General features: G+C 29.3%; 56 protein-coding genes and 1 pseudogene (2 of these 57 only partly in view). 34 read left to right on the forward strand and 23 right to left on the reverse strand.

Translation table 11 applies throughout. The features are described 5' to 3' along the window. Window positions 1–1319 carry the beginning of a TonB-dependent receptor gene (locus tag Lupro_RS09075; protein ID WP_068209041.1) on the reverse strand. It extends 1327 nt beyond the left edge of the window, so the window shows 1319 of its 2646 coding nt (coding positions 1–1319); its start codon is at window positions 1317–1319; its stop codon lies beyond the left edge, outside the window. Between the two features lie 333 nt (window positions 1320–1652). On the opposite strand from Lupro_RS09075, the gene Lupro_RS09080 reads away from it, so the two are divergent. From Lupro_RS09080 to Lupro_RS09115, 8 genes are all read left to right on the forward strand, one after another. Further along, the gene (locus Lupro_RS09080; RefSeq protein WP_068209044.1) at window positions 1653–2660 is read left to right on the forward strand and encodes an AAA family ATPase; all 1008 of its coding nucleotides are present in this window, start codon (window positions 1653–1655) and stop codon (window positions 2658–2660) included. Between the two features lie 114 nt (window positions 2661–2774). Continuing rightward, window positions 2775–3647, forward strand: coding sequence for a DUF58 domain-containing protein (locus Lupro_RS09085; RefSeq protein WP_068209046.1), 873 nt, complete (start codon window positions 2775–2777; stop codon window positions 3645–3647). A 33-nt stretch (window positions 3648–3680) separates the two neighbouring features. Next, window positions 3681–5273 carry a hypothetical protein gene (locus Lupro_RS09090; protein ID WP_068209050.1) on the forward strand — a complete coding sequence of 531 codons (1593 nt, stop codon included), beginning with the start codon at window positions 3681–3683 and terminating at the stop codon, window positions 5271–5273. A gap of 2 nt (window positions 5274–5275) precedes the next feature. Beyond that, window positions 5276–6280, forward strand: coding sequence for a vWA domain-containing protein (locus Lupro_RS09095; protein WP_068209053.1), 1005 nt, complete (start codon window positions 5276–5278; stop codon window positions 6278–6280). Window positions 6281–6308: 28 nt separating this feature from the next. Further along, on the forward strand, window positions 6309–7358 hold the full coding sequence (locus Lupro_RS09100; protein WP_144439128.1) for a vWA domain-containing protein: 1050 nt from the start codon (window positions 6309–6311) through the stop codon (window positions 7356–7358). A 7-nt stretch (window positions 7359–7365) separates the two neighbouring features. Next, complete coding sequence (locus Lupro_RS09105) at window positions 7366–8169, forward strand: tetratricopeptide repeat protein (protein WP_068209056.1); 804 nt, start codon at window positions 7366–7368, stop codon at window positions 8167–8169. Window position 8170: 1 nt separating this feature from the next. Beyond that, entirely contained in the window at window positions 8171–9937 is a 1767-nt protein-coding gene (locus tag Lupro_RS09110; RefSeq protein WP_068209059.1) for a BatD family protein, read from the forward strand. 24 nt (window positions 9938–9961) lie between these two features. Then, the gene (locus tag Lupro_RS09115; protein WP_227807436.1) at window positions 9962–10690 is read left to right on the forward strand and encodes a tetratricopeptide repeat protein; all 729 of its coding nucleotides are present in this window, start codon (window positions 9962–9964) and stop codon (window positions 10688–10690) included. Window positions 10691–10709: 19 nt separating this feature from the next. Here Lupro_RS09115 and Lupro_RS09120 read toward each other — a convergent pair whose 3' ends face one another. Both Lupro_RS09120 and Lupro_RS09125 read right to left on the reverse strand, forming a co-directional pair. Beyond that, on the reverse strand, window positions 10710–11831 hold the full coding sequence (locus tag Lupro_RS09120; protein ID WP_068209066.1) for a TlpA disulfide reductase family protein: 1122 nt from the start codon (window positions 11829–11831) through the stop codon (window positions 10710–10712). Between the two features lie 57 nt (window positions 11832–11888). Further along, a complete protein-coding gene (locus Lupro_RS09125; protein ID WP_068209069.1) occupies window positions 11889–12404 on the reverse strand; it encodes a CvpA family protein in 516 nt (171 codons plus the stop codon). A gap of 65 nt (window positions 12405–12469) precedes the next feature. On the opposite strand from Lupro_RS09125, the gene Lupro_RS09130 reads away from it, so the two are divergent. The 14 genes from Lupro_RS09130 (at window position 12470) to Lupro_RS09190 (ending at window position 23935) form a co-directional block, all read left to right on the forward strand. Next, window positions 12470–12823, forward strand: coding sequence for a hypothetical protein (locus Lupro_RS09130; protein WP_068209071.1), 354 nt, complete (start codon window positions 12470–12472; stop codon window positions 12821–12823). A 926-nt stretch (window positions 12824–13749) separates the two neighbouring features. After that, window positions 13750–15042: a hypothetical protein gene (locus Lupro_RS09135; RefSeq protein WP_068209074.1), complete on the forward strand. Its 1293-nt coding sequence runs from the start codon at window positions 13750–13752 to the stop codon at window positions 15040–15042. After that, on the forward strand, window positions 15026–15502 hold the full coding sequence (locus tag Lupro_RS09140) for a hypothetical protein (RefSeq protein ID WP_068209078.1): 477 nt from the start codon (window positions 15026–15028) through the stop codon (window positions 15500–15502). Before Lupro_RS09135 ends, Lupro_RS09140 begins: the two co-directional genes overlap by 17 nt. A gap of 270 nt (window positions 15503–15772) precedes the next feature. Then, window positions 15773–16204 carry a hypothetical protein gene (locus tag Lupro_RS09145; protein ID WP_144439129.1) on the forward strand — a complete coding sequence of 144 codons (432 nt, stop codon included), beginning with the start codon at window positions 15773–15775 and terminating at the stop codon, window positions 16202–16204. 263 nt (window positions 16205–16467) lie between these two features. Then, window positions 16468–16809, forward strand: coding sequence for a hypothetical protein (locus Lupro_RS09150; RefSeq protein WP_068209084.1), 342 nt, complete (start codon window positions 16468–16470; stop codon window positions 16807–16809). Between the two features lie 189 nt (window positions 16810–16998). After that, on the forward strand, window positions 16999–17826 hold the full coding sequence (locus Lupro_RS09155) for a hypothetical protein (protein WP_144439130.1): 828 nt from the start codon (window positions 16999–17001) through the stop codon (window positions 17824–17826). A gap of 180 nt (window positions 17827–18006) precedes the next feature. After that, window positions 18007–18693 carry a hypothetical protein gene (locus Lupro_RS09160; RefSeq protein WP_068209091.1) on the forward strand — a complete coding sequence of 229 codons (687 nt, stop codon included), beginning with the start codon at window positions 18007–18009 and terminating at the stop codon, window positions 18691–18693. Beyond that, the gene (locus Lupro_RS09165) at window positions 18693–19154 is read left to right on the forward strand and encodes a hypothetical protein (protein ID WP_144439131.1); all 462 of its coding nucleotides are present in this window, start codon (window positions 18693–18695) and stop codon (window positions 19152–19154) included. The genes Lupro_RS09160 and Lupro_RS09165 overlap by 1 nt, the downstream gene beginning before the upstream one ends. A 239-nt stretch (window positions 19155–19393) precedes the next feature. Further along, window positions 19394–19747 (forward strand): hypothetical protein, encoded by a 354-nt coding sequence (locus tag Lupro_RS09170; protein ID WP_068209097.1) that lies wholly within the window; start codon window positions 19394–19396, stop codon window positions 19745–19747. 35 nt (window positions 19748–19782) lie between these two features. Continuing rightward, a complete protein-coding gene (locus Lupro_RS09175) occupies window positions 19783–20226 on the forward strand; it encodes a hypothetical protein (protein WP_068209101.1) in 444 nt (147 codons plus the stop codon). A 48-nt stretch (window positions 20227–20274) separates the two neighbouring features. Further along, complete coding sequence (locus Lupro_RS13470; protein ID WP_144439132.1) at window positions 20275–20487, forward strand: hypothetical protein; 213 nt, start codon at window positions 20275–20277, stop codon at window positions 20485–20487. Then, window positions 20468–21061, forward strand: coding sequence for a hypothetical protein (locus tag Lupro_RS09180; RefSeq protein WP_144439133.1), 594 nt, complete (start codon window positions 20468–20470; stop codon window positions 21059–21061). Before Lupro_RS13470 ends, Lupro_RS09180 begins: the two co-directional genes overlap by 20 nt. Window positions 21062–21396: 335 nt before the next feature. Then, window positions 21397–23265 (forward strand): hypothetical protein, encoded by a 1869-nt coding sequence (locus Lupro_RS09185; RefSeq protein ID WP_068209108.1) that lies wholly within the window; start codon window positions 21397–21399, stop codon window positions 23263–23265. Further along, window positions 23234–23935, forward strand: a complete 702-nt coding sequence (locus Lupro_RS09190; protein ID WP_158499562.1) for a hypothetical protein — start codon at window positions 23234–23236, stop codon at window positions 23933–23935. The genes Lupro_RS09185 and Lupro_RS09190 overlap by 32 nt, the downstream gene beginning before the upstream one ends. Before the next feature lie 186 nt (window positions 23936–24121). Here Lupro_RS09190 and Lupro_RS09195 read toward each other — a convergent pair whose 3' ends face one another. Beyond that, on the reverse strand, window positions 24122–24916 hold the full coding sequence (locus Lupro_RS09195) for an SDR family oxidoreductase (protein WP_068209113.1): 795 nt from the start codon (window positions 24914–24916) through the stop codon (window positions 24122–24124). 65 nt (window positions 24917–24981) lie between these two features. Between Lupro_RS09195 and Lupro_RS09200 the strand changes: the two genes are divergently transcribed. The 3 genes from Lupro_RS09200 (at window position 24982) to Lupro_RS09210 (ending at window position 29562) form a co-directional block, all read left to right on the forward strand. Then, window positions 24982–26328: a TlpA family protein disulfide reductase gene (locus tag Lupro_RS09200; RefSeq protein ID WP_068209116.1), complete on the forward strand. Its 1347-nt coding sequence runs from the start codon at window positions 24982–24984 to the stop codon at window positions 26326–26328. A gap of 186 nt (window positions 26329–26514) precedes the next feature. Continuing rightward, on the forward strand, window positions 26515–27951 hold the full coding sequence (locus tag Lupro_RS09205; RefSeq protein ID WP_068209118.1) for a DUF1800 domain-containing protein: 1437 nt from the start codon (window positions 26515–26517) through the stop codon (window positions 27949–27951). A 6-nt stretch (window positions 27952–27957) separates the two neighbouring features. Continuing rightward, on the forward strand, window positions 27958–29562 hold the full coding sequence (locus tag Lupro_RS09210; protein ID WP_068209122.1) for a DUF1501 domain-containing protein: 1605 nt from the start codon (window positions 27958–27960) through the stop codon (window positions 29560–29562). A gap of 17 nt (window positions 29563–29579) precedes the next feature. Here Lupro_RS09210 and Lupro_RS09215 read toward each other — a convergent pair whose 3' ends face one another. Together Lupro_RS09215 and Lupro_RS09220 are read right to left on the reverse strand one after the other, a co-directional pair. Further along, window positions 29580–29939, reverse strand: a complete 360-nt coding sequence (locus tag Lupro_RS09215) for a YraN family protein (RefSeq protein ID WP_068209125.1) — start codon at window positions 29937–29939, stop codon at window positions 29580–29582. Window positions 29940–29964: 25 nt separating this feature from the next. Further along, the gene (locus tag Lupro_RS09220; RefSeq protein ID WP_068209128.1) at window positions 29965–30966 is read right to left on the reverse strand and encodes a S66 peptidase family protein; all 1002 of its coding nucleotides are present in this window, start codon (window positions 30964–30966) and stop codon (window positions 29965–29967) included. Window positions 30967–31107: 141 nt separating this feature from the next. Here Lupro_RS09220 and metG point away from each other — a divergent pair, with 141 nt between their 5' ends. Continuing rightward, window positions 31108–33174, forward strand: a complete 2067-nt coding sequence (gene metG, locus Lupro_RS09225; RefSeq protein WP_068209131.1) for a methionine--tRNA ligase — start codon at window positions 31108–31110, stop codon at window positions 33172–33174. Between the two features lie 122 nt (window positions 33175–33296). Further along, window positions 33297–35423 carry a Tex family protein gene (locus Lupro_RS09230; protein WP_068209134.1) on the forward strand — a complete coding sequence of 709 codons (2127 nt, stop codon included), beginning with the start codon at window positions 33297–33299 and terminating at the stop codon, window positions 35421–35423. A 74-nt stretch (window positions 35424–35497) separates the two neighbouring features. Here Lupro_RS09230 and Lupro_RS09235 read toward each other — a convergent pair whose 3' ends face one another. From Lupro_RS09235 to Lupro_RS13745, 3 genes and pseudogenes are all read right to left on the reverse strand, one after another. Beyond that, entirely contained in the window at window positions 35498–36325 is an 828-nt protein-coding gene (locus Lupro_RS09235) for a BT1926 family outer membrane beta-barrel protein (RefSeq protein ID WP_068209137.1), read from the reverse strand. Window positions 36326–36411: 86 nt separating this feature from the next. Beyond that, window positions 36412–38802, reverse strand: coding sequence for a coiled-coil domain-containing protein (locus Lupro_RS09240; RefSeq protein ID WP_068209140.1), 2391 nt, complete (start codon window positions 38800–38802; stop codon window positions 36412–36414). Window positions 38803–39150: 348 nt separating this feature from the next. Continuing rightward, a pseudogene (locus Lupro_RS13745) lies at window positions 39151–39318 on the reverse strand (IS982 family transposase); the annotation flags it as partial. A gap of 239 nt (window positions 39319–39557) precedes the next feature. On the opposite strand from Lupro_RS13745, the gene Lupro_RS09245 reads away from it, so the two are divergent. After that, window positions 39558–40436: an IS982 family transposase gene (locus Lupro_RS09245; RefSeq protein ID WP_068209143.1), complete on the forward strand. Its 879-nt coding sequence runs from the start codon at window positions 39558–39560 to the stop codon at window positions 40434–40436. On the opposite strand, the gene Lupro_RS09250 is transcribed toward Lupro_RS09245, so the two are convergent. After that, a complete protein-coding gene (locus tag Lupro_RS09250) occupies window positions 40362–41174 on the reverse strand; it encodes a DUF3179 domain-containing (seleno)protein (RefSeq protein ID WP_158499563.1) in 813 nt (270 codons plus the stop codon). The two genes, Lupro_RS09245 and Lupro_RS09250, sit on opposite strands and share 75 nt — an antisense overlap. Before the next feature lie 146 nt (window positions 41175–41320). Further along, window positions 41321–41659 carry a single-stranded DNA-binding protein gene (locus Lupro_RS09255; protein ID WP_068209149.1) on the reverse strand — a complete coding sequence of 113 codons (339 nt, stop codon included), beginning with the start codon at window positions 41657–41659 and terminating at the stop codon, window positions 41321–41323. 180 nt (window positions 41660–41839) lie between these two features. Here Lupro_RS09255 and Lupro_RS09260 point away from each other — a divergent pair, with 180 nt between their 5' ends. Together Lupro_RS09260 and Lupro_RS09265 are read left to right on the forward strand one after the other, a co-directional pair. After that, window positions 41840–42391, forward strand: coding sequence for an HNH endonuclease family protein (locus Lupro_RS09260; RefSeq protein ID WP_068209152.1), 552 nt, complete (start codon window positions 41840–41842; stop codon window positions 42389–42391). 45 nt (window positions 42392–42436) lie between these two features. Continuing rightward, a complete protein-coding gene (locus Lupro_RS09265) occupies window positions 42437–42784 on the forward strand; it encodes a hypothetical protein (protein WP_068209155.1) in 348 nt (115 codons plus the stop codon). 188 nt (window positions 42785–42972) lie between these two features. Here Lupro_RS09265 and Lupro_RS09270 read toward each other — a convergent pair whose 3' ends face one another. Further along, window positions 42973–44388, reverse strand: a complete 1416-nt coding sequence (locus Lupro_RS09270) for an alkaline phosphatase (RefSeq protein WP_068209159.1) — start codon at window positions 44386–44388, stop codon at window positions 42973–42975. A gap of 156 nt (window positions 44389–44544) precedes the next feature. Between Lupro_RS09270 and Lupro_RS09275 the strand changes: the two genes are divergently transcribed. Next, on the forward strand, window positions 44545–46860 hold the full coding sequence (locus tag Lupro_RS09275) for a M28 family peptidase (RefSeq protein ID WP_068209162.1): 2316 nt from the start codon (window positions 44545–44547) through the stop codon (window positions 46858–46860). A 2-nt stretch (window positions 46861–46862) separates the two neighbouring features. Beyond that, window positions 46863–47969, forward strand: coding sequence for a DUF2891 domain-containing protein (locus tag Lupro_RS09280; RefSeq protein WP_068209165.1), 1107 nt, complete (start codon window positions 46863–46865; stop codon window positions 47967–47969). On the opposite strand, the gene pyk is transcribed toward Lupro_RS09280, so the two are convergent. The 5 genes from pyk to Lupro_RS09305 all read right to left on the reverse strand — a co-directional run bounded on the left by pyk (window position 47966) and on the right by Lupro_RS09305 (window position 52194). Then, window positions 47966–49402 carry a pyruvate kinase gene (gene pyk, locus Lupro_RS09285; protein ID WP_068209167.1) on the reverse strand — a complete coding sequence of 479 codons (1437 nt, stop codon included), beginning with the start codon at window positions 49400–49402 and terminating at the stop codon, window positions 47966–47968. The two genes, Lupro_RS09280 and pyk, sit on opposite strands and share 4 nt — an antisense overlap. 2 nt (window positions 49403–49404) lie before the next feature. After that, the gene (locus tag Lupro_RS09290; protein ID WP_068209171.1) at window positions 49405–49860 is read right to left on the reverse strand and encodes an IPExxxVDY family protein; all 456 of its coding nucleotides are present in this window, start codon (window positions 49858–49860) and stop codon (window positions 49405–49407) included. Window positions 49861–49946: 86 nt separating this feature from the next. Further along, window positions 49947–50687, reverse strand: coding sequence for a ribonuclease III (gene rnc, locus Lupro_RS09295; RefSeq protein WP_068209174.1), 741 nt, complete (start codon window positions 50685–50687; stop codon window positions 49947–49949). A 12-nt stretch (window positions 50688–50699) separates the two neighbouring features. After that, a complete protein-coding gene (gene fabF, locus Lupro_RS09300) occupies window positions 50700–51950 on the reverse strand; it encodes a beta-ketoacyl-ACP synthase II (protein WP_068209178.1) in 1251 nt (416 codons plus the stop codon). A gap of 7 nt (window positions 51951–51957) precedes the next feature. Beyond that, entirely contained in the window at window positions 51958–52194 is a 237-nt protein-coding gene (locus tag Lupro_RS09305) for an acyl carrier protein (protein ID WP_068209181.1), read from the reverse strand. Between the two features lie 181 nt (window positions 52195–52375). Between Lupro_RS09305 and purN the strand changes: the two genes are divergently transcribed. Together purN and rnhA are read left to right on the forward strand one after the other, a co-directional pair. Beyond that, entirely contained in the window at window positions 52376–52948 is a 573-nt protein-coding gene (gene purN, locus Lupro_RS09310; RefSeq protein ID WP_068209184.1) for a phosphoribosylglycinamide formyltransferase, read from the forward strand. Next, window positions 52938–53423, forward strand: a complete 486-nt coding sequence (rnhA, locus tag Lupro_RS09315; RefSeq protein ID WP_068209187.1) for a ribonuclease HI — start codon at window positions 52938–52940, stop codon at window positions 53421–53423. Before purN ends, rnhA begins: the two co-directional genes overlap by 11 nt. Before the next feature lie 20 nt (window positions 53424–53443). On the opposite strand, the gene Lupro_RS09320 is transcribed toward rnhA, so the two are convergent. From Lupro_RS09320 to Lupro_RS09345, 6 genes are all read right to left on the reverse strand, one after another. Further along, window positions 53444–54658, reverse strand: a complete 1215-nt coding sequence (locus tag Lupro_RS09320; protein WP_068209190.1) for an aminotransferase class V-fold PLP-dependent enzyme — start codon at window positions 54656–54658, stop codon at window positions 53444–53446. Window positions 54659–54752: 94 nt separating this feature from the next. After that, the gene (locus Lupro_RS09325) at window positions 54753–55064 is read right to left on the reverse strand and encodes a hypothetical protein (RefSeq protein WP_068209193.1); all 312 of its coding nucleotides are present in this window, start codon (window positions 55062–55064) and stop codon (window positions 54753–54755) included. Window positions 55065–55072: 8 nt separating this feature from the next. Further along, on the reverse strand, window positions 55073–55978 hold the full coding sequence (locus tag Lupro_RS09330) for a hypothetical protein (RefSeq protein ID WP_068209196.1): 906 nt from the start codon (window positions 55976–55978) through the stop codon (window positions 55073–55075). Between the two features lie 20 nt (window positions 55979–55998). Continuing rightward, complete coding sequence (locus Lupro_RS09335; RefSeq protein WP_068209199.1) at window positions 55999–56451, reverse strand: DUF2141 domain-containing protein; 453 nt, start codon at window positions 56449–56451, stop codon at window positions 55999–56001. Beyond that, window positions 56439–56828, reverse strand: a complete 390-nt coding sequence (locus Lupro_RS09340) for a hypothetical protein (RefSeq protein ID WP_068209203.1) — start codon at window positions 56826–56828, stop codon at window positions 56439–56441. Before Lupro_RS09340 ends, Lupro_RS09335 begins: the two co-directional genes overlap by 13 nt. A gap of 12 nt (window positions 56829–56840) precedes the next feature. Further along, on the reverse strand, window positions 56841–57671 hold the 3' portion of the coding sequence (locus Lupro_RS09345) for an ABC transporter permease (RefSeq protein ID WP_068209206.1). 291 nt of this gene lie beyond the right edge of the window; the window shows 831 of its 1122 coding nt (coding positions 292–1122); the start codon falls outside the window, past its right edge; it ends in the stop codon at window positions 56841–56843.

Below are 57671 nucleotides of genomic sequence, written 5' to 3' on the forward strand. Positions count from 1 at the left end.
TAGTCAACGCTGTTCATACCATAAGTTCCACTTAAATCAGCATTGAAACCAAAAAGGTCAAATTTAAAACCTATACTGTTAAATAAATCTTGAATATTAGTTTCAAATGTAGGTTGAAATCCTTGATACTCAGTTCCTGCTTCGTGCAATAAATTAAATGGATCTGGCACCCAATAAGGAGTTCTGTATAAGGCAAAACTAGTTCCTTTTCTAGTGTTTAAACCACCAAAAGCATAAAATTCTCCTGAATCATTTTTAAAAGGTAGTGCCATATTATAAAAGAATTCACCTTTTTTCATTTCAGGTTGACCAACAGTCATACCCATATCAGGGTTTTGTTGTAACCAAGGAAGCGTACCATTTAAAATAGCATCATCACCAAAAATAACACCAAATAAGCCATCTCCACCTGGAGATCCAGCTCTATTGGTTAATTCTTGTTGATAATATGATAATGTGAAATTTGCATATCCACCATTTTCACCAATGCTTAAAGTTGAATTTATATCAGCTCCAATATTAAAACCATCGCCTTTGGTTGTGATACCAGAATTTACATTTAAGTTGGTATACTCAACATTTTTCTTTAAAACAATGTTTATTACACCAGCAATTGCATCAGAACCATATTGAGCAGATGCACCATCTCTTAAAACTTCAATTCTTTCAATAGCAGCTGTAGGTATACTCTTCATATCTGTACCAACCTCACCTTTACCGGGTGTATCATTAATATAAACTAAAGCACTTTGATTTTTACGTTTACCATTTATCAATACAAGTGTTCTACTTGGACCTAAACCTCTTAAATCAGCTGGGTCAAAATGTGCAGTTGCATCGGAAATTGTTTGATTTGTGGAGTTATAAGAAGGAACCTTATAAGTTAACATTTGATCAATAGTAGTTTGTCCACTTGATTTTAGTTCGTTTACTCCAATATTATCAATTGGTACAGGAGAATCTAATACCGTTCGAGGTTTAGCTCTGTTTCCAGTTACAATTACTTCGTCTAAACCAAAACTTTCTTCTACCAAAGAGATGATTATATTGTTTGCTGAAGAAATAGTTATTGTTTGTGTTTTGAAGCCAATAAATGAGGCTTTTAAATTTGTAGGAAGCTTAGAAACGTTTAAGTGAAAAGCTCCGTTTTCATCAGAAGTAGTACCATTTGAAGTACCTCCTTCTATAATTGTAACAAAAGGAATACCTTCTCCCTTAGAATTTATTACTTTACCTGAAACTGAAGTTTGCGACCAAGTTATGAAAGGTATAAGTAATAAAAGTGTTAAAATTTTTAAATTTGTTAATAATTTTTTCATTTGAATTGAGTTTTTAATATTCGGTAAATATTAAAAAAATGTTAAAGTTACACAACATTATAGTTGATTAATACAACAATTATTATTAATTGTTAACTATTTAACAAAAAATCAACTAAAACGTTATAGTATTCTATTTTTTCTAAATTAAATATATTTTATATAATTTTTAAAACAGAAACTCAAAGAGGACGAAAGCGATGTTAAAATAGTATTAAACCTTCTATTTTACAGCTATTTTTAACCAATTTTTAACAAGAATTTCAATTTTTTTTTCAGCTATTTGCATTGTGTAATAAAGCATGTTAAATTCACGCGGTAAAAACAATAGAAATGATTGAAGAAAATAATATTTCAGTAGATATAAAAGCTATCAATGAAAAAATTGAAAAAGAGAGTGCTTTTGTAGATTTGTTAATGATGGAAATGAACAAGGTAATTGTTGGCCAAAAACATATGGTTGAACGATTATTAATTGGTTTGTTGGGGAATGGACACATTTTATTAGAAGGTGTACCAGGGTTGGCAAAAACATTAGCAATTAATACATTGTCTAAAGCTGTTCATGGAAAATTTAGTAGAGTTCAATTTACACCAGATTTATTGCCAGCGGATATTGTTGGAACGATGATTTATAGTGTAAAGGATAATGATTTTACAATTAAAAAAGGGCCCATTTTTGCAAATTTTGTATTGGCAGATGAGATTAATAGAGCGCCAGCAAAAGTACAATCAGCACTATTGGAAGCGATGCAGGAACGCCAAATTACTATTGGAGATACTACGTTTAAATTAGAAGAACCATTTTTAGTAATGGCAACTCAAAACCCAATAGAACAAGAAGGAACATACCCATTACCAGAAGCACAAGTTGACCGTTTTATGCTAAAAACGGTAATTGATTATCCTAAAATTTCTGAAGAACAGTTAATAATGCGTCAAAACTTAAAAGGAAACTATGAAAAAGTGAATGCAGTAGCTTCATTAGAGCAAATTAATAGAGCAAGACAAGCTGTAAAAGAAGTATATATGGATGAAAAAATAGAAAAATACATACTTGATCTTGTTTTTGCAACACGTTACCCTGAAAAATATAACTTACCCAATTTAAAAGGATTAATAAGTTTTGGAGCTTCTCCCCGTGGAAGTATTAACTTAGCAATGGCGGCAAAATGCTATGCCTTTATTAGACGTAGAGGTTACGTAATTCCTGAAGATGTTAGAGCTATTGTTTTGGATGTTTTACGCCATAGAGTTGGTATTACCTATGAGGCTGAAGCCGAAAATATTACTTCTGAAGACATTATAAATAAAATTGTTAACGAGGTAGAGGTTCCATAGAATATGTTTATTTGTGTAGCTGTTGATTTGTTTAAATCTAATTGTAATTAATTAGGTAAAAATGGCAATAGCAGTTCAATAAGTACACTTTTCAACAATTCAATAATAATATAGATGGATACTAAAGAAATATTAAAAAAAGTTCGAAAAATTGAAATCAAGACACGTAGGCTGTCTGATCACATATTTTCAGGTGAATATCATAGCTCGTTTAAAGGTAGAGGTATGACCTTTTCTGAGGTAAGGCAATATCAATATGGTGATGATGTTAGAGCAATAGACTGGAATGTAACTGCAAGGTATAATGAGCCTTTTGTAAAAGTATTTGAAGAAGAACGCGAATTAACGATGATGTTATTGGTTGATATAAGTGGTTCAGAATACTTTGGAACAACGCAACAGTTTAAACGAGATACCATTACCGAAATTGCTGCAACACTGGCTTTTTCAGCAATTCAAAACAATGATAAAGTAGGTTTATTGTTATTTTCAGATAATGTTGAATTATTTATTCCTCCTAAAAAAGGAAAGAGCCATGTATTACGTATTATTAGAGAATTAATAGAGTTTCAACCTAAAAGTACTAAAACAAACATTAGTGAAGCGCTTAAATTTTTATTAAGCGTAATGAAGAAAAAAGCCATTGTTTTTATGCTATCGGACTTTATGGATGAAAATTACGAATCTACACTAAAAATTGCCGGTAAAAAACACGATTTAACAGGTATTAGAGTATATGATAAACACGATGTTTCAATTCCAAATTTAGGCATGGTTTCAATGTTAGACGCAGAAACAGGAAAAACAATGTTAGTTAATACAGCTTCAAAAAGTGTTCGGAATAGCTATAAAGCGTATTATTTAAAAATGGTAGCATATTATGAAAAATCATTTAGCCATAGCGGATCAGGAACCATTAGTTCTCGAATAGATGAAAGTTATGTAAAAAAGTTACTGGGCTATTTTAAAAATAAAGGAGCGAGATAGCTTTATGATTTTAATGAGGAGAAAAATTTAAAAATGAAAAAAAAATTAGTTTATATATTATTTTTAATTGGTTTTATTGGGTTAGCTCAAGAAATTCCTGTTTCTATAGCAACAGATACTACTGCTATTAAAATTGGAGAGCAAATTCAATTAAAAATAACTGTAAATGAAACAAACAATGTAATTTTTCCTAAACTACAACTGGATAGTTTAAGAAAAGTTGAAGTTATAGAATCCTTACCTGTTGATACTTTAAAAAATAGATTAGAAAAAAAGTACCTACTTACAAGTTTTGATAGTGGGCAATATGTTTTGCCAAAACAGCAAGTTATTATTGGGAACAAGAAGTTTTTTACAGATTCACTTTTAATAAATGTTACAACAGTAAAAGTAGATACGCTTAAGCAAAAAATGTTTCCTATAAAATCAATTAAAAAGGAACCAAAAACATTAGATGATTACAAATATTTACTGTGGTGGCTAATACCAATTTTAGTTATTTTAGCGATAGTGTTATATTATATTTTCAGAAAGAAAGAGAAAAAAGAAACACAAAAAATATATGTTACTCCAATAAATGAAGCGTTACAGCGCTTAAAAGAATTAGATGAAAAACAATTATTAGAACAAAATAAAATAAAGGTCTATTATTCTGAACTTACTGATATTGTTAGAACATATCTTGAAAAAGATATGAATATACCAGCTTTAGAATCAACAACAAATGAATTGATTGAAACAATTAATGATTTTAATGAATCGAGCAACTTGGGAATTTCAAAAGAAACAATTAAACAATTGAAAGAAGTTTTACAAAGTGCCGATTTGGTTAAGTTTGCAAAATCAAAACCTGTAATTGACGAAATAAAAAGAGATAGAACTATTGCTGAAAATATTCTTAAAAACACACAAAATGCGGTTCAAATTAAACAGGACGAGCTTGTGGATGATAATGTTCAAGAAATTATTGTTTCACAAAAATCACCGATAAAAAGCAACAATATATTTAAAAAGTATCTTATTGTTTTTATAACTACTATTGTGCTTATTGTAAGTGTTTTAGGGTATTTTGGATATAAATATGTTAAAGGTAAATCTATTGAAAAAACCGCCTCTGAAATGTTAGAGGAGAAATGGTACACTTCTTCTTATGGTTCACCTGAAGTAACTATTGAAACACCTAAAAAACTACAGAAGCAAACGATAGAGATTCCAGAAAATTTAAAATCAATAATTCAAAGCCAAACTACCTATAACTATGGAAGTTTAACAGGCAACATTTATATTGAAGTAACATCAATTAATTTTGTTAATGAATTAGAAAACTTTAGTTATGATACTGGAATTCAAGCAATTTTACAACAGATTTCACAAAAAATAGGAGCTAAATTTACGGGGCTGCATGAAGAAATTAGAGTTAACAATGGGGTAGAAGGAAGAATAATTACAGCTAATTATGAATTGGAAAATAAAATAACACAACAACAAAACAAATATAAATTTACGCTGTTGTTTTTTGCAAACACTAAAAATATTCGTCAGATACTTGTAACTCAGTTAAATGGTGATGATAAAGCATTAGAAGTTAGTAATAGAATTATAAATTCAGTTTCTTTAAAACCATAAGTATGTTTCAAAATTTCGAATTTTTAAATCCACAGTTTTTATGGTTATTATTAGGAATACCGGTGTTAGCGGTTTGGTACTTTTTTACCCAAAATAAAGATAACGCAACTTTAACCATTCCAACTACTAAGGGATTTGAAACGTCTCCTTCAATTTTATCAAAATTAAAACCATTGCTCTATATTTTAAGGTTATTAGCATTAACATTATTAATAGTTGCATTGGCCAGACCAAGAAATGTTTCGGTAAGTAAACGAACAAAAACGAATAAAGGGATTGATATTGTAATGGCAATTGATGTATCTGCAAGTATGCTTGCACGAGACTTAAAACCTAACAGATTGGAAGCATTAAAAAAAGTAGCAACTGAATTTGTTAATGAACGACCAAATGACAGGATTGGAATTGTGGTTTATGCAGGTGAAAGTTTTACGAGAACTCCAATTACGAGTGATAAACGTATTATTAGAAAAACCATTTCAGAAATAAAATGGGGAGAGTTAGATGGAGGTACAGCAATAGGTATGGGGTTAGGCTCAGCGGTTAATCGTTTAAAAGAAAGTAAAGCCAAAAGTAAAGTTATTATTTTGTTAACTGACGGTGTAAACAATACGGGTTTTGTAGATCCAAAAACAGCAACAGAATTAGCGATTGGCTTAGGTATAAAAGTGTATACAATTGGGTTAGGAACAAATGGAACAGCATCCTTTCCTTACGCACAAGACCCAAAAACAGGAAAGTTACTCTTTAGAAATTCACCAGTTGAAATAGATGAAAATTTACTTCAATATATTGCAAAAGAAACGGGAGGTAAATATTTTAGAGCAACTGATAACACCAAATTAAAAGCAATTTATAACGAGATTAACAAGTTAGAAAAAACGGAGATTGAAGAATTTAAATATTATAATTATCAAGAACAATATAGATTTTTGGTACTATTGGCAGGGTTGCTAATAGTAATTGAAATAATTTTAAAACATACAATTTTTAGGAGTTTTATATAAATTTTTCTTAAGGAAATTAAAAAGAGTTATGTATCAAATAGAAGAGCCAACATATTTTGTGTATTTAGCAATTATTCCAGTAATATTTGTGATGTTTTTAATGGTCTTTTGGTGGAAAAAAAGAACTCAAAAGCAATTTACAACTAGTAAATTAATTGAAAAATTAAGTCCGGAAAAATCTACATTTAAATCCTTTTTAAAAATTATTGTTGTTAGTTTAGGACTTGCATTTTTAATTATTTCGCTTGCAAACCCTAAAATGGGAACAAAACTAGAAACAATTAAGCGTCAGGGAGTTGATATTGTTTTTGCTTTAGACGTTTCTAAAAGTATGTTGGCAGAAGATATTGCACCAAGTCGTTTAGATAAAGCAAAGCAAATTATTACTAAAATAATTGATAATTTAGGAAGTGACAGAGTAGGAATAATTGTATACGCAGGGAATGCATATCCCTTACTACCAATTACAACGGACCACGCAGCTGCGAAAATGTTTTTACAAAATGCCAATCCAGATATGGTTTCAAGTCAAGGTACAGCAATTAATGAAGCTATTGAGAGAGCCTTAACTTATTATGATGATAATGAACAAACAAACCGATTCTTATTTATTGTATCTGATGGAGAAGACCATGCTGAAAATGATTTTTCAGCTATAAATCAAGCTGTACGAGAGGGTATAAAAACGTATACTATTGGTGTTGGAACAGAAGGTGGAGGCCCAATTCCATTAAAAAATACTATTGGAGGAATTAGCTATAAAAAAGATAGTAAAGGAGAGGTTGTAATAACTAAAATGAAGACGCAAACGTTACAAGATATTGCTAACAAAGGAAAAGGGAAATACATCAACGGAAATAAAACACAAGAAACAATTAATACAGTTAGTGATTTACTTTTAAAAGCTGAAAAAAATGAATTTGAAACCAAACAATTTTCAGATTATAAAGATCAATTTCAATGGTTTATAGGTTTTGGTCTATTATTCTTAATAATAGATGTATTATTGCTTGAAAAGAAAACAAAATGGATTCAGAAATTAAATTTATTTAATCAAACAGAAGTATTAAAAAAATAGGTGATAAATGAAAAATATTTTATTCATAGTATTCTTATGTTTAACAACTGTTATTTTTTCTCAAGAAAAAACTTCTAAAAAGCTTGAACGTGAAGCTAGAAAAGAGATTAGAGAAGGAAACAAACTATACAATCAATTAAATTTTAAAGAAGCTGAAATAGCTTATAAAAAAGGACTTTCTAAAAATAAGAACTACCCTAAGGCTATGTATAATTTAGGGAATGCAATTTATCAACAAGATAGGTTTAAAGAAGCAATAAATCAATTTGAATTGGCTGAAAAAACAGTTAAAAATAAAATGGACAAAGCAGAAGCTTTTCATAATATGGGAAATTCTTTTATGAAGGAAAAACAGTATGGAAAAGCTGTAGAAGCGTTTAAAAATGCTTTAAGAAATAATTCAAAAGATGATGAAACACGTTATAATTTGGCGCTAGCTCAAGAGTTATTGAAACAGCAACAACAACAAAACAAGAATAATAAAGATAAAAACAAAGACAAAAACAACAAGGATAAAAACAACAAGGATAAAAAAGATAATAAAGAGGGAGATAAGGATAAGAAAGACGATAAGAATAAAGATAAAGACAAAGGAAAAGATAAAAAAGACAAAAAAGGAGATGAAAAGAAAAACAAAGACAAAAAACAAAATAAAGATAAACAACAGCAAAAACCTAGGCCAAATCAGTTATCTCCTGAGCAAATGAGGCAATTGCTTGAGGCTATGAATAATGAAGAAAATAAAACGCAAAAAAAATTGAATGCAAAAAAAGCAAAGGGGAGAAAAATAAAACAAGAAAAAGATTGGTAAAATGAAAATGAGAAGAGTTTACATACTAGCTGTTTTAGTGTTTACAACACAAATGCTTTTTGCTCAAGTTGAGTTTAAAACTATTGTAAGTAAAAATAAATTAGGTGTAAATGAGCGATTTAGAATTGAATTTATAGTAAATAAACAAGGTGCAGATCATTTTGTACCTCCATCATTTTCTAATTTTAAAGTTGTTGGAGGGCCTAGTTCTTCTGTAAATCAATCTTGGATAAATGGAAAATCAACCTATTCTCAAGCCTATATCTATGTTGTGGAACCTAAAAGAGAAGGTGAATTTACAATTCAACCGGCAAAAATAGAGTATAAAGGTAAAATAGTAAAATCTAACAAGGTTAAAATAACTGTAACAAAAGCAATAGAAATACCTAAAGACCCGAACAATCCAAATTATATTGCTCAACAAAATATTCATTTAGTGGCTGAAGTTTCAAATTTGAATCCATATGTTGGTGAGGGAATTTATGTAGTTTATAAGTTGTTTGTAAGCCAAAATATAAGTGTGAATGACTGGCGAGTTAGTGATTCACCTCAATATAATGGTTTTTGGAATCAAGATATTGAGGTGAAAAATGGCAATGTAAAAAAAGGGAGTTACAATGGAGAGCCTTACAGATATATTATTTTAAAAAAAGCAGTATTAATTCCACAGAGATCGGGTAAGTTATTAATTGAACCCATTAAAATGGATTTTTCAGTTGGCATACCAACAGGAAGAGGAGATTTTTTTGGAAATATGATTACTAGAAATATTAATTATACAACAAAATCAATTGTAAAAACAGTAAATGTTAAAGCATTACCAGAAAAAGGGAAACCAATGGGTTTTTCAGGAGCAGTAGGAGAGTTTGATTTTAAAGTTGAGACAACTAAAAATGTATTAAAAGCAAATGAGGCAGCTCAAATTAAAGTTGAAGTATCTGGAAGAGGTAATTTAAAACTTTTTGATATTCCAAAAATTACTACACCAGCCGAATTAGAAGTATACACCCCTGAGCATAAAGAACAAGTTGTAACATCTTTAAACGGATTGAGAGGAAGTATTCAAGATTCGTACACCATAGTTCCTCAATTTAAAGGGAAATATAAAATACCAGCAGTTACATTTTCATACTTTAATCCAAAAATTAAAAAATATATAACAATACAATCTGAAGCTATTATTGTTAATGTTACAGAAGGAAAAGAATTACTTTCTAACAATAGTAATTTAAATAATAGTAATAAACAACAAGTGGTTGCTAATGCTAATAATTTTAGATTTATTGCTTTAAAAACAACATTTAAATCAAAAAACAGAAAAGAATTTTTAAACTCAACTAAGTTTTACTTATTACTATTACTACCCTTTTTAGCAATTCCTATTGGTGTAATACTAGGTAAAAAAAGAGCGCAACGAGCAGGTGATGTATTTGGGAATAAAATTAGGAAAGCTGATAGGTTGGCTCGTAAATATTTATCTGAAGCTAAAAAACAATTGGGAAATCAAGAAGCATTTTACATTGCTTTAGAGAAGGCATTACACAATTTTTTAAAAGCAAAACTTTATTTGGAAACATCAGAAATTTCAAAAGAAAAAATTATAGATTTATTACAAACTAAAAAAGTTGATGAGTCATCAATAAATGAATTTATGGATGTTTTAAATAATTGCGATTTTGCCCGTTATACACCAACAACAAATGTGCTAATGAAGCAGGATTTTGAAAAAGCAAAAAAAGTAATAACCAACATAGATAAACAATTGTAAAATGAAAAAATTATTTTTATTTTTTTGATATTTTTTAGTTTGGTTTTAGAAGCTCAAAACGCAAATGAATTATTTTCAAAAGCAAATAATTTGTATAAAAATGGCGAATATTCAAAAGCCATCGAATTGTATTCTGCTATTGAGAAGCAAGGTTTAGAATCGGATGAATTATTTTTTAATTTAGGAAATTCATACTACAAACTTAATAAAGTTGCTCCATCTATTTATTATTATGAAAAAGCACTAAAAATAAACCCATCAAATGAAGATGCTTTAACTAATTTAAGTTTTGCAAAGCGTATGACTATTGATGTAATTGAAGATTTGCCAAAAACATTTTTACAACGGTTTTCAACAAATATTATTCAAAAATTATCATTTGATACTTGGGCTACTATTGCAGTTGTATCTTCTTTTTTAGTTGCTGTATTATTTTTGTTATACTATTTTTCTTTTTCATCTAAAAAGAAATTAGTATACTTTAATACAACAATATTTACGGCTTTTGTATTAATTATAAGCGTGTTTTTTGGGTATAACAATTATAAAACGGTAAAAAATAATAGAGTAGCTATCATTTTTGTGCCAAAAGTTGAAATTAAAAATGCTCCATCAACTAATAGTGATGAGGTATTTGTACTTCATGAAGGTACCAAAGTGATTATTTTAGATGAACTTGATAATTGGAAAAAAATTAAAATTGCTGATGGTAAAATTGGCTGGATATACGCCGATGATTTAAAAGAAATTTGATGTTTTTTTACAACAGTACTTATTTATTAAACAAGGATTCTATTTTTTCTTTTAAATGTTTTCCATGAATATTTACGGCAATAATTTTACCTGTTGAGTCAATTAAAAAGTTTGTTGGTAAGGCGGTAATTCCATATTCAGTTGATACGGGTGTGTTAAACCCTTCAACTGTAGAAACCTCTGTCCATACTCGTTTATCTTTTTCAATAGCTTTAATCCAGCTAGAACGCTTTGAATCTAGAGAGATACCATAAATATCAAATCCTTTTGAGTGATATAATTTGTACAAATTGTTTAATAATACACTTTCTGTTCTACAAGGCGGACACCAACTTGCCCAAAAATCAACTAAAGTATACTTTCCTTTAATAGTATTTAGTGAAATTATTTCACCGTTTTTATTTGGCATTTCAATATTTCCAATAAAACCCCCAATACTTGTTTTTTGAAGTAAGTTAAGTTTATTTTTAAGTTTTTGGGTAATTTCTATGTTAGAATGTGTTTTTTCAAAATTAGAAACTAAAGATTGTAAAAACGGTAAATTATCGCCACCATTCCATCGAGGTGAAGTAGCGTAAATAGCAATGGATGTCCCCATTTTATCTTTTACAAAAGTAATTAATTCATTTAAATGTTTTTTGTAATTTTCAACTTCAAGCTCTCTTAATTCAGCTATTTTACGTTCGTTTTCACCAGCCTTTTTTAAGGCTTTAATATTATTTCTAACAGATTTTACCAAACGGTTTAATGAAGCTACTCTAAAAGCCTCATAATCATTTAATAATTGTGTATCAACAGATCCTTTCACAGTTAAATTTTCAATAGAATTTCCATTAATTTCAATATTTTGACCTTTGTCAATAGCAAGTTCAATAGTTTTTTTATCAAAAGTTAAATTATAGATGCCAGGTTCTAAAAAATAAACAGAATTAAACCGTCCTCGATTATTAATTTTTAAGGTATCAATAAATAGTGTAGTTTTCTTTTGAATGTTTTTAATTTTTGATAATAACGCATAATTATTATTTAAACCACTTATCTTTCCTGAAATACTAAAAGAGTTAGGGTCTTTTGTTGAACAACTTAAAAAAATTAAAGTAAAGACAACGCTGAGAGAAATAAAAGAATTTTTAAAAGACATAAACTGTTTTTTATATTAGATTTTTAATTTTCGAATATAAAACAAATGTTTCATAAATCAATCACTCATAATTTTTTCCGATTTTTTTTCAACAATTTCTAAAAAATTTGGAAAAAGAGTTGGTGCCAAATTTTTAATAGGTTTATATAATATAGAATTTTGGGTCTGTTCTTCAGAAATAAAAGGGATAGTGTTATTTAGTTTGTTGAAAATAAGTAGAATAACACTAAATACAAGTCCAATTTTAAGAGCGCCAAAAACACCGCCAAATAATTTATTGAGCAAACCTAAAGAAGCAAAATCAGCTATTTTAGTAAATAATTTACCTAATAAACCAATAGCCAAAACTATAATACCAAAAGTAATAGCAAATGAAATAATAGTAATATATTTTTCATCCCAAGAAATATAGTTAACCATTAAATTACCAATAAAGTATGAAAAATGAATTGCACCATAAACACCTGCGATAAGAGCAATTAATGAAGCTACTTCAACAAACAAACCCTTTAAAATGCCTCTAATAAAGCCAAAAACTAAAAAAGCTACAATTATAATATCAAAAGTATTCATTTACTGAGTTTTTGTAAATATACATGAATGGATTTGTATATTTGCATTTGAATTAAAAATTTCAAATGTCAAGAGATCAAAAACTAAAAGAAGATTACGAACAGTTACTAGCAATTTTAGCAACTAAATTTGGCGAAGGTGAGCAACTAAATTTAGACGCAATTATTTATTTAATTGGCGTACAAGAATTGGGAAAAGGAACTATTGAATACAAAAAAGATGATAAAGTAAATTTAATGCATATAGCAATTTGCAGATTGTTAGAACCATTTGGGTATTATGAGTTTGATTTTTTTGACAATGATGGTTGGCCTCATTACAAAGTTTTAGAAGAATTACCTGCGCTAAAACCAGGAGAACAAACAGTACTTATAAAAGAGGCAATTGTATTGTATTTTAAGGAAAAGGAATTGATATAAGTACGAAACTGAATTTTTAAGATTAAATTTACCTTTACGGGTTAAATATTTGTTTATTTATAATTATAAGCTCTCCACGAGCTTGGAATAGTTTTAGCAGTTGGTAATTTAGAGTCTGAATTATAAAGCAGACCCGAAGATAACGATGAAAACACAAAAAGAAAAACGAATAGTAGGGGTGTTATAAATTTTTTGTTTTTTATGGATTTAAATTTAAATAACGGCTGAAATCAATACTAAAATACGTTCCTTATAAGGCTAAGTCTAAAAAAGGTTTAATACCATAAGGTTCGAAGGAGTATTAAAACTAGGTTGTTTATACTTCGACAGAAACAAAAACAGAAAAATTGCATTACAACACTAAAAAATTAACACTAACAAATAGTAAGCATTTACCGTACATATTTTATGGTTTTACCCTACCACAAAGTGAGATATTTTAAGTATTCTTGAAAATTAAAAATAAACACTTAAATTTAAACTTTTATGAAAAGAAAAGAAAAGAAAAGAAAAGAAACAACAAACTTTTAAAAAGGTAATATTCCTACTTGGAATATCCCTACTGCTATGGAATTGTAACAAAGAAGAAATAGGATATTTAGAGAATAGCGAAGCTAAAATAAGGCATATCTCTTATAGCGATTTTAAGGCTAAGGATAATTTTTCGCTATTAATTAACAAAATAGAACACAAATACTTTGATAGGTTAAAAGAAGCAGAAAAAAATAAATTTCAAGGAAAAACTGTTTATTCTACTAACAGTACTTTTTATATCCAAACCGATTTAATATATTGAAACCATTAAAGACGCTATTACGAATTATACATTTAAAATTGAAAGACCTCAAATAGAGAATATTAAAACAGAAAATTTAATTGTTTCTTTAAATAACAATACAAATGAAATTAAGTTATATCTTCTTGAAATGAATGAAAGTGATATTCAAAATGATATAAAGTTTTATCCATTAGATATAAACACAATAGACAGTGATGCTCTTTTTTCAAATAAAACAGCAATGATTAATGGAGTAGCTGTAACAGTACCTGATTGTACAACTATTTATTATCTCCCTTGTAATGGAATTCAAAATGCAGATGGTCACGCAGGAACTACCAACTGTGATGGTAGCACTACTATTTTAGATTTCTCTAATTGCGGTACAGGTTACGATGATGATGCTTCATCTTATGGCGGCGGAGGAATAGGAGCTCCTAACCCTACAGATAACTCTTCAACAAGTGGTGGAGGAACAGGAAGTACTACCAACACATCTAATAACAATGAACTTATTGAAGGAGCTATTGGTATTATAAGGTATAATACTACTGCAGCAAGTGCATTAAAAAACAACCTCCTATTAACTTCTAATCAAATAGCTTGGATAGGAGATTCTAAAAATAATACCGAAGTTACCCTTATTTTTAACTTCTTAGAAAAAAATAAAATTGGTGAGGATTATACCTCTGAAGCTAAAAATTTTGCTAAACTTGCTGTTGAAGCTTATGATAATGGTGGTGATGTGGATTGGGTGGATATGATTATTAATAATCTTTCTCCTAAAGCTGATTGTGTGTATCAAAAGTTAAAAAGTAATAGTACAGGTTTCAAAAATGCAATTAAGAAGTTTGATGGAGAATTTCCTGTAAGTCATTTAAATTTTATAATGGAAGATTTAGGTAATACAAGAGCGCAAACTCAAGCTCCTGACAATTATATTAATACTACTTCTGCTGATTATATCATTACAATTGCTCTAAATAATAATTCAAATATTCATGGTGTAAAATATAGACCAAATCTTATGACAGCCAAAACAATTGTTCATGAGGTTATACACGCTGAAATGTATAGGAAATTATTGTCTTTAGCTAATCAGGGACATTTGAGTTTTACTGGTTGGACAATTCAACAGCAAAAAGATTATATGATAAGTATTAAAAATAATTTTCCTGGAATTTATGACTACTATAGAAGGTATAAAAATTGGCAGCATCAACAGATGGCTACACATTATAGACAAACAATTGCTAACATTTTAAAAGAGTTTGATAATTCACTAAATACTGACCAGTTTTACATGGATTTAGCTTGGGAAGGATTGGATAAGACAAGTATAGTAGGATGGCAAGATGGTGTTTCAGAAAATGATAAAATTAGAATACTAAAAGTAATTTCAGATTACATAAATATAAATAAAAATGAAAATTGTCAATAATATAAAATATAAAATATTAATGCTTTTCTTAATCAGTACTATAAATTGTATTTCTCAATCTAAAAAAGAAACAGTTTACATACTATTCGATGGAAACAGTAAGGAGAAATGTAGATTAGAAGTAGAATATTCATCGGACAATGATGGTAGACTTGATGGTTATCAAACAGTAAATAAGTATCGAAAAAAATATAAGAATAATAGAATTATATTCGAAATTTATAATGAAAATTTTGTTTTTGATAAACAAAAATTTGAACCGGATACATGTAGCGTTCAAAATTTTAATAAAATAAAACTTGAGACAATCGAAAGTATTAACAAAAAAGTAAAAGATTCAGATTTAGGCTATCTTTTTAAGAATTCTCTTTTTAATAAAATTTATCTTGTCGAGAAAATATCTGAAACTAGAATAATTAAATATGAAGTTTATTGGGCTGGAGAATTGACTTCTGAATAATAAAGTTGAGTAGGTAAAGGTGGAAATCCAACACAAATATATGACTGATTACTATAGAATTTCGATTGAAGAAGGTTTAAGGGAATCCTCCACGTGGAAAGGTTGTTCCACATATTCACCTCCAAGTCTTTAATTCAAATTGGTCTCAAAGTTTGGATCCAGCAAATTATTTACAAACAAAGTTCGATTCTAACTACAACCCAATATCTAATAATTGTCAATAAAAATTTATATTATGAAAAAATAATTTTAATATTTAGCATATTAATAGTGAGTTTTACCTGTAAAGCACAGGATAATACCATAAATTATAATGAATTAACTATAAATGACATTAATTTTCTAGGGAATAATGTTAGTTTAGTAATTCAACATCTAGGTCAACCAAATACTATTGAAGAGTATTACTTTGAAATGCAAGATGTAATGTCACAAAAATATAAATATAATGACATTATATTTACAGTAATAAACAATAGAACTTATTCATTTGAAATTATAGGGAGTAATTATACTTTTACAAGTAATAATATAAATGTGGGAGATAATATTAACAAGTTACAACCCATCTATCCATTAAGTTTTACAAGTAAGAGTTCAGATGCATTATCTTTAGATTTTGTCGATATGGATAGGTTCATTATAATTTCTTTTAATTCTATAAATAACATAATTGATAAAATAGAAACATATAGTTATTAATAATACAAAAACCACAACCACATATATAAAAAACAGCAGAAAAGTGTCATACCAAAACCTGATACTTTTCTGTTAACTTTATAAACTAGACGAAAAAATCACAACGAATTAACCTGCTACTGTTCATTTACTCACCGTTTTGGTCTATACTTCGACAGAAACAAAAACAGAAAAATTGCATTACAACACTAACAAATAGTAAGCATTTACCATACATATTTTACGGTTTTACCCTACAACAAAATGAAATATTTTAAGTATTCTTGAAAATTAAAAATAAACACTTAAATTTAAACTTTTATGAAAAGAAAAGAAAAGAAAAGAAACAACAAACTTTTAAAAAGGTAATATTCCTACTTGGAATATCCCTACTGCTATGGAATTGTAACAAAGAAGAAATAGGATATTTAGAGAATAGCGAAGCTAAAATAAGGCATATCTCTTATAGCGATTTTAAGGCTAAGGATAATTTTTCGCTATTAATTAACAAAGTAGAACACAAATACTTTGACAGGTTAAAAGAAGTAGAAAAAAATAAATTTCAAGGAAAAACTGTTTATTCTACTAACAGTACTTTTTATATCCAAACCGATTTAATATATTGAAACCATTAAAGACGCTATTACGAATTATACATTTAAAATAGAAAGACCTCAAATAGAGAATATTAAAACAGAAAATTTAATTGTTTCTTTAAATAACAATACAAATGAAATTAAGTTATATCTTCTTGAAATGAATGAAAGTGATATTCAAAATGATATAAAGTTTTATCCATTAGTTACCATATATATATGAAAAAAATTTTGCTACTTATACTTGCCCTTATGTTAATTAAATGTTCAAATCTAAAGTATTTGGATGCTTATAATGGGTTGAAAGGGAAACCAAAAATGATAGAATCAACAACTTACAAAATTAATTTTATTGACAGTTTAGAAAATGAAATAGTTGCTTTCAAAATAATGTTTCATTTTGATTCAAAAGGGCGAATTCTAAAATGCCCACATTTAAATAAAGATGGGACAATAGGCTATGGTGAAACAAAGTATATTTATGACAAAAAAGGTAATATGATTGAATATATAAGATATGGTAAAGATAGTTTTGTAAATATTCAAAATAAATATGAATATAATAAGTATGGAAAACTATTAAAGAGAGAATCTTATTTTAATGGAAACATAAAAGCTATAACTAAATATAATTATGATATAAATAATAGAGAAGCAAGGATAATAATGAGAAATAGTGATGGCTCTTTTAGAGATAATGCACTAGAGAAATATGATAGAAACTGGAATGATACTGAGTTAATTAGTTATGATAGTTTAGGAAATCAAAAATCTAGAATTGAATTTGAATATGACAAAAGAGGGAATAAATATTTATATAAATATTACAGTTCAAAAAACGAATTATATAAAATTTCCAAAACAATATTTAACGAATATAATGATCCTATTTGGGCAAGTAGTATTCAATTTTCAAGTAAAGATACTATAAAAGGAAAGGTAACTGAATTCAAATATTTGTACGATACTAAAAATAATCCAATTGAAGAAAAATCAATTGTTAATGGAAAAACAGTTTGGATTACTAGAAATAATATTATGTATTAAATACATATGGTAACACCTCATAAAATTTATGCTTACATTTAAACTAAATAACAAACTGACAAACATTCAACTAACGATTTGCTACAACCGAAAAATCTCCGATTTTCCAGTCGCACAAATCTTATAAAAGCCGATATAAACACAATAGACAGTGAAGCTCTTTTTTCAAATAAAACAGCAATGATTAATGGAGTAGCTGTAACAGTACCTGATTGTACAACTATTTATTATCTCCCTTGTAATGGAATTCAAAATGCAGATGGTCACGCAGGAACTACCAACTGTGATGGTAGCACTACTATTTTAGATTTCTCTAATTGCGGTACAGGTTACGATGATGATGCTTCATCTTATGGCGGAGGAGGAATAGGAGCTCCTAACCCTACAGATAACTCTTCAACAAGTGGTGGAGGAACAGGGAGTACTACCAACACATCTAATAACAATGAACTTATTGAAGGAGCTATTGGTATTATAAGGTATGATACTACTGCAGCAAGTGCATTAAAAAACAACCTCCTTTTAAGTTCTGCTCAAATAGCTTGGATAGGAGATTCTAAAAATAATACCGAAGTTACCCTTATTTATAACTTCTTAGAAGCAAATAAAATTGGTGAGGATTATACCTCTGAAGCTAAAAATTTTGCAGAACTTGCTGTAAATGCTTATATTAATAAAGGTACTGTGGATTATGTAGATAGAATTATTCTCGATCAAACTTTTGTAAACTCAGTAGCTAAAGCGGGTTTAAATAAAACCTCATATTTTAAAAGTTTAGATTCCACAACGCAAACTAATGTTTTAAATATGCATTCCTATTTGAAAGCTAATGGAAAGAAAATAACAAACGCTAAAACTTGTCAATAATGAAAAATTGTATCCTAACACTACTTATTTTTCAATATCTTCTTGTTTCTTGTCAAAATAAAAAAGACTTATATCTTTTATTTAAAGAAGTACCTGAAAAAGTATATATAAATCCATCTCAAAAATCATTACAAGGTTTTGATATTTTTACTTATAGAGTTAAAATAGACAAAGATTATGAAGAGGAAATTTTCTTTAATACTGTTACTATAGAGGAAGAAAGAAAATACATTGACAGTAATGGTAAGTATAAAATTAAATTACATCAAAGAGTAATAGGTTTAGATAAATTGAAAAATTATAATGTAAAAGATTATAAATGGTTAGAAAAAACAATAAAGGATTTTACTCCTTTCCAAGCGTTATATCAATTTTATGATAAAATTTATATTGTACAGAAAGATTCTATTTATAAAAAAGCGAGACTTACAGAAGTAGTTAATGTTGAAATTGTAGAATAAGTAGAGTAGGTAAAGGTGGAAATTTAACACAAATATATGACGGATTACTATAGAATTTCGATTGAAGAAGGTTTAAGGGAATACGCTACTTTAATAGGTAACTCATATCAATGATATAAAGCTTTAGCTTGGCAAGGCTTAAAACAACATTAATTGAAAAATTTATTATGAAATTTATATTTTGTCTCTTTCTGATTTGTTCATTAACATCTTATTCGCAAAATGGAAAAATTGTTAATATGTCATATAACTTGAATAATGAAATTATTAATGAAAATTATCGAAAAATAATTGAGAAAAACGGAGAAATCACTTTTTATATTAAGGGAAATTATTTCAAGTATATTAAAAATTCAGAAATAATTAATGTACCACAAGATGAAATTGAAAAAATAAATTTCAAACCTCTTTCTGACTTAATTAGTTATAGAAATAAATTAATCAAAAAAAATAGTAAGGATTCTAAAAAAAACGGAAAACTAAAAATTTTAGAAAACTCAGAGGTTTATAAACAGATTTATATATTTGAAAAGGAAAAAGGATTGATATTAAAATACCCTGTGACTTGGTTAGAAGTTATAGAATGTCAGTGAAATTGAATAAAAAAACCAGCTAGCTGCCAACTCTAATGAAACTCAAAATTGTAATTAATATAAAAAAAATAATTTTACTAGTAATTATAAGCTTAATTATAAATTCATGTGCATCTACTACTGATGTAGCAGAACATTCTGTACAGAAATATTATTTTTATTTTGACAAAACACATCCCAAAATGAGGACATATGGAAAACCTTATGAATTAAGATATTTGTATGAAATAAATAACCCATATAACTCTGAACCTGTAATTTTCACCCCGAAAGATTCTATAGTTAAAAAAATAAGTATTAAAAAATTAAGAAACTATCATGTAAAAGACTACAAGTGGTTAAATAGTTTTAGTGGTTTAGATATAGATAAGTTTTTTTTAAAAAACACACCGAAGAAAGAATTTTATTTAATTGAAAAAATAGAGTCTCATAAAATATTATATTTAAGGAGCGTAGATTTTATTATGGAAATAGAATAGAATAGAGTAAAAGTCTAGTAAGTAAAGGAGGAAATCCAACATGAATATATGATGACCCATTATGTTACTCCTATCTCTCAGGCAATACGCAGATTGGATAATAATTCTTATCCTATTGAATACTATTATGGTTTTGGTTGGTCAGGATTAGAGAGATATGGAATTCTAAATAATTTACTAACCGTACAAGAACAGGAATATAATGAAAGTCTAAAAAACAATGTGAATATAAACTCTACTTATGGCTCTAACTGCAATTAAAATAAAAAGTATCCATCTATTTTTGTTTATAATGCTTAGTTCTTTATTTCTCTCAAGTTGTGATTCTAATGAGGATAAAGATATTGAAGATATTGTTTCTTTACTTATAAAAAAAAGTATAGAAGATGATATGCTTTATAAGAATGATTCTTTGATGATTAAAGAAAATCTCTTTATTAACGGTAAATTTATTGTCGCAGTACATAATGAAATGACTCCTATTTTGAATAATTTTGGGCTTAGAAAACACCAAAATGAATTTAAAGAAACATTCCAAAAGTTACAATCCTTAAAACAAAGTAAAAAAATTAATTTTCAAATTGATAATTCTTTAAAAGATGTATTGATTACTGATTTTACACCTGAATTAAGGGAAGATTTTAGTAAAGGAAAGATTTATAAATCTTATCATATGGTTAACTCATTTTCTAGAGTTGCAATTGTTAATAACAAGGCATTAGCAACTTACTCTATATCTTATTCTCCTTTAGATGGAATATCATACCTAGTCTATTTGAAGAAAGAAAATGGAACGTGGTACATTTTCGATCGCCAATTATTATCTATTTCTTAAACTTAATTAAAAATAATGAAAAGTCTTGGCAGAATTTCGTTAAGGTTTTTCTTTATCAGAGTATAAATATATCTTAGTAGAAATACAAACCACAACCACATATATAAAAAACAGCAGAAAAGTGTCATACCAAAACCTGATGCTTTTCTGTTACCTTTATACACTAAACGAAAATAGTAATATTTAACCCGCTACTTTTTATATACACACCGTTGTTTATACTTCGACAGAAACAAAAACAGAAAAATTGCATTACAACACTAACAAATAGTAAGCATTTACCCTACTTTTTTTACGGTTTTACCCTACAACAAAATGAAATATTTTAAGTATTCTTGAAAATTAAAAATAAACACTTAAATTTAAACTTTTATGAAAAGAAAAGAAAAGAAAAGAAACAACAAACTTTTAAAAAGGTAATATTCCTACTTGGAATATCCCTACTGCTATGGAATTGTAACAAAGAAGTATCTATTGAACCTCTTAACGGGGAATTAAATGTACTGGGCACAAAAATAGGGTATATTATAGGTAAAGATATACCTGAAATTATTAATGTGTTAACTGCTTATACAGGAAAAATATCTTCTAAAAAAGCTATTTATTCTAAAACCTTAAGTTATAAAAAAGCACGTATTGATATAGAATCAATATTGAAAGTCAAAGACTACAATAGCATTGTAAATTATACGTTTAATATAATAATAGATGATGCTCCTGAAAACGAATTTTATAACTTAGTAATAAATGAACAGCCTAACGGAGAATTAAAATTGCCTTATGTAACTAAATACGTTGTGGATAACGATGCTTTGGCAAATTATTTGGCTAATAATAAAGATTTCCGTTATTTTAAAGGTAAAAATTATACAATGTCTTTTAATAGTTTCTTTGATAATTACGATACTTCAGGCAAATCATTAAGTGATTGTCCTCCAGATGAAACCACTATCAACAATACAAATACAGGGGGAAATGGTAATTTTAATGATATTCCAAGTGATAACTTTATACAAGTAGATGCTTCTAATTTTAATTATTCAACAAGTGTAATTCAAGGGCAAAGTTTTGAAGTATTTCTAAATAGTTTTAATACAACTACACTAGAAACAACTTCGTATTCAGCAATAATAATGAATACTGCGATACCTATAACAACTACTGCTCAACCCATTAACCCTATCACAGTTAACACAAATCTAGGTATTGTTACTAACTCTGGACCTGTTGTTATAGGAATGTCTATAACAACTGTTGACAATTCCTTAAATAGTGGTGTAAATAGCGGTTGTTATATGACAATTGTAACATACTATAGTGATGGTACCTCTACTACTTCTCAAACAGATATAGGTTGTATGTATGCTCCAATACTAACTAAACCTGCTTTTTCATCAAAAACAACTACTTGCCCTGACCCTGCAGAAGGGGAAATAGGTGTAATTATTAGAGCTTGTGAATACCCCTATGTTAAAGATGCTCAAGGAAATTGTGTAGCTCCTGACAAAATTATTAATAACCTAACAAACTCTTGTGCAAAAGATATTTTCATGGAGCTTGAAAATGGTATTTTTACAACTCACCCTTTAAAACCAGAAATAATTATTTCAAATAATAATACTCTTGAACTAAATTTTTCTGAAACTATTTTAAAACTTTTTAATGATAGTAGTTCTACACATTTAATAATTGGAAACGATGATATTGGAAATGCCAATGCTCATACAGTTGGAACTACAATAACTTTAAATAATTCTTATATTGAAACTGCAACTCAATTATCTATTGCAAGAACTATTATTCACGAATCTGTGCACGCATATTTAAATGGTGTTTATTTTAGTTATACGGATTTTGAAAATAAATCCTTACAAGAAAAAATGAGACAATATGCTGCTGATAATGGATATACTGATTATAGTAAATTTCAACATGAATTTATGGGACAGTATGTGAATGCTATGGCATATTCTTTGTACGAATGGGATAAGGATTATGGAACTGGAGGTAACTTAGGCTGGAACTATTATTATTCTATGGGGTTTGGAGGTTTATTTCAAACTTATTCCAATGGTATAATTGCTAGTGAAACAGATTCATTTAAAAGCCTAATTCCAGACTCAATTGAGAGACAAAAAATTGCAAATATTATATTTAATGAATTAAAAAACAATGATGATGCAAAAGGTAAAAAGTGTAATTAAGAAAAGTTTATTTATTTTAATTATCCTAAGCAATAGTTTAATTGTCTTTTCTCAAGATAAAATAAAAGGTAAATACTCTGTTGTAGATGAAACAGGATACTTTTTTACAAATTATTATTTTTCTGAAAAAGGAACTTTTATATATAGTTCTGGAGGTGATTTAGGAGTTTCTAATTACGGCAAAGGGCATTATTTTATAAAAAAGGATAGTTTATTTTTAAATTATGACTTAACTGAACTGAAAGAAAACAGTTATCATAGAACAAAAGAATATTATAATTCTAAAGATTCTATTCAAATTAAACTAAATATATATAATTTTAGTAAAAAACCATTACATAAAATTCAGGTTTGGTCTTTTCCAAATTATAAATCCGAAGAATTAGATACTAATGGAGTAGCTTTATTTAAGTTTAAAAAAGAAAAACGTAAAGATAAGTTAGAAATACATTTAGATGGTGAATATTATGCAAAACATGTTATTAATTTAAATTATAACATAAATTATGAAATAGATGTTTTTATGAGTAAGACTGATAATTATGGTTTTGGACATTCAAAAGCTTATAAAAATGATGTTAAAAAATATAAAATTATTGAATTTAATAAAGAGTCTATTAAACTTGAAGATAAAAATGGGATAGTAATTTGGAGAAAAGAAAATGACTGATAACAATTAATACAAAAACCACAACCACATATATAAAAAACAGCAGAAAAGTGTCATACCAAAACCTGATGCTTTTCTGTTACCTTTATAAACTAGACGAAAAAATCACAAAGAATTAACCTGCTACTTTTTATATTCACACCAATAGTTAAAAGAAATAGCTGTTTTATAAGGTAAAAAAAGGGGTTAGGTTACTTTTAATCTTCTAATTAGTATTGAAAGTATTTTTGGAAAGAAACGTTTAGTGTAAACAGCTAATTTTTCTTTAAAACCGCCAATAATAATTTCTTGTTTTTCTTTTTGAACAGCTTTTAGTAGTTGTTTTACAAATAGAGAACTACTCATACCGTTTTCTGTTAAAGCATTCATTTTATTTTGTGGGATCCCTTTTCCTGTTAAAGCATTGATAGAGATATTTGTTTGTATAAAACCAGGACAAACCAATATTATTTTAATATTGTTTTTATAAACTTCAGCACGTAAACTATCAAAAAATCCGTGTAATGCATGTTTTGAAGCTGCATAAGAAGAACGCATAGGTGTTCCTATTTTTCCTACTACACTTGAGGTAATTACAAAATAGCCGCTATTTTTTTGAATAAAATGGGGTAATAATGCTTTTGTTAGCGCAATAGTTCCAAAATAATTAATATCCATAATACGTTTGTCAACCTCAATTAAAGTATCTTTTACCAAAGAGCGTTGACCAATTCCTCCATTGTTAAATAAAATATCAATACCACCAAATAGCAATAGAGCTTCATTAACTTTAGACGTTAAACTTTTATAATTTTCTAAATCAAGCGGTAGAATTTTAACGTTTAACGTATTTTCACATGCGTTTTTTACGTTATTAAGCTCAATTTCATTTCTTGAAGACAAAATAAGTTGTACATTTTGTTTCGAGAGTTCTAGTGCTAAAGATTTTCCAATTCCTGATGAAGCACCAGTAATCCAAATAATTTTATTGGTAAAATTCATAAGTTGTGGTTTAAAAACTAAAAATAGTTACTTTTGGTGTGATTATTGAAAAAATTATAAAAAACATGATGTTAAAAAAACTATTATTTACAATTGTATTATTTTCTTACACAATCCAAAGTCAAACTTATGTAAAAGGAACTTTAGATCCAGCACAAAATTATAGTTGGGTAGTTTTATATCAATTAAAGGGAGCAAAACAATTATATGTAAAAAATGCCACCATTTCTAATGGTAAATTTTCAATTGAATTTCCCTCAAATGCTTCTGAAGGAATATATCGTTTATTATACAGTCAGCAAAATAATGGTTTTATTGATTTTATTTATAATAATAAAAGTGTTGAATTAAAATTCAATCCCAAAAACCCAGTGGAAACACTGAATTTTTTAACTTCAGAAGAAAATAAAATATATCAGAACTATCAAAAAGAGTCAACTAAAAATAAACGAAAGTTAGATTCAATTCAACTATCATTTTTTAATACTAACAATGAAACTCAAAGAGAAAAGCTAAAAAATTTATACACTAAAACGTATAAAATTTACAATGAAAAGCAAAAATATTTTGAAACATTAACAGTAGGAAAGCTCTCAAATCATTTTATAAAATCAAGTTTTAAATACTATGTTCCACATATAATTCAAACGCCACAAGAATATTTAAATAGTGAAAAACAGCATTATTTCGATTTTGTGAATTTTAAAGATAAGGAGCTTTTAAATTCAATTTTTTTGAGTGAAAAGGTAACAGATTACGTTTTTTATTTAAATGGATCAGATGATATAGAAGTGCAAAATAAATTATATAGGAATGCCATAAATGAGGTATTTAAAAAGATAGGAGACAATTTATTATTAAAAAAGGAACTCTTAATTACTTTAATGTATAATTTTTCACAACTTGAAAATGTTGTTTTAATTGATTACTTAATAAATAATTTTTACAATAAATTACCTGAAGAGCTTAAAGATGAAACTACAATAAATCAAATTCAAGATAAAGTAAAACTGGCTGTTGGTAAAAAAGCTCCAGATTTTTCTTTTGAAAAAAACGGAAAAAAAATTTCACTCTCTGAATTAAATAGTGCAGCAAATTATATCCTTGTTTTTTGGAGTACAGGATGTTCACATTGTTTAAATGAAATGCCTAAACTATATGATTATACAAAAAATAAAACGAATATTCATGTAGTAGCTTTTGCCATGGAAAACGATGATATAGATTTTAACAAGTACAATTCTATATTTACAGCATGGACCAATATTTTAGGGTTAAAAAAATGGCAAAACCCAATTGCACGAGAATACCAAATTACTTCTACACCAACGTATTTTATTTTAGATAAGGATAAAAAAATTATTGCAAAACCAGAACATTTTGAAGATGTAAAAGCCTTTTTTGAAAAATAAAAAATATTTTATCCGTTGTAAATAGTTACACTAAATTAGTGATATTTTGTTAGTTGTATCATAAAATATATTGTTTACACTAAAAGAAGTTCCTTATTTTTTATATATTTGAAAATGAGAAATCTTTATTTAGGAAGGTTTTAAAAAGAGATTAGTCCCCAACGTACCCAAAAATAACGAATTAATATGTCTTGTAATTCAGGTAGTATACATGAGTTTGTACCAACCCCTTCAAATTTGTGGAATAAAAAACACGTACAGCATTTTTATAGACGTGTAGGTTTTGGAGCATACACAAATGAAATAGAGCAAGCATTAGCATTAACGCCTTCAAATTTTGTTGAGAACACAATAAATAAAGCGGTAAACTTACCTTTAGAAACACCTCCTTCATGGTTTGAAATGGTTGAAAGTGATTACACAAATATTGATGAGCAAATGCAAGAGCAGCATAAGGAATTGTATTTAACTTGGGAAAAAGACATGTTAAATAATCCTCTTAGAGGTAGGTTTACGCTGTTTTGGAGCAACCACTTTGTTACACGTTTAGAAGATTATTGGTGCTCATCTTGGATGTATAATTATTACAGTATTCTTCAACAATATGCTTTTGGAAACTTTAAAGAGTTTGTTAAAGCAATTGGCTTATCACCAGCAATGCTAATATTTTTAAATGGCTATCAAAATTCAGCAACAGAACCAAATGAAAATTATGCGCGGGAATTATATGAGTTGTTTACCTTAGGTGTTAACAACGGATATACTCAAAGTGATATTGTTGAAACGGCTAAAGCTCTAACAGGATATACGGCTATTAATGAATATTGTGCACCTATTAGTTTTGATATAAACGATTTTGATAATTCTTCAAAAACTATTTTTGGAAAAACAGGAGATTGGGGATATAATGATGTTATAAATATTCTTTTTGAAGAAAGAGGTTATGAAGTAGCAACATTTATTTGTGAAAAATTATACAAATATTTTGTATCACCCGAGGTAGATTCAGCAATTGTATCTGAGTTGGCAGCTACATTTATTGCCAATGATTTTGAATTAGCACCTGTTTATAAGCAATTATTTAAAAGTGAACATTTTTTTGATAACAATGCTATTGGCATTGTAATAAAAAGTCCTTTTGACGTATTTAATATTTATTTTAGAGAAACTGGTTTTACCACCAACCCAGAACTGCTTTTAAACGTTATTTGGCTTACAAGTGAGATAGGACAAACATTATTTGAACCTATTGATGTAGCAGGTTGGCAAGGGAATCATGATTGGATAAACTCCAGTACGTTGGTTGGCAGATGGAATGCCTTTGAATATTATTTATGGTGGATTTGGGAAAATCACAATGAAAGTTTAAGAGATTTTGCAGTTAATTTAGCTGGAGAATCTAACGACCCTTTAGTTATTACTAAAATTATTATAGATCACTTACTTCCAAACGGTTTACAAACAGCAACGGATTATGGTATTGCAACAGCAGTTTTTAAAGATCAAGTTCCTCAAAATTATTTTGAAAATGGCACGTGGAATTTACAATGGGATACCGTGCCTTATCAGGTAATTGTTTTATTACTTTATATTGTTAGATTGCCTGAATTTCAACTAAAATAGTAAGCTATGAGAAGTAATAATTTACATACTAATTTTGATAAAAACCATGATAAAGAACATGCAGTTTGGAATCGTCGTTCATTTTTACAAGCTCTTGGTTTAGTTGGAGCAGGATCTATAATGTTAGGGAAAATACCCGTATCAGCATCAACAATTACTCCTTTAAGTAAAGCTTTAACGGCTTCTGAAAATGATAAAATTTTAATTATAGCAAGGCTAAAAGGAGGAAATGATGGCTTAAATACAGTAATACCATATTATGATTATGATACTTATGCAAATTTGAGACCAACCATAAGAATTAAACAAAATGATTCTTTTGCGCTTTCCAACGATTTTAAAATGCCTAATTATATGGATTCGTTACAAAATTTTTGGGAAGATGGAAAAATGAAGGTTGTACATGGCGTTGGGTATTCTAATCAAAGTTTATCTCATTTTAGTTCTGCAGATATTTGGTCTTCAGCAGGAAATAAAGGTGACAATTTACAAACAGGTGTTTTTGGGCGTTATCATGAAGATTTGTATCCAGATTATTTATTAAATCCACCTACAAGTCCTCCTGCAATACAAATAGGAAGTTTAAGTAATTTAATGTTTGTTGGTGATGAGGCAGGTTATGCCTTTTCAGTTGCAAATATTGATCAATTAGCTCAAATTGCCGAAAAAGGAACAGCATTTGATGTACAAAACTTACCTTCTTGTGATTATGGAAGTCAATTAGGTTTTATGAGAAATGTTAACAATTCAACGTTTAACTATGCGAGTGTAATTAACGAAGCGTATATAGATGCAAGTAATGATGTTTCTTATGAAAAAAATAATATCTCTAAACAATTTGCCTTAATTGCACGATTGATAAAAGGGAATTTAGGAACTAAAATATATATGGTTACGCTAGATGGTTTTGATACACATGCAGATCAACCAAATAAGCATGAAAAATTGATGGGTAATTTTACAAAAGCAATTTCTAATTTTTATGCAGATTTAGCAACTCAAAGTAAAGATAGTGATGTTTTAACAATGACCATTTCTGAATTTGGACGTAGATCAAAAGAAAATGCTTCAAATGGTACAGACCACGGAGCAGCATCTACAATGTTATTGTTTGGTGAAGGGCTTAACGGAAATGGTTTTGTAGGAAATCACCCAGATTTAAATAAGTTGAATAGCAATGGAAATATGGATTTCACTACAGATTTTAGAGATGTATATGCAACCATTTTAGAAAAGTGGTTGTGCATAGATAGTTCAATTGTAGATACTGTTTTATTAAACAATTATAACAGAGCTAATTTAGGATTGAGATGTTCTTCTGTAATAGATGATGGTACTGATATTTCTGATGTAAGTTTTAAACATTATCCCATTTATGGTAATGAAACTGTTTATGTAGAGTTTGTTTTATCCACAGCTATGGAGGTAGAAGTTCAACTTGTAAATATTTTAGGTCAAAACATTGGAGTAATTCACAAAGAGAGGTATTTAAAAGGTACGCACCGCGTTAATTTAAACCCACAAGCTAGAAGATATACACCAGGACATTATATTTACAGAATATTTGCAGAAGGAAAATCGTATAGCAAGTCAATTGTTCTCGTTAAATAACGAGCGTAATTTAACTACTAAAAATGTAAAAAAGCATCTTCTAAATGTTCAATATCAAAATTATTTTTATTTTTTAAAATAGATATAATATCAAATCGAACTTCAATATTTAAATCTTTTGAAATAACATATTCATTTACTGCTTCAACTAACAACTTTATTTTTTTTTGATTTACAAAATCTTGCGGATTTCCAAAATAATCTGACGATCGGGTTTTTACTTCCACAATAGCTAAAACAGCATCTTTTTGAGCAATAATATCCACTTCAGCTTTTTTAAATCGCCAATTACGATCTAAAATTTTATAATTGTTTTTTTGTAAAAACTGAACAGCTAATTCTTCTCCTTTTTTACCTAATTCATTGTGTTTAGCCATTTTTATTTTAAATTAATGAAAAGAGTTATTTAACAAATTTTATAAAAGCATGTTTTTTACCTACTTTCATTTCTATCTCTCTCCCTAAAAAAATAGCACGATTATCTTTGTCATGCCCAGCAGGAAAATCAAATACTATTGGGAAATCAAATTCTTTGGTAGCTTCTAAAATAATTTCTTCAACAGTTTGCCCAAAAGGAGTGGAATTGTCTTTAAGATTAGTCATTCCTCCTACAATTATTCCGTTACAATTTTTAAAATACCCGCTTCGTTTTAAAGCATAAACCATCCTATCAATATTATATAAGTATTCGCCAACATCTTCAATAAAAAGTATTTTTCCTTTCGTATTAATTGAAGATACAGAGCCAAGTAAACTTTGCAAAATAGATAAATTACCTCCAACTAATTGCCCTTTTGCTGTGCCTAGTTTGTTATAGGGTGAAGAAGTAATTTTATAATTTAAATTTTTTCCAAATAATGCTTTTTTAAACGTTTTTATGGTTTTAAGTCTATCTTTTTTTCTGACTTTCATATTTATAGGCATCATAGCGTGTAAAGTTTCATAACCTAAATTATGTATGTGACTGTGCAAAACAGTTATATCAGAATAGCCAATAATCCATTTAGGATTTTTTTTAAATTTGGTAAAGTTAAGTCCATCAATTATCCGAACAGTTCCATATCCACCTCTTCCACACCAAATTGCTTTTACAGCTTTATGGTCTAAAGCACTTTGAAAATCTTCTGTACGTTCGGCATCTGTTCCTGAAAAATGAAAATTACTTCCAAAAAGATGTTTTCCTAAAATTGCGTGTAATCCCCAACCTTCAACAAGTTCAATGGCTTTTTCAATAGGTTCTTTATCACTTAAAATTCCTGCGGGAGCAACAATAGCTATGGTATCTCCTGCTTTTAAATAAGCAGGTTTTATAAGTGTGGTATTTTGCGCGTTTATATTGAAGTTGAATAATAAACTACAGAACAATGAAATAGGTAACAGTTTTAAGGTTGAAATTTTTAGCATAAATACTCTTTTTGTAAAAATACTATAATTATATAGAAAGCCAAATTAATACAAGAGATAGAAATTAGGTGTAATTCAGCGCTTAACAAATCTAAAAATCAACATTAATTCCTATTTTTGTACTTTCTTAAATAAAAATGAATGAGCAATTTTAAAAGATATACAATTACAGCAGCTTTACCTTACACAAACGGCCCAGTTCATATTGGGCATTTAGCGGGCGTTTATATTCCTGCCGATATCTACGCACGGTATTTGCGAGTTAAAGGAAATGACGTAGCTTATATTTGCGGTTCAGATGAACATGGTGTTCCTATTACTATAAAAGCTAAGAAAGAAGGGGTTACACCACAAGACATTGTAGATAAGTACCATGCTATTATTAAAAAATCATTTCATGATTTTGGTATCTCTTTTGATAACTATTCTCGAACAACGGCAGAGGTTCATCATAAAACGGCTTCCGATTTTTTTAAGAAATTATACAACGAAGGTAAATTTATTGAAGAATCATCAGAACAATTATTTGATGAAGAAGCAAATCAGTTTTTAGCTGATAGATTTGTTATAGGAACTTGCCCTAAATGTGGAAATGAAGAAAGTTATGGCGATCAATGTGAGGCATGCGGAACAAGCCATAATGCAACAGATTTAATCAACCCAAAATCTGCAATTACAGGAAACATACCAACCACCAAAGTTACGAAACACTGGTATTTACCCTTAAATGAATACGAAAAATGGTTACGCGAATGGATTGTTGAAGGTCATAAAAAAGATTGGAAAACCAATGTGTTAGGACAAGTAAAATCGTGGTTAGATGATGGATTAAAACCAAGAGCAGTAACACGAGATTTAGATTGGGGAATTCCTGTTCCGGTTGAAGGAGCTGAAGGGAAAGTGCTGTATGTTTGGTTTGACGCGCCTATTGGTTATATTTCATCTACTAAAGAATGGGCAGCTAGAGAAGGGAAAGACTGGGAATTGTACTGGAAAGATAAAAACACAAAATTAGTTCATTTTATAGGAAAAGATAATATTGTTTTTCACTGTATTATTTTCCCGGCAATGTTAAAAGCTGAAGGAAGTTTTATTTTACCTGAAAATGTTCCTGCAAATGAATTTTTAAATTTAGAAGGTGATAAAATATCTACTTCAAAAAATTGGGCAGTTTGGTTACACGAATATTTAGAAGATTTTCCAGACAAACAAGATGTATTGCGTTACGCTTTAACGGCAAATGCTCCTGAAACAAAAGATAACGATTTTACTTGGAAAGATTTTCAAGCAAGAAATAATAATGAGTTAGTTGCCATTTTTGGTAATTTTATCAATAGAGTGGTGGTATTAACCAATAAATATTTTGATGGCATTGTACCTCAACCAAATGAATTTGATGAGGTTGATATAAAAACCTTGGCTAAAATGAATCAATATCCAGTCATTATTGAAAATTCAATTGAACGCTACCGATTTAGAGAAGCCTCACAAGAGCTTTTAAACTTAGCTAGATTAGGAAATAAATATTTGGCTGATGAAGAACCTTGGAAACAAATAAAAACAAATCCAGAACGCGTAAAAAGCATATTGTATGTTGCTTTGCAAATTGCAACCAGCTTAGCTGTTGTTTGTGAACCGTTTTTGCCTTTTACTTCAAAAAAGTTAAAAGGAATTTTAAATGTCACATCAAGCGCAGTCGAGATGTCATGGGATTCAATTAAAACATCAAAAGAATTAATTGCTCCAAACCATAAAATTAACAAACCTGAATTATTATTTGCAAAAATTGAAGATGCTGAAGTACAAACTCAACTAAATAAATTAGAAGCTACAAAACAAGCCAATGAAGCTTCAACTAAAATAGTAGAACCTCAAAAAGAGACTATTGAGTTTGATGATTTTACGAAGTTAGATATGCGAGTAGGAACTATTATTGAAGCGGTAAAAATACCAAAAACAAAAAAATTACTACAATTAAAAGTAGATGTGGGTATTGATACAAGAACCATAGTTTCTGGTATTGCAGAAAGTTTTAAACCCGAAGATATTATTGGACAAAAAGTTACGGTTTTGGTTAATTTAGCACCTCGAAAATTGCGTGGTGTTGAAAGTCAGGGAATGCTATTAATGACTGATACCCCTGACGGGAAATTAGCATTTATTGAGCCTGAAAATGATTCAGTAGCTAATGGTGAACAGGTGAGTTAAAAATTTAAAATCTTTAGAGCCATGCTCAACTTGTTTCAGCATCTCATAGTGTAGAGTGAGACCCCTGAAATAAATTCAGGGTCACGAATAATTGTTTAGCTATATTTAACAAATCACAATCCATGCAATTACTAAACTACATAAAATCACAAACAAACCTTCCTGAAAATGGAATTAAAAATACTATTGAACTTCTAAATGAAGACTGTACCATTCCATTTATTTCAAGATACAGAAAAGAACGTACTGGAAATCTAGATGAAGTTCAACTAGGAGATATTGTTAAATATAAAACACAATTTGAAGAGTTAGCAAAGCGTAAAACCACTATTTTAAAGGCTTTAAAAGAGCAAGGTGTTTTAACCGATGAATTACATCAAAAAATTGAAACAACTTCTAATTTAACAAGCTTAGAAGATATATATCTCCCTTACAAAAAAAAGCGTAAAACAAAAGCTGAAACAGCTCGTAAAAATGGTTTAGAGCCCTTGGCAAAAATGATTATGAGCCAGCGGGTTAATAATTTAGAATATACTGCTTCAAAGTACATTAATAATGAAATTAAAAATAGAGATTTAGCTCTTGAAGGAGCTCGTTTTATAATAGCCGAATGGGTAAATGAACGCACAGATATTAGAAATATTATACGGTATCAATTAGAAAAATTTGCAACCTTAACTACAAAAGCTATTAAATTAAAAATAGCCGAAGAAAAAGCACAGAAATTTAGAGATTATTTTAACTGGACAGAACCCTTAAACCGTTGTCCTTCTCATCGTTTTTTAGCAATTTTGAGGGCAGAAAAAGAAGGTTTTATTCGGGTTAAAATAGAAATAGATAATGAAAAAGCTATAGATAAGATTGAACAAAGAATAATTCGAATACATACTAATTGTTCCAAACAAATACAGTTAGCCATACAAGATGCGTATAAACGCTTATTGTTTCCTGCTTTATCAAATGAAATATTAACGAAAGCAAAACACAAAGCAGATGATAATGCTATTGAGGTTTTTGCTAAAAATTTAAAACAGTTATTGTTAGGAGCTCCTTTAGGAGAGAAAAACATTTTAGCCATAGACCCTGGATATAGAACAGGATGTAAATTGGTTTGCTTAAATTCACAAGGTGGATTTGAATATAATGAAACTATTTATCCGCATGCTCCTAAAAACGATTCTATAGGAGCTATGAAAAAAATAAATTCGTTGGTTGATGCTTATAAAATTGAGGCAATTGCTATTGGAAATGGCACAGCCTCCCGGGAAACAGAGCAATTAATACGGAAAATTAAATTTAAGAAAGATATTCAGGTTTTTGTGGTAAGTGAAGCAGGAGCATCCATTTATTCTGCTTCAAAAGTAGCTCGTGATGAATTTCCAAATTATGATGTTACGGTGAGAGGAGCAATTTCTATTGGAAGAAGATTGGCTGATCCGTTGGCTGAATTGGTTAAAATTGATGCTAAATCTATTGGCGTAGGTCAATATCAACACGATGTGGATCAAACTAAATTAAAAAAGTCATTAGATGTAGTTGTAGAAAGTTGCGTGAATACCGTAGGTGTAAATATTAATACTGCAAGTATTCCTTTGTTAAGTTATGTTTCGGGAATTGGATTCAAATTAGCTGAGAATATTGTGAATTATAGAAACCAACATGGCCCTTTTATTGCTAGAAATGAAATTAAAAAAGTGCCAAGATTGGGTAATAAAGCTTTTGAGCAGAGTGCCGGTTTTTTACGTATTAAAAATGCAAATAATCCATTAGATAATTCTGCAGTGCACCCTGAAAGTTATAATGTAGTTTCAAAAATTGCCAAAGATAACAATACAAGTATTGAAGACTTAATAGGTAACAAACAACTACTTCAAAATATTGAACTTAATAAATATTGTACTTCTACGATTGGGCTTCCTACTTTAATAGATCTTATAAAAGAGCTTGAAAAACCAGGTTTAGATCCACGAGAAATGGCAAAGGCTTTTACTTTTAATCAAAACATTAGATCTATAAACGATTTGAGAGAGGGACAATTATTGCCCGGTATTGTAAACAATATTACCAACTTTGGTTGCTTTGTTGATATTGGAATTAAAGAAAGTGGTTTAGTTCACGTTTCTAATTTAGCCAATAAATTTGTGAGTGATGTTAATGAAATTGTGAATTTACATGAACAAGTAATTGTTAAAGTTTTAGAAGTAGATATTGTACGAAAACGAATACAATTATCGATGAATTTTAAATAGGTATCTACTATAAATAAAAAAGAGTTACCCATTATTTATAATAGGTAACTCTTAGTATTTCATTAACCTACAAGTTAAAATTTAAACCCAAGTTTAAAAGAAAATTGAGCAAAGAATGAAACTGTATTTGTATCGGCTTCAAGGTTATACAATCCTGGGCCTGGAGTTTTTACACTTATAGCATAGCTGTAAGAAACTGGTTTGATGTCAAAACCAAAGAATACATCTTTAGCTATATAATAATCAACACCAGCAATTGCTTGTATTCCAAAAGCTGTAATATCTACGTGACGAGCACCTAAATCTACTATATTTGCATTTCCTTGGTTATCAACTGTTACCGTAGGATCGTATTGAGATCTTCTTGCATAGTCAAAAGGAAGAGCAAAGCCTAGATAAGGGAATAATCTATCGTTTTTAGTTTTAAATAACCACTGTCCACCAATAGAAACGCTTACATCAACTCTCTCATCAGCTACAACAGCATTATAAGCCGGAATTATTAAAACTCCGTTACCATCAGTAACAGCTGGAATAGCTAATTGATAAGGTGTGTTTCGTAAGATAGCTCCTCCATTAAGTGTAATAGCAAAGTTGTCTTTAATATAGTATCTTCCTTCGGCTCCTACCATATTGGTAATGCTATTTGAGTTTGCATCAACATCGTTTGCATACGGTGCCGCTCCACTCACAGAGCTATAAGAAGAAGGTACAACTAAACCACCATTTAGATATGCTCCCCGTCCAAAAACCATTGCAGTTGTAAAGTCTCCTTTTTCAGGCGCATACTTCACAGTAACAACACTAGAATCAGCTTTACATTTTGAATCTTTATTTTGCGCATTCATACCAACAGTTGTAAAAACTATCAATAAAACGCCTAAAATTATATATTTTTTCATATCGTTAATGTTCTTTAAGAGTTAAAATTAATTTTATAAAGGGCTACACTATTAAGGTAGCCCTTTATGTTATTCTTAAAGAGATTTTAAGATGCTAATGCAGCTTGCATTAGAGCATAATATTCGTCTGCTTGTGCTAATTGACTAGCATAAGTTGCCTCTAATGTATCTACAAGAGCTTGAAGGTATGTAATATACGCTTGAGCAGCAGCTTCATCAACTTGTCCTTCAGCTAAAGCAGCTTGAGCATTAGCAAGACTGTTCATTGCAGTTGCAAGATCAGCTTGTAAGCTAGCTAATCCAGTAGCAAGGTCAGCTAAATTATCAGTATAAACGTTAACCATATTATTAGCTAACGCTTGCTCATTATCTAATGCAGTCCACTCAGCAGCAAGAGCATAGTACTCATTCCAAGCAGTAATAAGTTGCGCTTCAATATCAGCATCATTACTTGTAATATAACCAGTACTAGCAATATATGCATCGTATTCAGCTTGTAAACCATCAACAACAGCTTGATATGCATCAATTAAAGGCTGAATTTGAGAAATAGTTAATTCCCAGTCAGCGATATCAGCATTTGCAGCATCAATCCATCCTTGTAACATAGTAGGTGTATCTAAAGCAGCTAGAGCATTATTAGCAGTAGTTAAAGCATTATTAGCAGTAGTTAAAGCATTATCAGCAGTAGTTAAAGCATCGTCAGCAGCATCATAATCTGCTTGAGCAGTAGCAAGAGCATCTTCAGCAGCAATAACTAAGGCAACCTGATTGTCATATAAATCTTTTTGTTCATTAAAAGTAACTAACGCAGCAGCTAACGCATCTCCAAATGTATCAACAGTAAGTTGAGCAGCATCTACCGCATCTTGAAGAGGTTGAATAGCATCTTGAGCAGCAGTTAAAGCAACTACAGCAGCGTCTAATCTATCAGCATTTGTTCCACCAGCAACATCATCTGTACCTACATCGTAATAATCTCCAGGAGCTAAAGCTCCAGCAGTAGCATCAGCTAAGAAAGCAGCATAAGTTCCATATGTACCTGTATGGTCAATACCAGTACCAGCAGTTAATGTCAAAGCATCTACTCCGTCATCTGTTGAGTTAACAACGTAATAAGAGGCTGTTATCGTTGTAGCATCAGCATGCAACCCTAAAGCTTCGTTTACACCAGCTTCCCATACAAACCCACTAGGGTCTGCTTCAAAAACAGCTAATTTAGCGTCGTAATCCGCTTGTGCAACATCCACTGCATCTACACCAGCTGCTAAATTAGCTTGAGCAGCAACCAAATCGGCATTAGCACCAGCAATACCAGCATCATAAAGAGCTTGTTCAGTAGCTAAATTTGCAATTGCAGTTTGGTAGCTAGCATCTAATAGTGCAAGAGCAGCGTTAAGATCATCAAGATTATTAGTTGCAGTAGTTAAAGCAGCATCAGCATCATCGAAAGTACTAACAGCATCGTTATACACTACTAATGCAGCGTCATAGTTAGCTTGAGCAGTGGCGACAGCATCTTCAGCAGCAGCTAAATCAGCAGGATAACTATCAATAGCATCTTGCCACATTAAAATATCAGCTTCAGCTAAAGCAATATCATCTAAGAAATCTTGCTTGTCAGCTTGAGCATCTTCTAAATCAGCTAAAGCATTTTCATATCTAGTAACAATTTCATCTCTACTTGCTTGTAAGTCAGCCAATGCAGTAATTTCATTCATTTTTGCAGTAATTTCAGCATCTTTTGCTGCTAATAGTGCGTCAAGCTCAGCAACTCTATCTTCCCACATTGTTTTTTGAGCTTCAGGAGTAGAAGGATCTTGCATATACGCTTCTAAATCTGCAATAGCAGTTTCTAAAGCTGTGATGTTTGCTTGATTTGTAAACACTGTAGCTTCTAATTGTGCTAAAAAGTATGTCCAAGACACATTTCCGTTTAACATTAACTGAGCAGTAGCTAAACTTGCTTCAGCAGTTAGTTTTTGAGACAATGTGTTGTTTGCATGTGTCATAGCTATACTATACTTTGTAGCATATTCTGCAGCTAGTGTAACACCTGCAGCTTCTATTTGAGCCATAAGATCTATCATTTCAAGATCAAAATTAGCCTGTGAAATAGCTAAAGCATTTTGTGCGTTAGCAACATTCAAATCAGTTTGAGCAGCAAGAGTTCTTAATTGTTGCTCACGTACAGCAGCATCATAAGCATCATCTGCTATAATTCCAGCAGTAATTGCATCAGCTTGAGCAGCTTGGGCAGTTGTGTAATCAGCTTGTGCTTGAGCGGCAGCAGCCTGCGCTGCTAACAAATTAGCTTCTGCATTTTGTACAGCAGTTTGCGCGGCCATTAAATCAGCTTGAGCTGAATAAATAGCTTCTACAAGTGGCGAGACTTCATTGTCAATACAAGATGTAAAGCTGGTACTAAATAAGGCAGTTATCATTAGAACTACCGTAAATCTTTTAATTTTTTTCATTTCGTAACTTTTTAATTAATATTCTTTAAAATCTAAATAGGTTAATAAACTTGTGTTATCACAATTAGTTAACAAAACTACATATTTTTTTTAATAATGCAATAATGGATTTACAAAAACTAGTTCTTTTTTGGAATATTTAATTATCGTAGATTATCAAATATAGCATAAACAACTAATAAACAAGATGTTAACTATTATTGTGTTTATGGTTTAGTTATCAAGCAACTACAATTTAATTCAAATTCAATGGATTAAACCCATATATATCTATGTTTTGTTTAAAAATACAAGAGTATTTAAAGCTAATTTTCCTTTTCAAGGATGTAGAATAACTCGTTGGACATTCTAAATAATGTTATTTTTTATATTGTTGATGTTTCTTTTAATGATAAACTTATTTAAATACTGAATGGTTGTGAGTGCTGAAATTCTAGATATTATTCTAGTCTTAAATTCTCGAAAATACTTTGCGTAATTGCGTCTTATCATAAATTAATCACATAACTTAGAGAACTAGGTTTCTGTATTTTTTTTATTAGAAATGTGGAGTTGTCTTTTAGGGTTATTTTTAGCATCTTCCATTTCTATAAATTCAGAAGTTAGTCTTAAACTAATTAATTCTAAATTACTCATCTTAGGTTGCTGTATTTGATAGGCTAGAAGACCCGTTGTGTATTATAAATTACATAAAAAAAGTTGTTCATTGGCCTGTTAAAGTCGTGTATTTATTTGAATATTAAACAATTAAATATATGAACAACTTTAAAGCAAATTACAATAAAATTTTAGAAGTACTAAAGTCAATTACAGAAAAAGAACAATTTTTAAAACAAAAAAGAAAACCAAGACTTAAAGATATAGAATTAATTGCTATGAATTTAACAGCAGAATACATGAGTATTGATAGTGAATGTCAGTTGTTTAAAGAGATTTCTATTGATTTGAAAAATAAGATTGAACGTTCTGTTTATAATAGGAGAAAGCGAAAACTATTTTTTGCCATAGCGTTTATTAGAAATGAACTATCAAATAAATTTAATGAATTTGAAAATTATTTTGTGGTAGATAGCATGCCTTTAGAGGTGGTTAAATTGGCTAGAAGTAGTAGCAGTAAAATTTGCAAAGAAGAATTTTATAGTTCTCCAAATAGAGGTTTTTGTGCAAGCCAAAACATGCACTACTATGGGTACAAAATACATGCGGTTAGTTCTATTGAGGGTGTTTTTAAAAGTTTTGATATAAGCAAAGCTTCAGTTCACGATATTCATTATTTAAAAGATATTAAAAATCAATTTAATGAGTGTGTGATTTTGGGAGATAAAAGATATTTAAGTGCTGATTATCAATTAGATTTATTTGAAAGTAAGCAAATAAAACTGGAAGTTCCAATGCGGAAAAATCAACAGAATTATAAAAAACAAACATTTATTTTTAGAAAGAAAAGAAAGCGAATAGAAACTTTGTTTTCACAACTTTTCGACCAATTTATGATTCGCAGAAATTATGCTAAATCTTTTCAAGGTTTTAAAACAAGAATACTATCAAAATTAACATCATTAACAATCATTCAGTTTATTAATAAGTTTGTTTTTGATAGAAATATAAATAATATAAAAATTAGCATTATTTAAATGCACAACGGGTTGATATTGATAAATGTGTATGGTTGGTAATTCGTTTTTGGTGATATTTTCTAAAACTCCATAAACTACTTCATTACTTTCGATTGTTGTTTTGGGTGAAGTTTTAGAACTTTTACCACTTTGAATACTTGTGTTAGTAAATACGTAAGCATTTGGAAAATTAGTTCTTACCGTTAACCAAGTTGTTTCAACCAAATTAATAGTTTCAAGCATTTTATTTTGGTATTTACCTTTAATACTTTTTAATAAAAATTGAGACCAATAGGTATCGGTTTTTTGATCAATAGCTACTAAATTTTCTTTATATAAATACCCAGAAGATCTTAAAATAAAGGAATCTTCTGTGTTAAAATCTCGTTTAAAGAGGATACTACTTTCAGTAATTGGACAATAAGTTAATGAAAATGCTATTCCGTTTTTATCATCATTTATAATTTCATAGGTGCTAATATAGCGATAGGGATATGCCCAAACTTCACCATTTTTAAAACTAATTAAGGCCACTTTACTTGGGTCAGAAATAAATTCAACATCTTTTGCTAATGTATAGCTAGGGTTTAATGCTAAAGGGAAAGGGCTATTAGAGCCTGTAATTTCAGAGGTAGGAACTATCCAATTAAATGCAGTATTATTAGCTTCTAAATCTACCAAGGTAGTTTCATTTGAATTAGAGTTGCAAGAGCTATAAAGAAACAAGCTACACGTAATAATAAATAGTTTTTTCATTGGTTGCATTGTGTTTCAGCGTTTGCTAAGTAGACGAATTTGTTTTTGCTTTCTTACAAAATAATTTGAGGGTTTCTTTTAAAAAAGCAAAAAAAAAAGACTGCCTTTTCAGAACAGTCTTTTCCTTTTCATAACAATCTCCCCTACTATTGTTTGTTGCCAAGCATCAATAATTCATTTATAACAACTTCAGTAATATATTTTTTAGCGCCATCTTTATCTTCATAACTTCTTGAAGTTAGTTTGCCTTCAATGGCAATTTCATTTCCTTTTTCAAGATATTTTTCTACAATTTCTGCGGTTTTATTCCAAGCAATTAGATTGTGCCATTCAGTATTTGTGATTTTTTCTCCTTCTGTATTTTTATAACTTTCATTTGTTGCCAGTGAAAATTTAGCTAACTTTTTCCCTGAATCTAAGGTGATAATTTCGGGGTTGTTTCCTAGGTTTCCAATTAACTGCACTTTGTTTCTTAACGTACTCATAAGATAAGGTATTAAATTACGTTGAATTTCATTTGTTCAATCCAACAGTGCAAATATTAGAAAGCCTTTCAATATTATTCGGTTGTTATATAATTACTTTCGAATGTAAACGGATGTAAACGTTTGTATGTGTTTTTTTTATACCTTTGAAGTCTATACTACTAAATAAAATGTTAGATTATGATAATTGATTTCAAAAATGAAATTTGGAAATCATATACACAAGAGCATTGGAGTGATGATGACGAATATATGATTTCAAATTATGGGAGGGTTAAGAAGAAGAAAGTTTACAACAGTGATTGGAGATTATCTCCCACTTCACTGGTGACTGGATATAAATCTTTTGGGATCAAGAAAAAGGGAAACTTAAAATCTTCATCAGCTTATGTACATAGGTTGGTGGCAATTTTATTTTTAGAAAGAAAAGAGGACCAAAAATTTGTAATTCATTTAGACTTTGACAAAACAAATAATGTAGCTTCAAATTTAAAATGGACGAATAGAGTTGAACTTAATGAGCACAACAAAAAAAATCCAGTTCATAAAAAAAGATTAGGACGAAGAACCTACTCTAAATTGACAGAAGGAAGAGTTCGAATAATAAAGAAGAAAATATTAGATCCAAATAGGAGAACAAGAATGCGCTTAATTGCCAAACAATTTGGAATTTCTGAAATGCAGTTGTATAGAATTAAATCTGGCGAAAACTGGGGAAGTGTAAAAGTGTAACAACTATTTTTTTAAAAAGAATAATTGAAAAAGATAAAAATTGCTATGAAAAAAAATTGCTTAGAATGTGGAGAACCATTAATTGGACGAATTGATAAAAAATTCTGTTCAGATTATTGTAGAAATTCATTCAATAATAAAATTAACAAGGAGAGCAAAAACCTTATACGAAACACAAACAATAGATTGCGTAAAAATCATCATTTACTCACGAAGTTAAATGTAACAGGTAAAACAAAAGTTACTAGAAGAAAATTGTTAGATGGTAATTTTGATTTTAATTTTTTCACATCAATATATACTACAAAAACAGGAAATACGTATTACTACATTTACGACCAAGGTTACTTAGCTTTAGAAAACGATTATTATTTATTGATAAGAAAAGAATAATTGTGTATTTCATCATTGCCTTTTGTTTAGCAAATTATAAAAATATTTAAATTTGTTAAAAGGAAAAGAATACAAACGCAACGTAGTGAAGCAATCTGTTACTTTTTATACAGATTACTTCGTCGTAAAGAACTCCTCGTAATAACGTTTTGCTATTGAGAATGTAGTAAAACACTTTTAAACGAAGGTTAAAACTTGTTTTCTACTTCAGCAGCTTCCAACATTAAATAATGTAAGTCGGTATTTTTTATAAAAGGTGTTAATAAATCACTTCCAGGGCCAAACATTGCTAATTCAACATAATCAGCAGAATGTTGCATGCTAATCCAACCAATTGAATTATGTTGTTTTTGAATTTCAGCAAGTACTTTGAAAGGCAAATGTCGTGCATTGTATACGCCATTTTCAGATTTTAAATTGTTGTAGTAGCTTAAAATTAATTTAGCTTCATTATCAGTTGTAGCAAAATTATTAGCATATTCTATTCGTTCTTTAACCTGTGAAATGGAAGTTTCTTTACTAAAACCATTTAAAATCCATTCATTTGTATGTTTGTAGTTTTGAATTGAATCAAAATTAACGTTGGCTTTTTTGCCATAAATTAGTCCGGGATTTGCATTTCCGTGATCTGTAGTTATTATTACTAAAGTTTCTTCGTCTTTTTCAGCAAAATCAATAGCTACCTTTAAAGCTTCATCATGAGCTACTTGATCGTACAATAAACCAGCAATATCATTTCCATGTGCTGCCCAATCAACTTTTCCAGCTTCAACTTGTAGTACAAAGCCTTCTGCATTATCTTTCATTCTGTCAATAGCTTTCTGAGTCATTTCACCCAAAGTTGGAATTTTATCGCTAAGTTCTTTATTATTGTCTCTATCTTTTGTGTAAGGAAGACCGTTATTGTAAAAAACACCCAAAATAGGTTTGGTTATATCAGCAGCTAACATTTCATTTCTTGTTTTTACAACTTGATAACCAGCATGGGTAAACTTCTGATACATATCAACTTTATCTTTTCTGTAGTTTGAAGAAAAGTAATTATTTCCACCGCCCATCATAATATCAAAACTTTGCTCTAAATATTTTTCAGCAATTTTTTCTTGAGAATTACGAGATTTACTGTTTACGCAAAATCCGGCAGGTGTTGCATGCGTTATAGGCACAGTTGTAACACAACCAGCCATTTTACCAGCTTTTTTAAATTTTTGCCAAAGAGGTAAATGTTCTTCACCATTAGCACTAACATTTATTCCTCCATTTGGTATTCTAACACCACCACCCCAAGATGAACTAGCAGCAGCAGAATCGGTCACCAAAGACGTGGCAGATGCCATATCCATTAACCCTCTATTTACTTTATTTTCTTTATATAATTGGAGCCAGTTACTACCAATCCCTGTTTTTCTTGACAAGTATAAATCAGCCATATTAAGAGTTCCAATACTCATACCATCACTAATAACAATTATAATATTTTTGGCCTTTTTATGTTTTTTTACAGTATCAAAATCAGTTGGAGCAGCTACAATATCAAAGGGGTTTAATAGTGAAGTTCCAAGAGCAAATAAGGACCCGTTTCTAAAAAAATTTCTTCTATCCATGTTGGGTTTTATAAAAAGTATTTTTCAAAGGTAAAAGAATTAGGAAATAACCTTGTATTATTTATTGCTTTGTAGGTACATTTAATGAAACGTTAACATTTTATTTTAATTAAACTAAAAAATAAATTAATTTTAGGCATTTCAATTTTTTAAAATATGATTTCAAAAAAATACTACCAAGTTATTTCACTTTTAATTATAGTAGCTACAGTTTATTATAGCTTTTACGCATTAATGCCTTCGGGAAATATTGTGGAAACACCCGCAAAAACAGAGTTTTCAACTTCAAATGCATTAAAACATTTAAAAGAAATTACAAAAAAACCACATTTTACGGGTTCTACCGCTCATGAGTTTGTGGTAAATTATATTGAAACAGAATTAAAAAAACTAGGGCTAGAGGTTGAAATTCAAGAGCAAATGGCTGTTAATGAAAAATGGAGAGCTGCCGCCAACACTAAAAATATTATTGCTAGAATTAAAGGTGCTGAAAAAGGAAAAGCACTATTATTACTTTCGCATTATGATGCTAACCCACATTCATCTTTGGGAGCTAGCGATGCCGGAAGCGGGGTAGTTACTATTTTAGAAGGTATTCGTGCATTTTTGGCAAGTAAAAAACAACCAAAAAATGATATTATTATTTGTATTACAGATGCTGAAGAATTAGGATTGCTAGGAGCAAATGCCTTTGTAAACCACCATCCTTGGGCAAAAAATGTAGGTTTAGTGCTAAACTTTGAAGCTCGTGGAAGTGGAGGTCCAAGTTATATGTTGTTAGAGACAAATGGTGGAAATAAAAAATTAATTGAAGCATTTAGCAATGCTAAAACGCCTTATCCTGTAGCCAACTCACTAATGTACAGTATCTACAAAATGTTGCCTAACGATACAGATTTAACTGTTTTTAGAGAAGATGGAGATATAAGCGGCTTTAATTTTGCCTTTATTGGTGATCATTTTGATTACCATACTGCTCAAGATTCCTACGAGCGTTTAGATTTAAACACTTTAAATCATCAAGCTTCATATTTAATGCCTTTACTTAATTTTTTCGCATATAATTCTGTTGAAAACTTCAATTCAAATGTTGATTATGTGTATTTTAATGTTCCTTATTTTGGATTAATTTTTTATCCATTTTCATTTGTAACACCGCTTTTTATAGGTAGCGTTATTTTATTTATATTCCTTGTTTTTATAGGTATTTCAAAAAAAGTATTCACGCTGTCGGGTATTTTTAAAGGCTTTATCCCTTTTACTATATCATTAGTAATTTCAGTACTTTTTGCAATTTATGGTTGGAAATTATTATTGGTAATACACCCTCAATACAATGATATTTTACATGGGTTTACCTATAATGGTTATTATTATATAGCGGTTTTTGTTTCGTTTACACTAGCTATTTGTTTTTGGTTTTATAAAGGGTTTTTTAAAAAAAGAAGCATACAAGATTTAATAATTGCTCCATTATTTGTGTGGCTTTTAATCAATGGAGCTGTTGCTTTTTATTTAAAGGGAGCAGGTTTTTTTATCTTGCCAGTACTAATTTTATTGGTCATATTAGGTGTTTTAATTTTTAATAAAAAACAGTCTAAAACAATACTGTTTTTTACGGTATTATCAATTCCAATACTTCTAATTTTTTCACCGTTGATAAAAATGTTTCCAGTAGGATTAGGGTTGAAAATGCTTGTAATTAGCACCTTTTTTACCGTACTATTATTTGGGGTTTTAATTCCTGTTTTTCAACAATATAAAAAGCCTAAAAACCTAGCTAACTTATTTTTATTAGTTGGCGTTATGGCATTAATATCAGCTACTGTTTTTTCAAGCTATAGCATAGATAGAAAGCAACCAAATAGTATTTTATATGTTTTAGATGTAAATAAAAATGAAGCCTATTGGGCAAGTTACAATTCTAAAGTAGATAAATTTACCAAACAATTTTTAGGAGAACATCCAATAAAAGGAAGTTATGATAAAAACACTACAGCAAGTAAATACAAAACAGGAATTCAATGGTACACAAAAACAGCAATTAAAAATTTGAAGAAACCTATAATTTCAATAGTTTTAGATACTATAATTGGTAGTGATAGAAAAGTTGGTTTAAGTATTTTATCAAATAGAAATGCAAACAAAGTTGAAATAATAACAAAAACGCCTATAAAATTCAAATCGTTCAAAGTAAATAATGAATCTTTGAAAAAAAATCTAAAAGAAAAGTATGTTTTTGAAATTACACAAGGTACCCTAATGAGTTACTATAGAACGAATAAAGATGAAATAATTAAGTTAGAATTTGTAGTTGATAGGTTTCAAAAATTTAATATTGATGTATTAGAAGCGAAATATGATTTGTTTACAAATTCAGAATTTAAAATAATACCTCGTTCAGAAATAATGATGCCAATGCCTTTTGTTTTGAATGATGCTACAGTTATTAAAACCAACCTAACTTTTTAAAAATGAAGAAATTTATCACCCTAATTGTTACTATTAATTTTATAGTTGCTTGCAAACAAAATACTCCAGTTAAAATAGTGGCTAAAAAAAGTACAGAAATTAGTTATTCAAAACCAGAATTAAATGAAAAAAGTGCCAATTATTTATATCATTTCGCCTTTGATTGTATTGATCAGGAATACCCAAATAAATTGGGGCAAGTTTTGGGAGATGCAACGTATTTAAAAGAACCTTCAGAATTACACCCCGCTTTTTATGGATGTTTTGATTGGCACTCTTCAGTGCATGGACATTGGACTTTACTTAACATTATAAAGGAATTACCAAATTTTAAGCAACGAGATATTATTTTACAAAAACTACAAAAAAGCATTACTAAAGAAAACATTTTAAAAGAAGTACAATTTTTTGATGATAATTACAATAAAAATTTTGAAAGAACTTATGGTTGGGCCTGGCTTTTGAAAGTTGCTGAAACGTTGAAAGATTGGAATACAGAAGAAGCAAAAGAGATGTATGAAAATTTAAAACCTTTAGTAAATCTTGTTGAAGAAAAATATATAGCGTTTTTACCAAAATTAAAGTACCCTATAAGAGTAGGAGAACATCCTAATACCGCTTTTGGAATGTCATTTGCATTAGATTATGCTAAAAAATATTCGCCAAAATTAGAAAAAATAATTATTGAGAAAGCAACAGCCTATTATATGAATGATAAAGGATGTCCAATTAACTGGGAACCAGGCGGATTTGATTTTTTATCTCCTTGTTTACAAGAAGCCTCATTAATGTTGAAAGTTTTACCCATTGAAGATTATATTGTTTGGCTTGACGCTTTTTTGCCAAATTTCAGAAATAATCCTTCACAGTATTTAAGAGTGGCTCAAGTAACTGATAGATCAGACGGTAAATTAGCACATTTAGATGGATTAAATTTTAGTAGAGCTTGGTGTTTATATGAAATGGGGTTTGTTTTAAAAAATAAAAAAATGATAAATTTGGCCAATAAGCACTTTAGTTATAGTTATAATAAAATGGATTCAGGTGAGTATGCAGGTGCTCATTGGTTAGCTTCTTTTGCCTTATATGCTGTACTTAAAAGTAATTAATCTTTTTTAAATTGAGTAATACGCAACGTGTTTGCCATACCTCTTTCCTTAACAGGCATAGATGTAATATTAATAGCAAAATCACCTTCATTCAAATAACCTCTTTGATTGGCAATGGTATTAATGTCTTTAATTGTTTGATCCGTACTTACAAATTTATCATAATAAATACCTTTTACGCCCCATAATAAATTTAACATTGCTAATATTCTTCTATTTGATGAAAACACCAAAATATTAGATGTTGGCCTCCAAGAAGAAATGTGAAATGCCGTGTAACCAGAGTCTGTTAATGTTGTAATTACTTCAGCATTAATTGAAGTTGCCATAAGTGCGGCTTGATGACAAATTGTTTTTGAAATAAACCGTTCATTAACACATTGTACATATTCATCAGGTATTGAAATTAATGGAGAATTTTCAACATTTTCAATAATTCTACGCATTTGCTTAATTACAGCAATAGGAAATTCGCCAACAGATGTTTCTCCTGAAAGCATTACGGCATCGGCACCATCCATTATTGAATTTGCAACATCATTAACTTCAGCTCTTGTTGGAACTTGATTATCAATCATAGTTTCCATCATTTGTGTAGCAATAATAACAGGTATATTTGCTTTCTTAGCTTTTAATACCAATCTTTTTTGAATAAGAGGCACTTGTTCCATAGGTACTTCAACACCTAAATCTCCACGGGCTACCATTAAAGCGTCACAATAAGCGGTAAGCTTATTAATATTTGCAACTGCCTCAGGTTTTTCAATTTTAGCAATTACAGGAATTTTATATGGAGAATTTTCTTTTATTAATGTATTCAATTCAATTAAATCTTCAGGTGTTCTAACAAAGGATAAAGCAATCCAATCTACTTCCATTTTAATTGCAAATAAAGCATCTTCAATGTCTTTTTCGGTTAAAGCAGGCAATGATATTTTTGTATTAGGAAGATTTACGCCTTTTTTAGATTTTAATTTACCGCCACGTAAAACTTTTGTGGTTACTTTTGTGTCTCGATCAGTTGCCGTAACTTCAAACAATAATTTACCATCATCAACCAAAATATGTTCACCAACCTTTACATCTTTCGGGAAGTTTTGATAGGTCATATAAGCTTCTTCAGAAGTGCCTTCACATTTTTTTGTAGTGAATGTAAATGTATCTCCTTCTTTTAATTTCACTTTCTCCCCCATAACTCCAACGCGTAATTTTGGACCTTGTAAATCGGCTAAAATGGCGACATGAAAATTAAGACGTTTATTAATATCTCTAATTATTTTAATTTTTTCTTTAACATCTTCATAATCGGCATGTGAAAAATTTACTCTAAATACATTTACACCAGCTTCTATCATTTTTTTAATAATTTCTTTGGTGCTGCAAGCGGGTCCAAGAGTTGCTACAATTTTTGTGCGTTTTCTATTTTTTAACATAATTAGAATATTAGGTGATTTTTAGATTTTAGTGTATTAGGGTCTATGGCGTATGCAGTAATTATTTGATTAATATTATTTAATTTGTCAACCAATTTTTTAACAAAATTTGATTGATTACATCCTTTAATTTTTAGAAAGTAATCTATTTTCTTTTTTTCGGGTATTAAATAAGAAATTGTACTATAATCACCTTCAAATAATCCTTCATTTTTAGTTTTAACTACTTGTATGTATTTATTATTTATTAAATAATAACTCATAAAATTATTTTCATCATTAAATTCAAATAAAGGAAATTGAGCATCGGAATTTTTAAAATCTAAATGATGTTTATAGTGAATTAGCTTAGTTTCTAAATGTTTATTTAATAGATATGCCAATCTGTAATCTTCTTCAGTTGAATGAATTCCAATTAGTAAATAATCGTCCTCTAAATCAAGTGTTAATAATTGCATACAAAAATTGTATAATTGGTTTGGTAAAAATACTATTGTTTAATAACAGTAACTAATAATTTTGCGAAATCGTATTCGCATCTGGTTTATGGGTTCGAAATTTCGTTTTGGAATGCAAAATAAGCTCTTTTTGAAGCAATTTCTTCAGCTTTTTTCTTCGAAGTTGCTCTGCCTTTAGCAATTACTTTACCATTTAAAATTAGTTTAACACTAAAATGTTTTATTGAATCATTACCCGTATCTTCATAAACATCGTATAAAAAAGTTGTTTTTTGTTTTTGACACCATTCAATAAATAAACTTTTATAGCTGGTTATTTTACCTTCTAATTTTGGTACATCAACATAAGGTGCAATAACCCTTTTATAGATAAACTTTTCACAATAGTTATACCCTTTATCTAAATATATGGCTCCAACCAAAGCTTCAAAAACATTTCCATGTATATTATCTCCAAATTTTGATCTTGAAATATTACTTCTAACAAAATGTAATAAGCCTAAATCTCTACCAAGTTCATTTAAATGCTCTCTACTTACAATTTTAGAACGCATTTGAGTTAAATAACCTTCGTCTCCCGTAGGAACTTCTTGAAATAAATGTGCAGCAATTATAGCACTTAACATAGCATCTCCTAAAAACTCTAATCGCTCATAGTTAATTGTTAAGCCAGTTTCTTTATCTATTTCCTTTATAGATCTATGAATGAAAGCTTTTTGATAATACTGTAATTTTTTTGGAGTAAAGCCTAATAATCTTTTTAGCTCAATATAAAAAATCTCCTCTTTTTTTGAGCGAGGTTTTATTATTTTACGAATGAAGTTCATTCAAATTTGTTATTAATCAAGTTTTTTAAGAAGTACACAAGCATTGTGCCCTCCAAATCCAAAGGTATTACTCATTGCAACTTTTACATTTCGTTTTTGAGCTTTGTTAAATGTAAAGTTTAATTTACTGTCAATTTGATCATCATCAGTAAAATGATTTATTGTAGGAGGTACAATACCATATTTCATTGCTAATATAGAAGCAATAGCTTCAATGGCTCCAGCAGCACCTAATAAGTGTCCGGTCATTGACTTGGTTGAGTTTAGATTAAGCTTGTATGCGTGTTCTCCAAACACTTCTAAAATTGCTTTAGATTCAGCAATGTCTCCTAATGGTGTTGCGGTACCATGCATGTTTATAGCATCTACATCCTCAGGTTTTAAACCAGCATCTTTTAAACAGTTTTTCATCACTAATTTAGCTCCTAATCCTTCGGGATGTGGTGCAGTAATGTGATAAGCATCAGCTGATAATCCTCCTCCAGCTACTTCAGCATAAATTTTTGCACCTCTTGCTTTGGCGTGTTCATATTCTTCAAGAATTAGTGTGCCTGCTCCTTCACCAGAGACAAAGCCATCTCTGTCTTTATCAAAGGGTCTTGATGCAGTTGCTGGATCATCGTTTCTTGTAGAAAGTGCTTGTAGCGCATTAAATCCACCCATTCCTGCAATGGTTATAGTAGCTTCAGAACCTCCAGACACCATGATATCTGCATATCCTAATCGGATATAATTTAAAGCATCAATAATTGAATTTGAAGAAGATGCACATGCTGATACTGTTGCAAAGTTTGGTCCTCTAAACCCATATTTAATGGAAATTTGACCCGGTGCAATATCAGCAATCATTTTTGGAATAAAGAAAGGATTAAATCTAGGAGTTCCATCACCAGCAGAAAAATTTAAAACTTCATTTTGAAAAGTTTCTAAACCGCCAATTCCTGCTCCCCAAATAACGCCAACCCTATCTTTGTCAATTTTTTCTAAATCTAATTGTGAATCGTTAATGGCTTCTTCAGTAGCTACCATAGCATACTGCGTAAATCTATCCATTTTACGAGCTTCTTTTCGGTTCATAAAATTTGTAACCTCAAAGTTTTTTAATTCACAGGCAAAACGAGTTTTGAACTTGGTAGCATCAAAGTGTGTAATTGGAGCAGCCCCGCTAACACCATTAACAAGGCCGTTCCAATATTGTTCAATGTTATTCCCTATTGGTGTTAAAGCACCAAGTCCAGTTACTACTACTCGTCTTATTTCCATATAAGAATTACTTTTTAGCTTCTTCTATATAGCTAATTGCTTGACCAACAGTTCCAATATTCTCTGCTTGATCATCCGGAATTTGAATATCAAATTCTTTTTCGAATTCCATAATTAACTCAACAGTATCAAGTGAATCTGCTCCTAAATCGTTAGTGAAGCTTGCTTCTGTTGTTACTTCATTTTCGTCAACGCCTAATTTATCTACGATAATGGCTTTAACTCTTGATGCAATGTCTGACATAATTTTTATTTTTTAATTTAATTACTGGGCAAAAATATAAAACTTTATTGAAATGAAAATATTTTACTTCATAAAAGATAATTAATGTTTTCTAAAAATATAGAAAGTTTTTTTATTTAACCAGTAAAAGTTGTTATATATTTATTTTATTTGTGTAAAACATAAATTAATTCTTAAATAAATGAAGCGTATTGCAATACTGGCTTCTGGCACAGGTACAAATGCTGAGAATATCATAAAATATTTTAAAAACAACAGTTTAATTTCTGTTGTTCAAGTACTATCTAACAATAAAGAAGCTGATGTTTTAAAAAAAGCAAAACGCTTAGGTATACCAAGTAGATATTTTGATAAAAATTCTCTATTTAACACGAATGAAATACTCACTATTTTAAAAGAGCAAGCAGATTATATAATTTTAGCTGGGTTTTTATGGAAAATACCGCTTAAAATTATTGAGCTATTTCCTAATAAGATACTAAATATTCATCCGGCACTATTGCCAAAATATGGAGGAAAGGGAATGTATGGTATGCATGTACACAATGCTGTTGTAGAAAATAGAGAAAAAGAAACAGGAATAACTATTCACTTTGTGAATGAAAATTATGACGAAGGAGCTATTATTTTCCAAAAAAGTGTTGAAGTTTTAGTTTGTGATACCGCTGAAGATGTTGCCAAAAAAATACATGTTTTAGAGCAAGAAAATTTTCCAAAAATTATTGAAAAAGTTATTTTAGAAAATGAAAAATAAAAATCAAGTACATATTTATACGGATGGTGCTTGCAGTGGAAACCCAGGACCCGGAGGTTACGGTATTGTTATGGAGTGGGTAGGAAAGCCTTATAAAAAAGAATTTTCTGAAGGATATAAGAAAACAACCAATAATCGTATGGAATTGTTGGCAGTAATTGTTGCTTTAGAAAAAATAAAAACAACAGATGTTGAAATCACGGTATTTTCAGATTCTAAATACGTTGTTGATGCTGTTGAAAAAAAATGGCTCTTAGGGTGGCAAAAAAAAAGATTTAAGGATGTTAAAAATCCAGATTTATGGAAGCGTTTTTTAAAAATTTACAATCCAAGAAACACTAAATTTATTTGGATAAAAGGACATAATAATCACCCCCAAAATGAACGGTGTGATGTGTTAGCTGTTCAAGCTTCAAAAAAAGAAAACTTATTAGAAGACACAGGTTATATTAAAAAGGAAGATTTACTTTTTTAAAAAAGAATTTATTTTTCCAATTAAGAAAGCATTGTTTTAGCCTTAATAATTGCTTCATACAATAAATCAATTTCCTCAAAAGTGTTGTAAAAAGCAAAGGAAGCTCTAACGGTTCCAGGAATTTTATAAAAGTCCATAATAGGTTGTGCACAATGGTGGCCAGTTCTAACAGCAATTCCCAATTTGTCAATAATTACTCCTATATCATACGGGTGAATTCCTTCAATATTAAATGAAATAACAGCCGTTTTTGTTTTTGAAGTACCATAAATTTTTAGTCCTTCTATTTGAAGTAATTTTTTTGTAGCGTATTGAAGCAACTCATCTTCATAAGCTGCAATGTTATCGAAACCTAAATTATTTATATAGTCAATGGCGGTTCCAAATGCAATTACACCTGCGATATTTGGTGTTCCTGCTTCAAATTTATAAGGTAAATCTGCGTAAGTTGTTTTTTCAAAAGTAACTTGTTTAATCATTTCACCTCCACCTTGGTATGGCGGTAATTTATGAAGCCATTTCTCTTTCCCGTACAATATTCCAACACCTGTAGGGCCACACATTTTATGTGCCGAAGCAACATAGAAATCAACATCCAACGCCTGAACATCTGTTTTAATATGGGCAGAACTTTGTGCTCCATCAATTAAAACTGCAGCACCAATATGATGTGCTTTATCAATAATTTTTTTAATAGGATTTATAGTTCCCAAAGCATTTGAAACGTGATTTACAAATACTAGTTTTGTTTTTTCAGAGAGTAATTTTTCATAGATATCTAGCTGTAATTCTCCTTCTTCATTCATAGGAATTACTTTTAAAATTGCACCCGTTCGTTCGCATAACATTTGCCAAGGAACTATGTTTGAATGGTGCTCTAAGGCTGAGACTATAATTTCATCTCCTTTCTTTAATAATGAAGTAAAACCAGTAGCAACAATATTTATACTGTGTGTTGTTCCTGCGGTTAAAATAATTTCATAGTTTTTTTTAGCATTAAAATGTTTTTGCAGTTTAACACGTGCTTCTTCAAAGGCATTTGTTGCTTTTTGACTAAGTGTGTGCACTCCTCTATGAATATTTGCGTTAAAAGTAGTGTAATAGTTAACAATACTATCAATTACAATTTGTGGTTTTTGGCTTGTAGCGGCATTATCAAAATATACCAATGGTTTACCATTCACTTTTTGTTTTAGTATGGGAAACTCAGTTCTAATTTTTTGGATATCTATCATTTTCTTTTTTTAGAATCATTCTAAATGCGAAATTACAAAATAAGAGTTTGTTTAAGAACAATAAAGGGTAATATTAATATAAGGGGGTGTATATTTAAAATATTTTTGTTAAAGCTCCAATAAGTCTTTCAAACGGATAACCCGTTGGTCCCAAGTTAAAAAGTGTTTTTTTTAAATTAAATTTTGAAGCATGAAGCCTGTTGTGTTTTTTTAGAATAGGAAAAGCATTACTATAAATTTCTTTTGTAGTAATTCCGTTGTATAACTTTGTTTTTAGACAATTAATAACGTTATCTATTTCTTTTATAGAAGCACCGTTTGTTTGTAAAGATTCTCTTAGTTTTTGAAAAGAAAAAGGCTCAAGTTCACCAGAAGCTTTTTTAATATTTATAACGTTATTATTCACATTTTTTTTTAAAACCTTAAAATTTCAGTCATTAATCCAAAACGTATTACATCTAATTTGTTTTGGAAATAAATATTGTAATAATCCATACCGTGATAAAATTGAACAAAGAATCCAATATCTTCTAAAAACGTTGGATGATAGTAAAAAGTTAGACTAACATTTAACCTGTCTAAATTAAAAGTATCCCAATTGTTAATAGCATCAAACATCCAAGTAGTTTCTACTTTTAGAGAAATATTAGGCCTTTTATCTGATTTTAAATCAGATATAGGGAGTTTAAATGCAGAAAATGTATTGTGCCATCTAAACCCACTATATTTTCCGTGTAATTCACTTAGCATCCAACTTTTTGGGTGCATTTCAATAGAGCTTTTAAAAAATTTAATAGCATTGTGAGCCTCACTAAAAGAGGTTTGAATAAAACCAAGCTCAAAATAATTGGTCGCAAAATTTCCAGATAATAAGTTAATGGTGCCATCTTCATTGTAAAAATCATTATTTTGACCGTTAGAGTGGTGTGCAATTCTTCCAAAAAGAGTGGTGTGATTTGCCAATGTTTTATCACCTACTAAATAATAAAATGTAATTTGAGGGATGTAACTTGGTGTTCTTACAGGGTAAGAATTTTCATTGTACATTCTTATAATAATTTGTGAAGTTAAAACCCCCATTAACCTAGCGTCTTTTCGTTCCCTAATTATAAAACTAGGACTAATATTAGCTTCAAACATTAGCGGTGCTATGTTTCCAATATCAGAAGGAAATGTTACATAACTATCACTTTGGTTTACCAAAGCTATTTTTGTGAGATCTAATCCTAAATTTAGGGTATCTCCTTTTAGATGTTGCGAATAAGTAATGTTAGTGAAAATAAGGAATATTAATAGTAAATTGTAATAATACTTATTCATAGTTTATGAGGGTTTAGGTGTTAGAAATAAATGACTTTAATTTCTTTTACGGTATCGCTATTTAATAAAAAACTTGCTTTTGAGAATTTAGGTCTATTTCTTATACCAATAGATTTGTAATTTGAAAAACCAATACCTTCCTTTGGAAGTATAAATTCCTTATCAATTTTGCCGTTTTCATTTTCATCATGGAGTATGTTAATAGCGTATTTCCCCTCGGGTAAATTAGTAAAAACTACTGTTGAAGAATCTTTTGTAATAGGTACAACTTTCTTTTTATAGTATCTTTTATATTTCTCATCGGGGATAGAACCATCTTTATTATAAATAGCAAATTGAACAACTCCTATGGTGTTTCTTAAGTGTTTTACTTTAATAGTTAACGAGTACGTATTTATAGTGTTTTTTTCACCAAATGAAGTAAGCGATAAAAACCCCACCAACACCATTATTTTTTTAATTATTTGTTCCATTTTATAGTTGTTAAGTATGCAAAAAAGGTAAAAACAAGAGTTATAGTAAATCTAAAAATTAGTGCTCCAATTGTTTTAGTTTCGTACAATCCACCAGTGTTTATGTGAATAATAAACCCAATAGCTGCCACAACAAGCAAAGTCAGAGAAATACCTAGTAGTTTAACTGTCCAGTTTTTAATAGTTATAAATCCATATGCAGCAAACAAATAAAGAATGCTGCTAATAAAATTTGCCCAAACCACCATTAATACATAATTTCCTTCTTTGGCTCTAATCCCAAACCAATCAAAAATAATAGAACTACTTAAAAAGAGTGTTAATAATGCAAAAGCTGTTAGAGCAATTGCTATAAGGTATTTTAGTGTTTTTTTCATTTGTGTAATTTTTTAAGTTGTTTTTTTATAACTCCAAACGGCCAATCCATTCATAATAATTGCGTAGACAATTGTTTTTATAAATAAAGGAGCAATATCTGTAAATGAGGATCCCTTGAGCATTACCATTCGTATGATTTCCACAAAATATTTTATAGGGTTAAATTCAGTTAAATATTGTGCCCATTGAGGCATACTTTCTATAGGAGTGAATAATCCACTCATTAAAATAAATATGACGACAAAAAACCAAGCAATAAACATGGCTTGTTGTTGAGTATCTGTAAAATTGGATATAAATAAACCAATACCTAAAATTACTAAGATATATACAGAAGTATAAGTGTAAAGCAATAGAATGCTACCTACAATAGGGATATTAAATAATAATTTAGCAATAATTAAACCTATGGTTAAAAGTAGTAATCCTAATACCCAAAACGGAAATAATTTTCCAATAATAAATTGATATTTTTTAACAGGGGTTACATTAATTTGTTCTAAAGTTCCAATTTCTTTTTCTCGAACAATATTCATTCCCGATAAAAAAAGCGTAATCATAGTAACTAATAAAACTAAAATACCTGGCACCATAAACGTTTTATAGTTAAGTGTTTTGTTGTACCAAAATGAAGGAATGCTTACAATACTTTTAGGCAAATACTGTTTATTATTAGGTTGTAATAAATTTGCAGAAACGTTTTTATTAAAATTTTGAATAATCTGATTTATATATACATTTTCAACTCCAGCAGCGGCACCATCAATAGCATTAATAATTACAGCTAAACTTGTTTTTTTGTCTTTTAACAAATCTCGTTCAAAGTATTGAGGAATTTCTAA

This window comes from Lutibacter profundi, assembly GCF_001543325.1.
Classification (GTDB): domain Bacteria; phylum Bacteroidota; class Bacteroidia; order Flavobacteriales; family Flavobacteriaceae; genus Lutibacter; species Lutibacter profundi.

Bases quoted from the DNA above. Each gene is read 5' to 3' on its own strand.
- Lupro_RS09080 (WP_068209044.1), top strand. From the start codon at position 1,653: ATGATTGAAGAAAATAATATTTCAGTAGATATAAAAGCTATCAATGAA.
- Lupro_RS09085 (WP_068209046.1), top strand. From the start codon at position 2,775: ATGGATACTAAAGAAATATTAAAAAAAGTTCGAAAAATTGAAATCAAG.
- Lupro_RS09090 (WP_068209050.1), top strand. From the start codon at position 3,681: ATGAAAAAAAAATTAGTTTATATATTATTTTTAATTGGTTTTATTGGG.
- Lupro_RS09095 (WP_068209053.1), top strand. From the start codon at position 5,276: ATGTTTCAAAATTTCGAATTTTTAAATCCACAGTTTTTATGGTTATTA.
- Lupro_RS09100 (WP_144439128.1), top strand. From the start codon at position 6,309: ATGTATCAAATAGAAGAGCCAACATATTTTGTGTATTTAGCAATTATT.
- Lupro_RS09105 (WP_068209056.1), top strand. From the start codon at position 7,366: ATGAAAAATATTTTATTCATAGTATTCTTATGTTTAACAACTGTTATT.
- Lupro_RS09110 (WP_068209059.1), top strand. From the start codon at position 8,171: ATGAAAATGAGAAGAGTTTACATACTAGCTGTTTTAGTGTTTACAACA.
- Lupro_RS09120 (WP_068209066.1), bottom strand. From the start codon at position 11,831: ATGTCTTTTAAAAATTCTTTTATTTCTCTCAGCGTTGTCTTTACTTTA.
- Lupro_RS09125 (WP_068209069.1), bottom strand. From the start codon at position 12,404: ATGAATACTTTTGATATTATAATTGTAGCTTTTTTAGTTTTTGGCTTT.
- Lupro_RS09130 (WP_068209071.1), top strand. From the start codon at position 12,470: ATGTCAAGAGATCAAAAACTAAAAGAAGATTACGAACAGTTACTAGCA.
- Lupro_RS09135 (WP_068209074.1), top strand. From the start codon at position 13,750: ATGAATGAAAGTGATATTCAAAATGATATAAAGTTTTATCCATTAGAT.
- Lupro_RS09140 (WP_068209078.1), top strand. From the start codon at position 15,026: ATGAAAATTGTCAATAATATAAAATATAAAATATTAATGCTTTTCTTA.
- Lupro_RS09155 (WP_144439130.1), top strand. From the start codon at position 16,999: ATGAAAAAAATTTTGCTACTTATACTTGCCCTTATGTTAATTAAATGT.
- Lupro_RS09160 (WP_068209091.1), top strand. From the start codon at position 18,007: ATGATTAATGGAGTAGCTGTAACAGTACCTGATTGTACAACTATTTAT.
- Lupro_RS09165 (WP_144439131.1), top strand. From the start codon at position 18,693: ATGAAAAATTGTATCCTAACACTACTTATTTTTCAATATCTTCTTGTT.
- Lupro_RS09170 (WP_068209097.1), top strand. From the start codon at position 19,394: ATGTCATATAACTTGAATAATGAAATTATTAATGAAAATTATCGAAAA.
- Lupro_RS09175 (WP_068209101.1), top strand. From the start codon at position 19,783: ATGAAACTCAAAATTGTAATTAATATAAAAAAAATAATTTTACTAGTA.
- Lupro_RS13470 (WP_144439132.1), top strand. From the start codon at position 20,275: ATGATGACCCATTATGTTACTCCTATCTCTCAGGCAATACGCAGATTG.
- Lupro_RS09180 (WP_144439133.1), top strand. From the start codon at position 20,468: ATGGCTCTAACTGCAATTAAAATAAAAAGTATCCATCTATTTTTGTTT.
- Lupro_RS09190 (WP_158499562.1), top strand. From the start codon at position 23,234: ATGATGATGCAAAAGGTAAAAAGTGTAATTAAGAAAAGTTTATTTATT.
- Lupro_RS09195 (WP_068209113.1), bottom strand. From the start codon at position 24,916: ATGAATTTTACCAATAAAATTATTTGGATTACTGGTGCTTCATCAGGA.
- Lupro_RS09200 (WP_068209116.1), top strand. From the start codon at position 24,982: ATGATGTTAAAAAAACTATTATTTACAATTGTATTATTTTCTTACACA.
- Lupro_RS09205 (WP_068209118.1), top strand. From the start codon at position 26,515: ATGTCTTGTAATTCAGGTAGTATACATGAGTTTGTACCAACCCCTTCA.
- Lupro_RS09210 (WP_068209122.1), top strand. From the start codon at position 27,958: ATGAGAAGTAATAATTTACATACTAATTTTGATAAAAACCATGATAAA.
- Lupro_RS09215 (WP_068209125.1), bottom strand. From the start codon at position 29,939: ATGGCTAAACACAATGAATTAGGTAAAAAAGGAGAAGAATTAGCTGTT.
- Lupro_RS09220 (WP_068209128.1), bottom strand. From the start codon at position 30,966: ATGCTAAAAATTTCAACCTTAAAACTGTTACCTATTTCATTGTTCTGT.
- metG (WP_068209131.1), top strand. From the start codon at position 31,108: ATGAGCAATTTTAAAAGATATACAATTACAGCAGCTTTACCTTACACA.
- Lupro_RS09230 (WP_068209134.1), top strand. From the start codon at position 33,297: ATGCAATTACTAAACTACATAAAATCACAAACAAACCTTCCTGAAAAT.
- Lupro_RS09235 (WP_068209137.1), bottom strand. From the start codon at position 36,325: ATGAAAAAATATATAATTTTAGGCGTTTTATTGATAGTTTTTACAACT.
- Lupro_RS09240 (WP_068209140.1), bottom strand. From the start codon at position 38,802: ATGAAAAAAATTAAAAGATTTACGGTAGTTCTAATGATAACTGCCTTA.
- Lupro_RS09245 (WP_068209143.1), top strand. From the start codon at position 39,558: ATGAACAACTTTAAAGCAAATTACAATAAAATTTTAGAAGTACTAAAG.
- Lupro_RS09250 (WP_158499563.1), bottom strand. From the start codon at position 41,174: ATGAAAAAACTATTTATTATTACGTGTAGCTTGTTTCTTTATAGCTCT.
- Lupro_RS09255 (WP_068209149.1), bottom strand. From the start codon at position 41,659: ATGAGTACGTTAAGAAACAAAGTGCAGTTAATTGGAAACCTAGGAAAC.
- Lupro_RS09260 (WP_068209152.1), top strand. From the start codon at position 41,840: ATGATAATTGATTTCAAAAATGAAATTTGGAAATCATATACACAAGAG.
- Lupro_RS09265 (WP_068209155.1), top strand. From the start codon at position 42,437: ATGAAAAAAAATTGCTTAGAATGTGGAGAACCATTAATTGGACGAATT.
- Lupro_RS09270 (WP_068209159.1), bottom strand. From the start codon at position 44,388: ATGGATAGAAGAAATTTTTTTAGAAACGGGTCCTTATTTGCTCTTGGA.
- Lupro_RS09275 (WP_068209162.1), top strand. From the start codon at position 44,545: ATGATTTCAAAAAAATACTACCAAGTTATTTCACTTTTAATTATAGTA.
- Lupro_RS09280 (WP_068209165.1), top strand. From the start codon at position 46,863: ATGAAGAAATTTATCACCCTAATTGTTACTATTAATTTTATAGTTGCT.
- pyk (WP_068209167.1), bottom strand. From the start codon at position 49,402: ATGTTAAAAAATAGAAAACGCACAAAAATTGTAGCAACTCTTGGACCC.
- Lupro_RS09290 (WP_068209171.1), bottom strand. From the start codon at position 49,860: ATGCAATTATTAACACTTGATTTAGAGGACGATTATTTACTAATTGGA.
- rnc (WP_068209174.1), bottom strand. From the start codon at position 50,687: ATGAACTTCATTCGTAAAATAATAAAACCTCGCTCAAAAAAAGAGGAG.
- fabF (WP_068209178.1), bottom strand. From the start codon at position 51,950: ATGGAAATAAGACGAGTAGTAGTAACTGGACTTGGTGCTTTAACACCA.
- Lupro_RS09305 (WP_068209181.1), bottom strand. From the start codon at position 52,194: ATGTCAGACATTGCATCAAGAGTTAAAGCCATTATCGTAGATAAATTA.
- purN (WP_068209184.1), top strand. From the start codon at position 52,376: ATGAAGCGTATTGCAATACTGGCTTCTGGCACAGGTACAAATGCTGAG.
- rnhA (WP_068209187.1), top strand. From the start codon at position 52,938: ATGAAAAATAAAAATCAAGTACATATTTATACGGATGGTGCTTGCAGT.
- Lupro_RS09320 (WP_068209190.1), bottom strand. From the start codon at position 54,658: ATGATAGATATCCAAAAAATTAGAACTGAGTTTCCCATACTAAAACAA.
- Lupro_RS09330 (WP_068209196.1), bottom strand. From the start codon at position 55,978: ATGAATAAGTATTATTACAATTTACTATTAATATTCCTTATTTTCACT.
- Lupro_RS09335 (WP_068209199.1), bottom strand. From the start codon at position 56,451: ATGGAACAAATAATTAAAAAAATAATGGTGTTGGTGGGGTTTTTATCG.
- Lupro_RS09340 (WP_068209203.1), bottom strand. From the start codon at position 56,828: ATGAAAAAAACACTAAAATACCTTATAGCAATTGCTCTAACAGCTTTT.